The sequence below is a fragment of the Lunatimonas sp. genome (assembly GCF_020832325.1).
Taxonomy (GTDB): domain Bacteria; phylum Bacteroidota; class Bacteroidia; order Cytophagales; family Cyclobacteriaceae; genus Lunatimonas.
Genome location: NZ_JAFIEU010000051.1, coordinates 57,672 through 115,342 on the forward strand (window position 1 = coordinate 57,672; position 57,671 = coordinate 115,342).

General features: G+C 46.3%; 47 protein-coding genes (2 of these 47 cut by a window edge). 23 read left to right on the forward strand and 24 right to left on the reverse strand.

Annotated features, from left to right (window positions below):
- The 3 genes from JJU34_RS20370 to JJU34_RS20380 form a co-directional block, all read left to right on the forward strand.
- A protein-coding gene (locus JJU34_RS20370; RefSeq protein ID WP_228694274.1) for a DNA methyltransferase crosses the window boundary here: on the forward strand, nucleotides 1-410 show its 3' end. Its footprint begins 1,552 nt before the window's first position; only the last 410 of its 1,962 coding nucleotides appear in the window; the start codon falls outside the window, past its left edge; the stop codon is at nucleotides 408-410.
- Nucleotides 411-599: 189 nt separating this feature from the next.
- A complete protein-coding gene (locus JJU34_RS20375) occupies nucleotides 600-1,610 on the forward strand; it encodes a PDDEXK nuclease domain-containing protein (RefSeq protein ID WP_228694275.1) in 1,011 nt (336 codons plus the stop codon).
- Between the two features lie 182 nt (nucleotides 1,611-1,792).
- On the forward strand, nucleotides 1,793-4,447 hold the full coding sequence (locus tag JJU34_RS20380; protein ID WP_228694276.1) for a DEAD/DEAH box helicase family protein: 2,655 nt from the start codon (nucleotides 1,793-1,795) through the stop codon (nucleotides 4,445-4,447).
- A 279-nt stretch (nucleotides 4,448-4,726) separates the two neighbouring features.
- Here the strand turns inward: JJU34_RS20380 and JJU34_RS20385 are convergent, their stop codons facing one another.
- The 4 genes from JJU34_RS20385 to JJU34_RS20400 all read right to left on the reverse strand — a co-directional run bounded on the left by JJU34_RS20385 (nucleotide 4,727) and on the right by JJU34_RS20400 (nucleotide 9,372).
- Complete coding sequence (locus JJU34_RS20385) at nucleotides 4,727-5,647, reverse strand: BF3164 family lipoprotein (RefSeq protein ID WP_228694277.1); 921 nt, start codon at nucleotides 5,645-5,647, stop codon at nucleotides 4,727-4,729.
- Between the two features lie 257 nt (nucleotides 5,648-5,904).
- Nucleotides 5,905-6,168 (reverse strand): hypothetical protein, encoded by a 264-nt coding sequence (locus JJU34_RS20390; RefSeq protein WP_228694278.1) that lies wholly within the window; start codon nucleotides 6,166-6,168, stop codon nucleotides 5,905-5,907.
- A gap of 857 nt (nucleotides 6,169-7,025) precedes the next feature.
- Nucleotides 7,026-8,672 (reverse strand): alkaline phosphatase PafA, encoded by a 1,647-nt coding sequence (pafA, locus tag JJU34_RS20395; RefSeq protein ID WP_228694279.1) that lies wholly within the window; start codon nucleotides 8,670-8,672, stop codon nucleotides 7,026-7,028.
- Nucleotides 8,673-8,727: 55 nt separating this feature from the next.
- The gene (locus JJU34_RS20400) at nucleotides 8,728-9,372 is read right to left on the reverse strand and encodes a carboxypeptidase-like regulatory domain-containing protein (RefSeq protein ID WP_228694280.1); all 645 of its coding nucleotides are present in this window, start codon (nucleotides 9,370-9,372) and stop codon (nucleotides 8,728-8,730) included.
- Between the two features lie 141 nt (nucleotides 9,373-9,513).
- Between JJU34_RS20400 and JJU34_RS20405 the strand changes: the two genes are divergently transcribed.
- The 3 genes from JJU34_RS20405 to pruA all read left to right on the forward strand — a co-directional run bounded on the left by JJU34_RS20405 (nucleotide 9,514) and on the right by pruA (nucleotide 12,437).
- The gene (locus tag JJU34_RS20405; RefSeq protein ID WP_228694281.1) at nucleotides 9,514-9,897 is read left to right on the forward strand and encodes a metalloregulator ArsR/SmtB family transcription factor; all 384 of its coding nucleotides are present in this window, start codon (nucleotides 9,514-9,516) and stop codon (nucleotides 9,895-9,897) included.
- 6 nt (nucleotides 9,898-9,903) lie between these two features.
- Nucleotides 9,904-10,602, forward strand: coding sequence for a YjjG family noncanonical pyrimidine nucleotidase (locus JJU34_RS20410; protein WP_228694282.1), 699 nt, complete (start codon nucleotides 9,904-9,906; stop codon nucleotides 10,600-10,602).
- A 200-nt stretch (nucleotides 10,603-10,802) separates the two neighbouring features.
- Nucleotides 10,803-12,437, forward strand: a complete 1,635-nt coding sequence (gene pruA, locus JJU34_RS20415) for an L-glutamate gamma-semialdehyde dehydrogenase (RefSeq protein WP_228694283.1) — start codon at nucleotides 10,803-10,805, stop codon at nucleotides 12,435-12,437.
- Between the two features lie 71 nt (nucleotides 12,438-12,508).
- Here the strand turns inward: pruA and JJU34_RS20420 are convergent, their stop codons facing one another.
- From JJU34_RS20420 to JJU34_RS20450, 7 genes are all read right to left on the reverse strand, one after another.
- Nucleotides 12,509-13,111, reverse strand: coding sequence for an alpha/beta hydrolase (locus tag JJU34_RS20420; RefSeq protein ID WP_228694284.1), 603 nt, complete (start codon nucleotides 13,109-13,111; stop codon nucleotides 12,509-12,511).
- Nucleotides 13,108-14,064 carry a ring-cleaving dioxygenase gene (locus JJU34_RS20425; RefSeq protein ID WP_228694285.1) on the reverse strand — a complete coding sequence of 319 codons (957 nt, stop codon included), beginning with the start codon at nucleotides 14,062-14,064 and terminating at the stop codon, nucleotides 13,108-13,110. Before JJU34_RS20425 ends, JJU34_RS20420 begins: the two co-directional genes overlap by 4 nt.
- 67 nt (nucleotides 14,065-14,131) lie before the next feature.
- Nucleotides 14,132-14,659, reverse strand: coding sequence for a YceI family protein (locus tag JJU34_RS20430; protein WP_228694286.1), 528 nt, complete (start codon nucleotides 14,657-14,659; stop codon nucleotides 14,132-14,134).
- Nucleotides 14,660-14,766: 107 nt separating this feature from the next.
- Complete coding sequence (locus JJU34_RS20435; RefSeq protein ID WP_228694287.1) at nucleotides 14,767-15,222, reverse strand: MarR family transcriptional regulator; 456 nt, start codon at nucleotides 15,220-15,222, stop codon at nucleotides 14,767-14,769.
- 72 nt (nucleotides 15,223-15,294) lie between these two features.
- Nucleotides 15,295-15,879 (reverse strand): hypothetical protein, encoded by a 585-nt coding sequence (locus JJU34_RS20440; RefSeq protein ID WP_228694288.1) that lies wholly within the window; start codon nucleotides 15,877-15,879, stop codon nucleotides 15,295-15,297.
- Nucleotides 15,880-15,891: 12 nt separating this feature from the next.
- Nucleotides 15,892-18,411, reverse strand: coding sequence for an FtsX-like permease family protein (locus JJU34_RS20445; protein WP_228694289.1), 2,520 nt, complete (start codon nucleotides 18,409-18,411; stop codon nucleotides 15,892-15,894).
- Nucleotides 18,404-19,081 (reverse strand): ABC transporter ATP-binding protein, encoded by a 678-nt coding sequence (locus JJU34_RS20450; RefSeq protein WP_228694290.1) that lies wholly within the window; start codon nucleotides 19,079-19,081, stop codon nucleotides 18,404-18,406. Before JJU34_RS20450 ends, JJU34_RS20445 begins: the two co-directional genes overlap by 8 nt.
- Nucleotides 19,082-19,165: 84 nt before the next feature.
- Here JJU34_RS20450 and JJU34_RS20455 point away from each other — a divergent pair, with 84 nt between their 5' ends.
- The 3 genes from JJU34_RS20455 to JJU34_RS20465 all read left to right on the forward strand — a co-directional run bounded on the left by JJU34_RS20455 (nucleotide 19,166) and on the right by JJU34_RS20465 (nucleotide 22,503).
- Entirely contained in the window at nucleotides 19,166-19,891 is a 726-nt protein-coding gene (locus JJU34_RS20455; protein WP_228694291.1) for an arylesterase, read from the forward strand.
- 159 nt (nucleotides 19,892-20,050) lie between these two features.
- Nucleotides 20,051-21,790, forward strand: a complete 1,740-nt coding sequence (locus tag JJU34_RS20460) for a GMC family oxidoreductase (protein WP_228694292.1) — start codon at nucleotides 20,051-20,053, stop codon at nucleotides 21,788-21,790.
- Nucleotides 21,791-21,795: 5 nt separating this feature from the next.
- A complete protein-coding gene (locus JJU34_RS20465) occupies nucleotides 21,796-22,503 on the forward strand; it encodes a gluconate 2-dehydrogenase subunit 3 family protein (protein WP_228694293.1) in 708 nt (235 codons plus the stop codon).
- A gap of 140 nt (nucleotides 22,504-22,643) precedes the next feature.
- Here JJU34_RS20465 and JJU34_RS20470 read toward each other — a convergent pair whose 3' ends face one another.
- Nucleotides 22,644-25,679, reverse strand: coding sequence for an SMC family ATPase (locus JJU34_RS20470; RefSeq protein WP_228694294.1), 3,036 nt, complete (start codon nucleotides 25,677-25,679; stop codon nucleotides 22,644-22,646).
- Nucleotides 25,676-26,905 (reverse strand): exonuclease SbcCD subunit D, encoded by a 1,230-nt coding sequence (locus tag JJU34_RS20475; protein WP_228694295.1) that lies wholly within the window; start codon nucleotides 26,903-26,905, stop codon nucleotides 25,676-25,678. Before JJU34_RS20475 ends, JJU34_RS20470 begins: the two co-directional genes overlap by 4 nt.
- Nucleotides 26,906-27,013: 108 nt before the next feature.
- Between JJU34_RS20475 and JJU34_RS20480 the strand changes: the two genes are divergently transcribed.
- The 3 genes from JJU34_RS20480 to JJU34_RS20490 all read left to right on the forward strand — a co-directional run bounded on the left by JJU34_RS20480 (nucleotide 27,014) and on the right by JJU34_RS20490 (nucleotide 31,830).
- Nucleotides 27,014-27,520, forward strand: coding sequence for a septal ring lytic transglycosylase RlpA family protein (locus JJU34_RS20480; RefSeq protein WP_228694296.1), 507 nt, complete (start codon nucleotides 27,014-27,016; stop codon nucleotides 27,518-27,520).
- Between the two features lie 192 nt (nucleotides 27,521-27,712).
- Nucleotides 27,713-28,798 carry an efflux RND transporter periplasmic adaptor subunit gene (locus JJU34_RS20485; RefSeq protein ID WP_228694297.1) on the forward strand — a complete coding sequence of 362 codons (1,086 nt, stop codon included), beginning with the start codon at nucleotides 27,713-27,715 and terminating at the stop codon, nucleotides 28,796-28,798.
- Nucleotides 28,798-31,830 (forward strand): efflux RND transporter permease subunit, encoded by a 3,033-nt coding sequence (locus JJU34_RS20490; protein WP_228694298.1) that lies wholly within the window; start codon nucleotides 28,798-28,800, stop codon nucleotides 31,828-31,830. Before JJU34_RS20485 ends, JJU34_RS20490 begins: the two co-directional genes overlap by 1 nt.
- Nucleotides 31,831-31,876: 46 nt before the next feature.
- On the opposite strand, the gene JJU34_RS20495 is transcribed toward JJU34_RS20490, so the two are convergent.
- The gene (locus JJU34_RS20495; RefSeq protein WP_228694299.1) at nucleotides 31,877-33,688 is read right to left on the reverse strand and encodes an asparagine synthase-related protein; all 1,812 of its coding nucleotides are present in this window, start codon (nucleotides 33,686-33,688) and stop codon (nucleotides 31,877-31,879) included.
- Between the two features lie 313 nt (nucleotides 33,689-34,001).
- Here JJU34_RS20495 and JJU34_RS20500 point away from each other — a divergent pair, with 313 nt between their 5' ends.
- From JJU34_RS20500 to JJU34_RS20525, 6 genes are all read left to right on the forward strand, one after another.
- Nucleotides 34,002-35,468 carry a Gfo/Idh/MocA family oxidoreductase gene (locus JJU34_RS20500; RefSeq protein ID WP_228694300.1) on the forward strand — a complete coding sequence of 489 codons (1,467 nt, stop codon included), beginning with the start codon at nucleotides 34,002-34,004 and terminating at the stop codon, nucleotides 35,466-35,468.
- A 265-nt stretch (nucleotides 35,469-35,733) separates the two neighbouring features.
- Nucleotides 35,734-36,903 (forward strand): hypothetical protein, encoded by a 1,170-nt coding sequence (locus JJU34_RS20505; protein WP_228694301.1) that lies wholly within the window; start codon nucleotides 35,734-35,736, stop codon nucleotides 36,901-36,903.
- A gap of 66 nt (nucleotides 36,904-36,969) precedes the next feature.
- The gene (locus tag JJU34_RS20510) at nucleotides 36,970-40,107 is read left to right on the forward strand and encodes an efflux RND transporter permease subunit (protein WP_228694302.1); all 3,138 of its coding nucleotides are present in this window, start codon (nucleotides 36,970-36,972) and stop codon (nucleotides 40,105-40,107) included.
- Between the two features lie 11 nt (nucleotides 40,108-40,118).
- The gene (locus tag JJU34_RS20515) at nucleotides 40,119-41,303 is read left to right on the forward strand and encodes a hypothetical protein (protein WP_228694303.1); all 1,185 of its coding nucleotides are present in this window, start codon (nucleotides 40,119-40,121) and stop codon (nucleotides 41,301-41,303) included.
- A gap of 409 nt (nucleotides 41,304-41,712) precedes the next feature.
- On the forward strand, nucleotides 41,713-42,297 hold the full coding sequence (locus tag JJU34_RS20520) for a hypothetical protein (RefSeq protein WP_228694304.1): 585 nt from the start codon (nucleotides 41,713-41,715) through the stop codon (nucleotides 42,295-42,297).
- A gap of 77 nt (nucleotides 42,298-42,374) precedes the next feature.
- A complete protein-coding gene (locus JJU34_RS20525) occupies nucleotides 42,375-42,959 on the forward strand; it encodes an AraC family transcriptional regulator (protein WP_228694305.1) in 585 nt (194 codons plus the stop codon).
- 23 nt (nucleotides 42,960-42,982) lie between these two features.
- On the opposite strand, the gene JJU34_RS20530 is transcribed toward JJU34_RS20525, so the two are convergent.
- A complete protein-coding gene (locus JJU34_RS20530; protein WP_228694306.1) occupies nucleotides 42,983-43,594 on the reverse strand; it encodes a porin family protein in 612 nt (203 codons plus the stop codon).
- Between the two features lie 564 nt (nucleotides 43,595-44,158).
- Here JJU34_RS20530 and JJU34_RS20535 point away from each other — a divergent pair.
- Together JJU34_RS20535 and JJU34_RS20540 are read left to right on the forward strand one after the other, a co-directional pair.
- Nucleotides 44,159-45,187, forward strand: coding sequence for a ParM/StbA family protein (locus JJU34_RS20535; RefSeq protein WP_228694307.1), 1,029 nt, complete (start codon nucleotides 44,159-44,161; stop codon nucleotides 45,185-45,187).
- Nucleotides 45,188-45,193: 6 nt separating this feature from the next.
- The gene (locus tag JJU34_RS20540; RefSeq protein WP_228694308.1) at nucleotides 45,194-45,766 is read left to right on the forward strand and encodes a polymer-forming cytoskeletal protein; all 573 of its coding nucleotides are present in this window, start codon (nucleotides 45,194-45,196) and stop codon (nucleotides 45,764-45,766) included.
- 74 nt (nucleotides 45,767-45,840) lie between these two features.
- Here JJU34_RS20540 and JJU34_RS20545 read toward each other — a convergent pair whose 3' ends face one another.
- The 9 genes from JJU34_RS20545 to JJU34_RS20585 all read right to left on the reverse strand — a co-directional run bounded on the left by JJU34_RS20545 (nucleotide 45,841) and on the right by JJU34_RS20585 (nucleotide 54,386).
- Entirely contained in the window at nucleotides 45,841-47,232 is a 1,392-nt protein-coding gene (locus tag JJU34_RS20545) for a sodium-dependent transporter (protein WP_228694506.1), read from the reverse strand.
- A gap of 40 nt (nucleotides 47,233-47,272) precedes the next feature.
- On the reverse strand, nucleotides 47,273-48,211 hold the full coding sequence (locus JJU34_RS20550) for an SDR family oxidoreductase (protein ID WP_228694309.1): 939 nt from the start codon (nucleotides 48,209-48,211) through the stop codon (nucleotides 47,273-47,275).
- Nucleotides 48,189-49,043 carry a peptidylprolyl isomerase gene (locus JJU34_RS20555; protein ID WP_228694310.1) on the reverse strand — a complete coding sequence of 285 codons (855 nt, stop codon included), beginning with the start codon at nucleotides 49,041-49,043 and terminating at the stop codon, nucleotides 48,189-48,191. Before JJU34_RS20555 ends, JJU34_RS20550 begins: the two co-directional genes overlap by 23 nt.
- Nucleotides 49,040-49,975: a hydroxymethylbilane synthase gene (gene hemC, locus JJU34_RS20560; RefSeq protein ID WP_228694311.1), complete on the reverse strand. Its 936-nt coding sequence runs from the start codon at nucleotides 49,973-49,975 to the stop codon at nucleotides 49,040-49,042. The genes JJU34_RS20555 and hemC overlap by 4 nt, the downstream gene beginning before the upstream one ends.
- A gap of 232 nt (nucleotides 49,976-50,207) precedes the next feature.
- Entirely contained in the window at nucleotides 50,208-51,116 is a 909-nt protein-coding gene (gene rimK, locus JJU34_RS20565; protein WP_228694312.1) for a 30S ribosomal protein S6--L-glutamate ligase, read from the reverse strand.
- Complete coding sequence (locus JJU34_RS20570) at nucleotides 51,113-51,565, reverse strand: RimK/LysX family protein (protein WP_228694313.1); 453 nt, start codon at nucleotides 51,563-51,565, stop codon at nucleotides 51,113-51,115. Before JJU34_RS20570 ends, rimK begins: the two co-directional genes overlap by 4 nt.
- A 153-nt stretch (nucleotides 51,566-51,718) precedes the next feature.
- Nucleotides 51,719-52,846, reverse strand: coding sequence for a hypothetical protein (locus tag JJU34_RS20575; protein WP_228694315.1), 1,128 nt, complete (start codon nucleotides 52,844-52,846; stop codon nucleotides 51,719-51,721).
- Between the two features lie 20 nt (nucleotides 52,847-52,866).
- The gene (locus JJU34_RS20580) at nucleotides 52,867-54,066 is read right to left on the reverse strand and encodes a putative sugar nucleotidyl transferase (RefSeq protein WP_228694316.1); all 1,200 of its coding nucleotides are present in this window, start codon (nucleotides 54,064-54,066) and stop codon (nucleotides 52,867-52,869) included.
- 74 nt (nucleotides 54,067-54,140) lie between these two features.
- Entirely contained in the window at nucleotides 54,141-54,386 is a 246-nt protein-coding gene (locus JJU34_RS20585) for a type B 50S ribosomal protein L31 (protein ID WP_228694318.1), read from the reverse strand.
- 313 nt (nucleotides 54,387-54,699) lie between these two features.
- On the opposite strand from JJU34_RS20585, the gene JJU34_RS20590 reads away from it, so the two are divergent.
- From JJU34_RS20590 to JJU34_RS20600, 3 genes are all read left to right on the forward strand, one after another.
- Entirely contained in the window at nucleotides 54,700-56,376 is a 1,677-nt protein-coding gene (locus tag JJU34_RS20590; RefSeq protein ID WP_228694319.1) for a hypothetical protein, read from the forward strand.
- Nucleotides 56,377-56,540: 164 nt separating this feature from the next.
- On the forward strand, nucleotides 56,541-56,897 hold the full coding sequence (locus JJU34_RS20595) for a hypothetical protein (protein WP_228694321.1): 357 nt from the start codon (nucleotides 56,541-56,543) through the stop codon (nucleotides 56,895-56,897).
- A 65-nt stretch (nucleotides 56,898-56,962) separates the two neighbouring features.
- Nucleotides 56,963-57,671 carry the 5' end (the start) of a YifB family Mg chelatase-like AAA ATPase gene (locus JJU34_RS20600; RefSeq protein WP_228694322.1) on the forward strand. Its footprint extends 830 nt past the window's final position, so 709 of the gene's 1,539 nt are visible here — the first part of the coding sequence; it begins with the start codon at nucleotides 56,963-56,965; the stop codon falls past the right edge of the window.

Consider the following 57,671-nt stretch of genomic DNA (forward strand, 5'->3'; position numbering starts at 1 on the left):
TGCAAGCACAGGACTTGGGCTTTAAAGTTCTGAAACTGGAAGAGAGCAACTTCAAGCAATGGAGGCAGCTGGAAGGCCATGATCCCCAGGCGCTGGCCGAGCAGATCAGGCTCTTTGTGGACCCGGTGGCCGAATCCGCCACGGTGGAAAATATGGTCTATGAACTCCTGCTCAAAAGCGGCAAAGACCTGAACAGCAAAATAGAAAAGGAAGGGGCTGTCTATAAAATCAACGGCAAGGAACTGGTCTTGCTTCTGGAAAAAGCCACCGAAGAGATCATCCATAAAGTCACCGCAGCCAAACCTACCAAGGTCATCGCCCTGGATAGGTTGTTCAAGGACAATGACCAACTCAAAACCAACACGGTACTGCAGATGCGGGATGCGGGCGTGGAGTTTAAAACGATTTGATTTGGGAAGGATGATTTAAAACCCAAATCAAAAATCTTAAAACAGAATTCATCAATCATAAATTCGCAAACTGAAATCAAAAACCTAATGAGGGAGGCGAATGAACTGGTGTCCATTTTCGTAAGTTCCGCAAAAACGGTAAAGACACGACTCAATCATAAATCCTAAAACCAAGATCCTCAATCAAGAATGGAGTTAGAACTATACAGGTCCCTTTTGGGAGATATCAAGCAAAGGATACTTAAAGCCCAAATTAAGGCTGCCCTGGCGGTAAATTTCGAAATGATTTCCTTGTATTGGGAAATAGGAAAGTCCATTGCCGAAAAGCAGGAACAAAAAGGCTGGTCTGCCGGAGTCATTCCCAAACTGGCAAAGGATCTAAAGAGAGAGCTTTCAGACCTTAAAGGGTATTCTGAAAGAAACCTCGGCAGAATGCTGGCCTTTTATAGGGAATATCCTGCCCGATCAATTTTGCCACAGCTTGTGGCAAAATTGCCATGGGGACATAATATCCTCTTGATAGAGAAGATCAAGCAAAAAGAACTCAGGTTCTGGTATGCAGGGCAATGTATAGAGAACAATTGGAGCAGGAATGTGCTGGATATGCAGATTAAGTCCAACCTGTTTGAGAGACAGGGCAAGTCCGTCAATAATTTCAAGACGACCTTACCGGAACCATTGTCCGACCTTGCGCACCAAACGCTAAAGGACCCGTATATTTTTGATTTTCTGTCCATGGATGTTCAGTATCGGGAGCGGGATATTGAAAATCAATTGATAAAACACATCACGCAGTTTTTACTGGAACTGGGCAAGGGCTTCGCCTTTATAGGCAACCAGTTCCATCTTCAGGTCGGTGATAATGATTACTACCTTGACCTTCTTTTTTACCACACCAGGCTAAAATGCTATGTGGTAATCGAATTAAAGAACACCAAATTCATTCCTGAATTTGCCGGTAAACTTAATTTTTATTTGTCGGCTGTAGACAGTTTGGTAAAAGATCCATCGGACAATCCCACAATCGGAATACTACTGTGTAAGGACAAAAATAACATTGAGGTAGAATTTGCCCTGAGAGATCTTAACAAGCCCATGGGAGTAAGTGAGCTTAAACTGGTGGAAGATCTGCCCGAAAATCTGAAAAGCAGTTTACCTACCATTGAAGAAATAGAAGTTGAATTCGATAAAATCAAATAATGAAATCGAGCATGACGCAAGCGACACACACTGGGATGACTATGATACATGCGAGATTCCATGTGACCGCTGAAAAAACAATTATCGACACATGAAATCGAGCATGACGAGATCGTCACACACTGGGATGACTATAAACCATGTGAGATTCCATCTGACCATTAAAAATCAATTATAGACAGATGAAACTATCCTTTGAATCAAATCTGGCCTATCAGCAGGAAGCCATCAAATCCATTACGGATTTATTTGAGGGACAGCCCATGGAAGATGCTGTAATTGAATTCAAACTAAAGGAAGATGGTACCCTCAACTTGATCAATGGAGTAAGTAACAACCTGGTCTTATCCGAAGAACAGATCCTGGAAAACCTGCAACGCATTCAGGCGGGCAATGACATGGAGGTTTCCGGCAAATTGGACGGTATGCACTTTTCCGTGGAAATGGAGACCGGGACGGGGAAGACCTATGTTTACCTGAGAACGGTATATGAACTGAATAAGCTGTATGGATTTAAAAAGTTTGTCATCGTGGTGCCGTCCGTGGCCATCCGGGAAGGGGTGTTGAAAAACCTGGAAATTACCCATGAGCATTTCCAGACCCTGTATGACAACGTCCCGATCAATTTCCAGGTCTATGACAGCTCAAAAGTGTCCTCACTGAGGGGCTTTGCCACGACCAATAACATGGAGGTTTTGGTAATCAATATTGACTCCTTTGCCAAGGATGAGAATATCATCAACAAACCCAATGACAAGCTGAATGGTCAGATGCCAGTGGAGTTTATACAGGCAAGCAACCCAGTTGTCATCGTGGACGAACCTCAGAATATGGAAACGGAAAAGCGGATTGCGGCTATCGAAAAACTCAACGGGCTTTGCACGCTGCGCTATTCCGCTACTCACCGAAATTACTACAACCTAACTTATAGCCTTAATCCCGTAAAAGCCTACGATTTGGGATTGGTCAAGCAAATAGAGGTGGATTCCGTGATGGAGGAGAATGCCTTCAATGATGCATTTGTCTCGGTGGACTCCATCCAAGCCACTAAGACCAAGGTAACGGCAAAGATTATCATCAACAGCAACGAAAAAGGCGGAGTCAAAAAGAAAAGCCTTAACATAAAGGTAGGCGACGACCTCTATAAGCTCTCCAACGAGCGGGAGGTCTATTCCGACGGGTATATCATTGAGGAAATTGATGCTGTGAATCAATGCATTTCACTTTCCAATGGAAACCTGTTATACAAGGGAGACAGTCAGGGTGGATTGACGGACGAGGTGATGAGGTTCCAGATCCGGAAAACCATTGAGGAACACCTTAGAAAAGAAAAGCGGCTGAATAAATTAGGTATCAAGGTGCTTTCTCTCTTTTTTATCGACAAAGTGGCCAACTACCGACAATATGATGCGGCAGGAGATCCAGTAAAGGGAAAGTTTGCCGAATGGTTTGAGGAAATCTATGCCGAGTATATCGCCAAACCCGCCTTCAAAGAATTGGACAGGTTTCCGGTGGAGGACATCCACAACGGCTATTTTTCCCAAGATAGCAAAGGAAGGATGAAGGATACATCCGGGGAAACCAAAGCGGACGACGATACCTACAGCCTGATCATGAAAGACAAGGAGAGGTTGCTGGGGCTGGACAATTCCCTCCGTTTTATCTTCTCCCATTCCGCATTGAGGGAGGGTTGGGACAATCCCAATGTCTTCCAAATATGCACCTTGAATGAGACCAAATCCGATATCAAGAAACGGCAGGAAATAGGCAGGGGACTGAGACTGGCCGTTGACCAGGACGGAAAAAGACCCTACGACCGCAACATCAACCGCCTGACTGTTGTGGCGAACGAATCCTATGACGACTTTGCCAAGGCGCTGCAAAAGGAAATCGAGGAAGACTGTGGGGTGGCCTTTACCGGAAGGGTGAAAAACAAGCAAACCCGTACCGCCGTCAACTACCGGAAAGGCTTTGAGGCAGATCCCCGGTTTCTGGAAATATGGGAGAGGCTAAAGAAGAAAACCACTTACAAGGTGGACTACAAGACCGATGAATTGGTCGGGCGGGCTGCGAAAGCATTAAAGGAACTACCGGCCATTCACGCTCCCTCCATCCGCTCCACCAAGGTTCAGATCAGCATGACGGATGGGGGGATAGATACCCTGTATGCCGGAGATAAGCTGGAATCCTACGGAGGATATACCTGGAAAATCCCGGATGTATTGGGCTATATCCAAAGCAAGACAGAACTGACCAGGTCCACTATCGAACAGATCCTGACGCAATCTGACCGGATCGGAGACATTTTAGTCAACCCCCAACTATTTCTTGACCTGGCCATTCAGGCTATCACCAGGATCTTGCATGGCCTGATGATCGATGGGATCAAATACCAGAAGATCGGCAGTACGGAATACGAAATGTCCCTGTTTGAAGCCCAGGAGTTGGAAATCTATCTGAACGACTTCTCCTACAAGGTGAAAGATGCCAGTAAGACCATCTATGAAGAGTATGTCCCACTGGATTCAGGTGTGGAGAGCCGATTTGCCCAAGACTGTGAGAGCAGTGAGCAGGTAAAATTCTATTTCAAGCTCCCCAACTGGTTCAAAATACCGACTCCCATAGGAAATTACAATCCTGATTGGGCGGTGGTGTTTGAAGGAGAGGAGAAAGTTTACTTCGTTGCAGAGACCAAGGATACCGGAACGCCTTATGTTGACCTCTACAAGCTAAGCGCCGACGAACAGCTAAAAATCAAGTGCGGCAAAGCACATTTCAATGAATTCAACGACCTGGAATACCGGGTGGTGAGTAAAGTGGGACAGTTGGTTAGATGATTATAGATGAAAAGCCGTCATTAATCCTTTTAGATGATTTTATTGAAGTTTTAAGCCATTGCTTCATATTTTTTTAGTTTGAAGTAAAACATTGATTTAATGGCGCCTAAATTGGAAAAAAAAGGAGAGTTGCAACTATTATTTTATAAATTTCTGAAAAAAAAATAACAAAGAATCTGTTTTAAATCGTATACGAGGGAGTTAGTTTTCAAACTTTGAAGGGTGGAACGATTTCGTTAGTTTTCTAAGTGATAAAAGGGAAAGCCGATATCGTATGTACTACCAATCACCGTAATCAAATATCACCACATTGGGATCCCTATCCGATGAAATACCAAAAAAACGCTTGTTTTTCTCGTCTACTGCTAGGGAAACCAGCGAATGATCCAAGGTGTAGGTTTTTAGCAATTTACCATCGTAATCGAACACATAAATTTCTTTTGACAATTCGCCATTTTGATAATACAAATCCGCAGATTTCCCAAAATAGAGCGCATATATAAATTCATCCCCAGCCAAGATGTCCATATAGTAGCTGGAAAGGCTTCTATCGGTAAACTGTGCCATGGGGTAGCCAGCTGAGTAGTCGACCACAAACTCTGGGATAATGTGCTCCGGACCGCGAGTGGAGATGATTTTCCCACTTGAAAGATCCAAAATTTCTATAAAATCCCTAAAGCGTCCTCCCAATACATATTTTTTTTGAGCTGGGTTAAAGGACGTTCTCCCTTGGTGAACGGATTTGACTACATTGGGAGGGAGTGAAGGATCCTCCATCAGTTGGCTCCAGGTACCATAAGTGATAAGCTGATTTCCAAGCGTATCGTAAAGTACATACTTATCATCCCCATCTGCCAACCTGCATATAAGTACCTCATCGGAAAACCAACGTATATCTGTGGCCAAGAACATATTTTGTGGTTGACGAAAAGCCCTATGATATAGTTCACTAGATGTTTCCAAATCAAACAAGGCAATCAATTTTTGGGTATGGTCATATACCCAGACCTCATTTAGGGATTTACCTTTCTCTAATTGATAGGCGGTAGTTATCTCCCCCGGCCCGAAACCATCCTTTCCAAATGCTTTGATTAGTGTTTCTCTTGTAGGATCGACAACGTGAAGAAAATAGTCTAGGGTTTTGCCCTCACCCACCACCAGGTATTTTCCAGTCCAAAGTATAGATTCGGGATTAATCAAGTCTGTTAAATTAAGTTTTTTACCTCTTAAGGTATCTGGTGCCGGAACATCTTCAAGATTAAAAGTGCGGATGATATAATCGGAATCCTGTGTTTCTTTTACAGGGGTACCACAAGATAAAAGAAAGGCGAAAACACAAAATACAATTAACTTTTGGGGAGTTATCATATTGGCTAATATGGTATTAATTAGTAAAGAGAGTTTGAGTGGAATTTTTCCACTCAAACATTTCAAATAGTTATTGGAGTGGTGGAAGATTAAAAGCAAGTTTCATAACCACCATACCACAAAGATTTTAAAAAAGTTCGCCCAATGGGATGCTCACATTCTCCCGTGTACCAATCACAACATACCCCACCATATGGGTTAGAGCCCGCAATCGCCTTCTCCAAAGCCACTTCGTTTTCGGAAAACGGCACTTCCGTACCGTTAACACCGAATTGCCATCCGGCCACCAGCATCACTGCTACAGCCCCACAGGCTGCCATTTTCTTTCTTAAACTGTTCGTCCATTGCTTCATGTTTTTTTAATCTGAAGTAAAACATTGATTTAATGGTACTTAAATTAAATAGATAAAAACGAGAGTTGCAACTATTGTTTTAGAAATTGCTTAAAAAACAACAAAGAATCTGTTTTAAAGCGTATACGGGAGGGTAGCGCTTGAAAAGACGAATAAAATTATGTCCTAATCTATTGCGTATACTTTGCGTTTCCAAGAGCCTAGAAGATTGAATAGCATGAGCGGAGTTTGTGGGATTGATTGTCACACCTTTGGTGCTTGCGGGGAATGGAATGACATGTCTGCATAGCCCTTGCAGGCCATGCTACTGATTACCGCACCGTTGGTTCTTATGCAATCATCGGCGCCAACGTTGGCAAATCAATAGCCTTGGGCACCGCCCAAATGAGAATGTGAGACACCACCCAACCGGCAACGTGGATTTGGATGCGATGCCTGCAAAGCCCTGGAAGGCCATTCTAATGATTACCGCACCGTTGGTGCTTGTATCATCACCGGCACCAACGGTGCCAAATCATTAGCCTTGGGCAACGCCCAAGGGAGGATGGGACTACTACACTACTTAAGCGCCAAAGGCGCGGAATCAATTGTCTAGGGCATCAACCGAACTACACTCCGATTTGGAAAATCAGTAGGTTGTAGCACTGCCAAGCGAAGCCTACCTTATCCGATCCAAGTAAAGAAATGAGGAACTTCATTAGCAAATTGTGCCTGCGGGACTAAAAGGGACAAGTCAGTTGTGCGGGTGGTTGAATGAACGACCTGTTACATTTGTAAAAAAGTGGTTACAAAGCTAAAAAAAAACTCCTTATCGGATCCGGTAAGGAGTTTTTTTACGATCGTATTCCGAATAAAATCTATTCCCTTCCAAAGATCTCAACAATAGGCTGCCCGGTAGCCCCGTTAGGCAGCCGGGTGTGTAGTAGCATGGCCAAGGTGGGGGCAATGTCCGTCACAGTGGCATACCTCGTGCTAAAGCCTGGGGTGATGCCCCAGCCATAGAAAACGATCGGTACATGGGTGTCATAGGTATAGCCGGTCCCGTGGGTGGTTCCTCGTGTGGAGTTGGTAAGCCAGGCAGCATCCAATATCAGTAACACATCTCCGGATGCCTTGTGGTTGTACCCCATCTGCAGTAGGTTTTTTCGGCCAGTGGTGTATTCGATTCTTTTCATGTCATCACCCGTATAGGTTTCCTTGATTCCGTCAAAGCGAAGGAGAAATTCGGCGATATCTTGCTGCATGGCAATAAGATCGATTTCTTTGTCTTTGATCAACCGATGATTCAAAAAAAGTTGCTCGTTGGAAAAATTTTCGATCCATTCCCCTTCCCCGTATTTTTCATTGGTGTAACCTCTCAGTTGGGTCATCACGAAGCGGGTGTTTAGGCTGCCGGCGGGAACTTTCTCACTTTCCATGAAGCGTACTACATCAGCTACTCCGTGGTCTGCAGATAGGAAAACCAAGTATTCGCCTACACCGATTTCTTTGTCCAAATGGGCAAAAAACGCGGCAAGTTCTTGGTCCAATCGAAGATACGTATCTTCCAGTTCGATAGAGGACGGTCCGAAGGCATGTCCTACATAGTCTGTGGAAGAAAAGCTCACCGCTAAGAAGTCGGTTTCGCCTCTCCTGCCCAGCGACTCTCCTTCCAGTGCAGCATACGCCAAGTCAAGAGTTAAAGTGTTCCCAAAGGGTGTACCGCTGATCATACCAAGCCCACCGTTATTTTCCATGAGTTCTGGAAGGACGTAGGGGAAAACGGGCGCCTCTTTGCCGATTGGTGGAGATTCGAATTCGTTGTCGTCGTCTACACTCTGTTTGTAGCTGGCAATAGGATATAGGGTCTCCCAAGTTTGGTTCAGGTATTTCTGTGGGAGCTTTCGGTTGTTAAATTCAGTGACCCAGCTAGGCAATGCATCGCCATAGTAAGAGGAATTCATGAATTCACCGGTGCTACCATCGTACCAATAAGCATCTCCCAAGTGTCCTGCGGGAAGTGCAGCACCTCGGTCTTTCAAGGCAATTCCGACCACTTTGGAACGTTTGTTTGTGGCAAATCGCAATTCGTCGGTGATGGTGGTGGTCAACATGTTGCGGGGCGAAATTTTGCCGGCCTTTTCGCTACCACCCACCGCTGTCACGGTACTGTCTTCCGCGCAATAGACGGTCCTTCCCAGTTTTCGAACATACCAATCATTGGCAATGATGCCATGGCTGGCCGGCGTTGCTCCGGTATATACAGAGGCATGGCCGGGTCCGGTGTAGGTGGGGATGTAATTATAGTGCCCGTTTTTCATCATGAAGCCTTCGTTCATGAGGCGTTTAAAGCCACCATCCACGTAGCGGTCATAATATTTGTAAAAGTACTCTTGGCGCATCTGATCTACCACAATGCCCACCACGAGCTTTGGGCGGGCTAATTTCTCAGCTGATTCGGGAGTTTGAGCAATGGCTGCCCAAGGCAATAACGCCAGCATTAGGCAGGGTAGGTATTTTTTCATTCGGTAATGGTGGTTGTTTATGCCCACAAAGGTAGCTTTCCTTGTTTCGCTGGGGCTAATCTCGGTTTCTTAAATCTCCTCTTTTGATGGATTGGATAAATTGGGACCAGGCAAATGGATTTAGCAGCGGCAAGGGCCTAGGACCATACCGGTCCATGGTCTGCATCATCTGCTGATTGGTAAACTGGCGGAAATTTTCGTTGCCAGAGGCAGGCATTTCCTCCGCGTATCTTAGCAAAAGCTGGGGACTTAAGTTACCGCGGTTAAGCGGTATTTCGTCGTCGATGTTGAGGGCCAATATGGCGTTTTTGAATTCTTCCTCGGTGGGATAGGGCATTACTTCTACTTCCGACAGAGCATATTCGTCATCAATCATCGTGAGGATGTAACTTACCTTGTCGTCCTGAATGTCTTCGGGGATCTTTATGGACTGCCGCTTCAAACCGATAAAAGAAAAGACAATACTATCACCAGCCACCACGGGCATGGAGAAATAGCCGTATCGGTTACTGCTCGTGCCTCTGCCTTTGCGGGGAACATAAATATTGACTCCCGGAATCGCTGTGGTACTGTCAGCGTTCAGAATGACTCCGGACAATTGTACTATCTTACGTGTAGGTTCTTCCTGGGCAAATGCACCGGGGATCGCCGCAGCGACGAGTAGTAGGATTATAAAGATATAGGTATGGATGCTTTTCACGTTTTACTATTTTCTTATTATATCGTAACGGTATTTTTCCGCGGGTGTTCCCTGGTAGATGCTGAATTAAACACCATAGATACGTTATTTTCGCCTGATTTTCGTAATTTGACTGGATTTTTAATTGTTAAAAATAATTAAATGCGGCTAAAAAACATAAGCTTAAACTACGGAATGCGGGTTTTTAAGGCACTTTCTGAGGAGCCAAGGGTCCGGATACTGCATCTGCTCATGCTAAATAAAGAGATGAGCATTTCCGATTTGGAGCACATCCTGGATTTCACGCAAACGAAGACCAGCAGGCATATCACCTATCTGAAAAATGCGGGGCTGGTCGGGAGCAAAAAGCGGGAGCAGTGGACTTTTTATTATCTTTTGGACGAGGCATTAGAAATCATTCAGCAGATTTTTAAGTTTATACAAAAGGACAGCAACCTTATTCGGGACCAAGAAATATATGAGATCCTATTTTCTAACCGAGAACTGGCCAAAAACAAAATCCAAGACAATAAATACGGATCGTGACTATTTATGGCAAAAGCATATAATCATCTCTTTTTTGACCTCGACCATACCCTGTGGGATTACGACCGCAACGTGGCGGAATCCCTGGCGGAGTTGTTTCAAATCTATAATCTGCAAGAATTGGGCGTTCCAGGCTTTGATGCATTGTTTCATGCCTTCGAAAAGGTCAACTATGAGCTTTGGGATAGGTACAATATCGGAACGATCACGAAAGAAGCCTTGAGGGCTACTCGTTTTCGAAGTATTTTTGAACGGGTGGGGGCTAATCCTGCTCGCGTCCCGCTAGAGTTGGAAGCAGATTTCCTAACACGTACTTCCTCCAAGCCTCACGTATTTCCGGATACGTTTGAAGTCCTAGACTATTTAGCTGGCAAATATCCCCTGCATATTATCACCAATGGGTTTGACGAGAGTCAGGGACTGAAGCTGAAGTCCTCGGGATTGCACAGTTATTTTCAGCTCGTCGTTACCTCAGAGACCACCGGACATAGGAAACCGGATCGAAGGATCTTTGATCATGCGCTGATTTCATTGGGTGCACGTCCGGAGGAGTGTGTGATGATAGGCGATAACCCCCGGTCTGATATCATGGGCGCACTAAATGCCGGCATAGATCAGGTATTCTTCAATCCCAAGGAAGCCGTATGTTCGGTTGAGCCTACGTTTACTGTTCAGACGCTGGCAGAACTGAGAAATATCTTTTAGGAGGGACCGAAAAGTTATGCGTCGCCGTACGAATGTCAGATGTGAATAAAGAGTTGCTGCTGATTTCCGTCCATTACTCAGGTGTGGGTCAAGCCTTCCTGACGTTGGGCACTGACGCAGCAGGAGTGGTTTAGCCCTTCCCATAGAATCTTTGTATATTTGTGCACTTATCTAATTGAGAAACTAAACCATACCAAACTATGCTAAAAGGTTTTTTTAATGTACCCGAACCTATCAATGAGCCCATAAAGAGCTACGCTCCGGGCAGTCAAGAGAGGTCTAGCCTACAAGCAGCGCTGGCCGAAGCAAGAGGCAAGGTGGTAGATATCCCGATGTACATTGGTTCTGAAGAAATCCGTACAGGCAATAAAATAGCGCTGAGTCCTCCCCACGACCACCAACACCTCTTGGGCCATTTTCATGAAGGGGATGCCACCCATGTGGAGCAGGCCATACAGGCAGCGTTGGGAGCCAAGTACGCATGGGAAAACATGCAATGGGAACAGCGCGCAGCCATCTTTTTGAAAGCGGCAGAGTTGATAGCAGGGCCCTATCGGGACAAACTCAACGCTGCGACCATGCTGGGACAGTCTAAAAATGTGTTCCAAGCGGAGATAGACGCAGCTTGCGAGACGGTGGACTTTTTGCGGTTCAACGTAAAATACATGACCGAAATTTATGCCCAACAGCCTCCGCGAAACGAGCAGGGTGTATGGAACCGAGTAGAACAGCGTCCATTGGAGGGCTTCGTCTTTGCGCTTACTCCCTTTAATTTCACCGCCATCGCCGGCAACCTCCCGGCTGCCCCAGCCATGATGGGGAACACGGTGGTCTGGAAGCCTGCTTATACCCAGGTGTATTCCGCAAACGTACTCATGGAGGTGTTTCGAGCCGCAGGAGTTCCGGATGGAGTGATTAACCTGATCTATGTGGATGGACCTGCGGCGGGCGAGGTCATTTTTAATCACCCGGATTTCGCAGGGATCCATTTTACCGGGTCCACCGCCGTATTCCAAACAATTTGGAAAACGATTGGAAATAATATACACCGTTACAAAACCTATCCCAGGATAGTAGGTGAGACAGGAGGCAAGGACTTTGTCATTGCCCATAAATCGGCAGACCCAAAGGCTGTGGCCACCGCACTGGCTCGTGGTGCCTTTGAATTTCAGGGGCAGAAATGCTCTGCAGCCTCTAGGGCGTACATCCCTTCAAATCTATGGGATCAAGTAAAAGGCTTTCTGTTGGAAGACTTGGAAACCATGAAGATGGGCGGGACAGAAGACTTTACGAATTTTATCAATGCCGTCATCGACGAAAAGGCATTTGACAAGATTGCGGGCTACATAGCCGAAGCCAAGGAGGCTCCCGGTGTGGAAGTGCTGGCAGGCGGTACCTACGACAAGTCAAAGGGCTATTTCATTGCGCCTACGGTGCTCTTTGTGCAGGATCCGATGTACACGACCATGCAGGAAGAGATCTTCGGTCCGGTATTGACTGTGTATGTGTACCATGCAGAGCACTTCGAAGAAACGCTGGAGCTGGTGGATCAAACGTCTCCTTATGGGCTTACCGGAGCGGTATTTTCACGTGACCGCTACGCGGTGGAGCTGGCCACTCAAAAGCTGAGGCATGCGGCAGGTAATTTCTACATCAACGACAAACCCACGGGGGCGGTAGTGGGACAGCAGCCTTTTGGTGGGTCCCGTGCATCCGGAACCAACGACAAAGCCGGATCCATGATAAACTTACTCCGTTGGGTGAGTCCACGTACGCTTAAAGAGACGTTTGTCAGTCCAACCGATTACCGCTACCCCTTTTTGAGAGAAGATTAGGCGGCAAAAAAGAAGGGCCTGTCGATTATTCCGACAGGCCCTTTAAGATTATGGTAGAATATCCTGGCTGGCTAGGAAAGGATATGTTGGTTTACCCAGTTGATTTCCTCTTCACGGATAGTATGGTAATTGTCTGGGAAAATAGCCTTGTGAACGTTCGCATTCATGGACTGAAGAAGCTGCTCAGTCTCTTCGATACGGGAAAGCGGCACATGCATATCATTGTGGCTAGCGCCGATAAATAGAGGCGTTTGCGCAAAGTCTCCCTTGTACCTAGTAGTATCTAGTTTTTCACCGATCAGTCCTCCGGTAAACGCGATGATGCCTCCGTAGGACACTGCGTTCCGCGTGGTGTACTCCAAGGTGAGGCAGGCACCTTGTGAGAATCCGATAAAATAGAGCTGTTCTTTGGATTTACCTTGCGCTATGCAGGAGGCTACCACTTGGTCTATCTGGTCCAAGGCACGGTCTAAGTGTGGCTGATTCTGGCTTATGGGAGCCATAAAACTGTATGGGTACCACGTGTTCCCCGGAGCTTCTGGAGCCAAAAGGGCAAACCCGGTCAGGTTTAGGTAATCTGCCAACCCCAAAATTTGCTGCGCTGTAGATCCCCTGCCATGTACCATAATGGCTACTTTTTCGGCATCCTGTAAGCTTGTTCCCCGATGCATCATTCTACAGTTGGATTTGAGGGTGAAACTTGGATGGGAGGCAGACTTTTTTCTATTTTTTGCCGGTGAGGTTCGGCCCATTCTGGCAGTTTCAGTTTTTGGCCCAGTTCGGACACCGGTTCGTCGATGGCGAATCCCGGTTCGTCTGTGGCCACTTCAAAGAGAATACCGCCCGGTTCCCGGAAATAGATTGACTGGAAATAATTTCTGTCTTTGATTTCGGTAACCTGTTGGCCATAGTGCCAAAGCCGTTGCTGTATCTCCCGCTGTGAAGCCTCGTTTTCGGTCCGGAATGCAATGTGGTGCACGGTGCCTGCACTTTGTACGGAACGAGAAGCTGGTTGGTTGATGACAATGTCAATGAGATCTCCCGGGTTGCCTGCGGTCCCGAATCGAAGGCGGTTTTTTTCCTCTCCGATGAGACGGTAATCCATCGCCTCGGTAAGGAGATCGGCTGTAAGTTGATGCGCCCGTAAGTTAAGTGTGGCGCTATGAAATCCCTTTATCGCAAAATCAGCGGGAATCGGTCCGCCGGTCCAGCCCCTCCGGGTATCAGTAGCAGTTGCTATTAGTTCTATACCCATCCCGTCGTGGTCTTCAAAGCGCAATAGTTTCTCACCAAACCGTTCCAATTCGGTGGAAAGGGTAAACCCAAGCCGTGTTAGGCGTTCTTGCCAAAATGGCAAGGCGTCTTTGGGTACGGAGAAGGCAGTATACGTTGTTTCACCTACTCCTTTCTGGCCTTTTCTGGCGCCGGGGAAGGGAAAAAAGGTTAGTATAGTTCCCGGCGATCCTATTTCATCTCCAAAATAGAAATGATATACATCGGGAGCGTCGAAGTTGATTGTTTTCTTAACCAAACGCAATCCAAGTATCCCCGTATAGAAATCCACGTTTTTTTGTGGATCGCTGGCTAATGCGGTGATATGGTGTATGCCTGTGATGAGCGCTTCCATGACAGAATGGGTTTGAGAATGAGAAATGAAACCCGGGACCTTGATGGGGCGCCCGGGTTAAAATGGTTTACTGTTTTACCAATTGGATGCTTGCGATGATTTTCACTTCGTCGCCTACTACTACGCTTCCAGCTTCGGTCACGGCGTTCCAAGTAAGACCGTATGCTTTGCGACTTACTTTACCTGTGATTTCAAAACCCGCTTTGGTATTCCCATATGGGTCACCGGCAACACCACCAAACTCTACGGCCAACTCCACAGGCAGCGTGGTTTCCCGCATTTTAAGGTCACCCTTCAATACATAGTCTTCGCCTTTTTTGGAAAGAATTCCGTTGGAAAAAACGAGCTTAGGATTTGTCGCTGCATCGAAAAAGTCTGCTGACTTCAAGTGAGCATCTCTGTCGGCCTGATTGGTGTCGATGCTGTCTATGTCGGCGCTGAACTCGATTTTTCCACCGACAAAATCGTCACTTTCCGCCTCTGCGGATCCTTCAAACTTTCGGAAATAGCCAGTTACGGTAGAAATCACCAGGTGTTTAACTTTAAAAGATACCTCTGAATGGGTAGGGTCGATAATCCATTTTGTTGTACTCATGATTTTTCTGTTTTTAAATGTGAAATTTTAATTGAACTAAATGTTGAAATTGGGATATTTATTATGTCTAAACAAAAAATGTCTAGACATGTAAATATTCAAATAATTTACTCTTCTCTGAGTTTATCAAGGAGTTCGTTTAGCAAATCGACTTCCTCTGCGTCAAGTGAGATGACGTTTTTGTTGAACTGATTAATTTCCTCTTCTAGGACCTGTAGCAATCCCAAACCTTTATCGGTGATGGTAATGTCTACCTGACGCCGATCGCTGGCACATTCCTGCCGGTAAACCAATCCTTTAGTTCTTAGCTTTTCTACCAGCCTAGAGGCATTGGACATCTTATTCAGCATCCTATCCTGTATAGAAGATACGGTGATGGGTTCGGGATGCTTCCCTCGTAATATTCGTAACACATTGTATTGTTCGGGTGAGATATCAAAAGGGCGAAATAACTTGTTTTGACGCGTTTCAATGTAGCTATTGGTGTACAATATATTCACTACTGCCTTATTGTAAGGATCTTTGAATGCTTTCTGCTGTATGGACTCCTCTAGTTTCGCCATTATCTTGCAAATGTATTTAATGTATATACACGAAAGATAGGAAAAAGGTTTCAAATGACTGTCATTTTTTTGCTATTTTTTCCAGTATCCTACAATTCTGCTAATTCCCACATCAACACTTCGATAGAAAGATCCAAACCCATTGTGGAGCGTAGTTGCATAGCCTAAGCCAAAATGCCCCCTAAAAAGTGTCTTTGAGCGACCACTCATCTGAAATCCAATGTGAACGTTGGAAAGTATGGTACTTCGTAGGTCGGTAAAGTGCATGTAACCGAAGTGGCGGCTGACATATCGAATACGCCCTCCCAAATACGCGCCTCCATTATTAAAGCACAAATCGCAGGTTTCGATCACTTTTTTCCGATAAAAATAAAATTTCGGGTTGGCGTACAGGGTAAGTGCTGGATTTCCCAAACTCCAATATGGATTCAATACATCGAGTTCAAGGTCTGTATATCCGCCTCCTAATCCTATACCTGTATCAAGAATCAGGTCATTAGCTGAAACAAATTCTCTTACAAGGGATACGCCGTGGCCGGTGAAATCAAGTCTGTTTTGGTTCTTTAATAGCTTATCGTCGTCGAAATAAGTCTGTGTCCATCCATCCTGACTTTGAATAGTCCAAAAGAATACCAAGGTGCAGAACAGGTTTCGCATGGGCAATTTAGATTAAGTTCGAAGAACTTCCATGGTCGGAGTTTTCAGGATATCCTTTCCGTTCCACCACCCCAAGAGGACTGTAATCGCTGTAATGGCTGCATACACGGCAACCAATAGGAGCCACTCAACGCTGAAAGGAATCTCAAACAAATACACGCTAAGCAGGAACGCCGCCAGCAGTGACAACAGGATTCCACTCAAGGCTGCCAGGCTCCCGAGAAAGAGGTACTCCAGCGTATTGATTTTGATTAAGAGGCTCGTTTGAGCGCCGATGGTCTTCAGTAGGATGGTTTCTTTGATCCGTTGGTACTTGCTGATAATCAACGAGCTGATCAAGACCAGTATCCCGGTGACGATGCTGAAAAGGGCCATAAATTGGATTACAAAGCTGATTTTTCCTAGGATTTCCTCCAAGGTTTCCACGATGGTGCTCAGGTTGATTACGGACACATTGGGGAAGTTCTGTACCATTTGATTTTGAATTTTTCCCGCCTCCACATCACTTGCTGTTTTGGTTACCACGACATGGAACTTGGGAGCATTGGTCAGTACATTGTCCGGAAAAAGTACCAAAAAGTTTGTCGAAACCTGCCGGAAGTTTACTTCTCGCATACTTCCTATATAGGTCTTTAGGGGGCGGCCCTGCACATTAAATACCAATTCATCGCCGAGCTGAAGTCCGGCACGAGAGGCATATCCTTTGTCCAGAGATACAAATATACTGTCTCCGGATTGTTTGTAGGGGCGTAGTTCGCCGTCGGTCAGTCGCTCGGAGCGTATCAGGGAGTCGCGGTAGGTAACCCGAAACTCCCGGTTGTATAGGCGTTTCGAAAACCTCTCTTCTTCAGGTAGGGACTCGTTGTCTTTTTTCGTGACACCATTTACAGAAGTAAGACCCATGGTCACAATGGGTACCTGTTGCAAAATCGGTAGACCCTGATCTGTAAGTTGCTTACTCACTGCTTCCACCTGTTGGGTTTGAATGTCGAAGAAGAGCATGTTAGGCTGGTCTTCTTTGTCGGCAAATTTCACCTCTCCCAAAAGTTGGTATTGGACAAAGAAGAGCGTGGAAATCATTGCAGTACCCAGCCCGATCGTAGCTATCAGCGAGATCGTTTGGTTATTGGGCCGGTATAAATTAGCCAGTGACTGTCGGGCGGGATAGGAGAGCGATAGGGGTAGCCAGTGTCTAATACCTTTCATAATGCCCAGTGCAAAAAGCCAAAGGACTCCAAAGGCGAAAAAGACAAAGCCTGTAAACCACAATGTTTGTATCCAGTCTCGGAGCAGAAAATAGCTAAATCCACTTAGGAACAGCGCAATTCCCACTACCACTGCCCAACGGATAGGATCTTTCGCAAAACGCGTACTGCCTTCCTCAGGTCTTAGGGTCATCATGGGCGATACGGTGCGGATTTTTAACAAGGGTATCAAGGCAAAGAGCATGGATATCAAAATCCCGGTGAAAACTCCCAAGAAAATCGATGCCCAAGATATTTCAACCGTGACATCAACAGGCAAGAAATCTTGAAAGACACTGGGTAATATGAATTGAAGTCCGGTACCCAGTGCCGCGCCGGCTACGGAACCGATGGCTCCCATCAGAAATATCTGCCATAGGTAGATGGCGAATATTTGGCCCGAAGAGACCCCCAGGCAACGCAGAACCGCTACAGCGGGCAATTTTTCCTTTACGAATACATTTACGGCACTTGCTACACCCACACAACCTAGCAATACCGCGATAAAGGCTACCAGGCTGAGGAAATTTCCGAGATTTTTAAAGGAATTTCCGGTGGATTCTTTTCGACTTTCTACGGTTTCGAAACGTATGTTGTCTTCTTCCCATTGGTCTTTGTGAGCATCGATAAACACCTGTGGATCGGCGTCAGGAGTGAGGGCGTAGTACAACTCGTAGTTCACCCTGCTACCAAATTGCACGAGACCAGTCTCTTCCAGTGTTTCCATAGGAATGTAAACCGCAGGCGCCACCGTGGCAGTGATGCCGGTCTGTCCGGGCACCTTGTGCAGAGCACCGGCGATTTCATAGGTCACCTCGCCTACCTTGATGAAATCCCCTACCTGTGCATCAAATTGGGCCAGCAGCAGGTTTTCTACCAAGGCTTTTTTTCCGCCTGCCCGAAAGGATTCCTCTCCGGAAAGGGGCTCCACGTCGAAGCTACCATAAAAAGGGAAACGACCCTCGAGTGCGCGGACTTGTGTGAGGCGGCTTTCGCCTTTCACTACAAACGATACCATGGAGGCAAAGTTTATTTCCATGGCTTGGTCTACCAGCATGCTGTCCAGATCGGGACCTTCAAAGGGTTGGTTATTGCTAAGTACCAAGTCAGCGCCCAGCAATTCCTTGGCTTGACGGTTAATGTCTTTGGTGAGGTTGTCTCCAAACGAGCTAATAGCCACCAATGCTGCAATGCCTACTAAAATAGAAGAGATGAAAAGAGCCAACTTGGACCCGTTTTTTCGGAAATCCCGCATGGCCATCAGAAGAACCCATTTCAAATCACCCATACGTGACCTCCTGAATTTTGCCTCCTTTAATGGAAATGATCTGCTGGGTGCGTTCTGCCAACTGGGGGTCGTGGGTGACCAAAATGAGGGTGGTGCCTTTTTCCTTGTTCAATTGGAAAATGAGGTTTTCGATCATATCTCCCGTTTCCGTATCGAGGTTTCCGGTGGGCTCATCGGCAAACAGGATTTTTGGTTCGTTGGCAAATGCTCGCGCGATGGACACGCGTTGTTGTTCGCCACCTGACAATTGAGAAGGGTAATGGGTCATGCGGTCACCTAGCCCTACTTGCTGTAGCAATCCTTCTGCTTTTTGCCGGGCATCTTTCTGTTTTTTCAGCTCCATAGGAACCATCACGTTTTCAAGGGCAGTGAGCGTGGGCAACAATTGAAAATTTTGAAAAATAAACCCTACCGACTCATTTCTGACTTTTGCGCGCTCGTCTTCGGAGAGTCTTTCCAACGCTTTTCCGGCAAGTTGTACAGATCCACCGCTGGCTGTATCCAGCCCCGCACACAGCCCCAGCAGCGTGGTTTTCCCACTTCCGGACGGTCCGACAATAGACATGGTCGCACCGGCATGTACCTCAAAGCTGACATTGTCCAAGACCGTTAGTTTACGGTTGCCGCTTTGATAGGTTTTTGTAAGATTTGTTACGGAAAGAATACTCATGTGGCTGAATTAAAAAGGATTGTTTGTGATCTAACACGTTAGGCTTGGCATTTAGTTTATTTTAGTTGGCAGAATCCTTTATTTATGTTCAAATTTACGCCAAGAAAGGAAACAAGGTATATGAGAGGTGTGGTAATTCTATTATGGGGGATGACATTTGGTGCGCTAGTGGTAGCTGTGGGAGGGTGTACCGCTCCAAAGAATCAGGAAGAAGCCAGGCGGGATACCGCAAAGGTTGAAGAGATTATTGTGGAGGAAGACCGACCACTTATTTTGTTCTTTGGAAATAGTCTCACCGCTGGCTATGGGCTAGAGGAAGAGCAGGCTTTTCCGGCATTGATACAGGAGAAAATTGACCGTGAAGGCTTGGTATACAGGGTAGTGAATGGAGGTTTAACCGGAGAAACGACCGCTTCGGGTTTAAACCGCCTCGATTGGTTTTTGGAAGAAGCGCCTGCGGTGTTTGTGCTGGAATTGGGCGGTAATGACGGTCTTAGGGGTATTCCTGTGGAGGAAACCCGCAGAAACTTGAAGAATATCCTGCAAAAAGTTAAAGAGAGCTATCCGGAAACCTATATCCTATTGGCAGGTATGCAGATTCCACCCAATATGGGTCAAGCCTACACCTCGGCTTTTAGCGGGATGTATGAAGAGATTGCCGAGGAAGAAGGGGTGGGGCTGATTCCGTTTTTGCTAGAGGGAGTGGCGGGAGACCCGGAGCTCAACCTGCCGGACGGCATACATCCAACAGCTGAAGGGCATGAAATAGTGGCAGCGACCGTGTGGGAGTATCTAAGGCGCGTTCTTTGATCGGTTAAGTAAAAGGCGCTGTGCGTGATAAGCAATATAGTGTAGAATTGGGATAGTCTTTTTTTCATCTACGAAGTATAACCGTTGATTGCAATGGTTTTTTTTATATCGAAATTTTGTAGTAATTTTTCCAGAATTTAAAAAAAAACAACAGAAGGAATGAGTATACAGATAATGTCTTCCGGCGAGGAATATGATGCAATCATTGTAGGTTCCGGAGCGGGAGGAGGTATGGCTTCCAAAATATTGGCTGAGGCAGGTCTTGCCGTGGCAGTTGTGGAGGCAGGCGCTGATTTTGATCCGGCACTAGACGAACATCGTACCCAATTGCGATTTCCCTGGGAGTCTCCCCGCCGGGGAGCGGGAACCGTGCGTCCTTTTGGAGACTTTGACGCTGCTATTGGCGGCTGGGAGATAGAGGGCGAACCCTATACCCGTGGTAAGGATAGTCAATTTGATTGGTTTCGGTCTCGTATGCTGGGTGGACGTACCAATCACTGGGGCAGGATATCGCTTCGGTTCGGTCCATTGGATTTCAAGCGTAAGGATCTCGACGGCATGGGTGACAATTGGCCCATCGGCTACGACGATTTGAAGCCCTATTATGACCGGGTTGACAAGTTGATCGGTGTGTTTGGATCCAAAGAGGGTATCCACAACGAGCCAGACGGTTTTTTTCTTCCTCCTCCGAAGCCACGCTTGCATGAGTTATATATTCAGCGGGGAGCGAAGAAGGCTAATATCCCCATTATTCCTTCCCGTCTTTCTATCTTAACACGTCCGGTAAACAATGACCGGGGCGTCTGCTTTTTTTGTAGTCAATGTAATCGCGCATGCCAGGTGTATGCAGATTTTTCAGCAGGAACCTGCTTGGTAAAGCCAGCCATGAAAAAGGGCAAGGTGGATCTGTATACCCATGCCATGGTACGCAAGGTGACCACAGATGATAAAGGGGAGGCCACTGGCGTGTCCTATGTTAGCAAGATAGACATGAAGGAATATAAGCTTCGGTCCAGGGTGGTGGTATTGGGCGCATCGGCTTGTGAGTCAGCGCGAATTATGCTAAATTCCAAATCCAAAACTCATCCAAATGGTATCGGAAACGGTACGGGTTACGTAGGTAGGTACCTGCACGACTCTACCGGTGCTGACCGAATGGGTATCATGCCCGAAATGATGGGACGGGATAGGTACAACGAAGATGGCGTGGGAGGCATGCATATATACACCCCTTGGTGGTTGAATGAAAAAGGGTTGGATTTTGCGCGGGGATACCACATTGAATACTGGGGTGGTATGGGAATGCCTTCCTATGGTTTCGGAGGAGGCATGGATACCATGCGTAAGTATATTAAAGATGAATTTGGCAACCCTAGCCCACAAGGAGGCTATGGCGAAGGTTTGAAAAAGGATATACGCACATTCTACGGCAGCACCGTAGGCATGTCCGGAAGGGGCGAAAGCATTCCCCAGTATACCAACTATTGTGAAATCGATGATAATGTGGTCGATAAGTACGGTATTCCGGTTTTGAAGTTCCATTATCAGTGGACGGATCAGGAACTGAAGCAGGCCAAGCACATGCACGACACCTTTGAGGAAATCCTAACCAGTATGGGCGCAATCATACTTGGCAATAAGCCTGGTCCTGAGAGTCAATACGGGCTTCATAAGCCTGGAAGGATTATTCACGAGGTAGGCACGACACGAATGGGATCTGATCCCAAGACCTCCGTGTTAAACAGCAATTGCCAAGCGCATGACTGCAAAAACCTGTTCGTGGTGGATGGTGGTCCTTTCGTATCGCAGGCGGACAAGAATCCGACTTGGACCATTCTCGCCTTGTCTATGAGGACATCGGAATACATTATCGATCAGTTAAAAAAGAAAAACATATAAACCCCATGAATAGACGCGAAAATTTAAAGCTGTTATTGGCCGGGTCGTTTGGCACCGGGCTGATTCTTTCCGGTTGTGGTTCCGAAACCAATGAGTTGGCGCATCAGCCCACCATAGGTGACTTTGGTAGCTACGGGAGGACCCCCGAGGAGATCAAGCACAACGAGGCATTGCAATCCGCAACTTTTTTCACCGAGGAGGAGCGAAAAAAAATTGATGTGTTGGTAGATATCATTATTCCAGCGGACGATGTTTCCGGCAGTGCCACCGATGCTGGCGTGCCGGATTTCATTGAGTTTATGATGAAAGACATTCCGGATTATCAAACACCCATGAGAGGCGGTCTATTGTGGTTGGATCATAAGGCTGATGAGCTGTTTGGTAAAAAATTCTTGGAGATATCCCAAGAGCAGCGCTTGCAGATAATCGATGAAATAGCGTATCCTGACAAGGCCAAACCTGAAATGCAGAGTGGAGTCCGTTTCTTCAATACCCTGAGAAATCTGACCGCTACTGGTTTTTTCACCAGTGAGGAAGGATTTAAGGACCTGGGTTACGTAGGTAACCGACCAAACGCATGGGATGGTGTGCCGGAGGAAGTGTTGGCCAAACACGGACTCCAAAACGATCCAAAGTATAAGGATGTATATTTGGATATCACTACCCGAGGTACCATTGCCCAATGGGATGACGAGGGAAATTTGGTGGGCTAAGCACAGTCATTCTCGTATATGACAAAAGAACCGGTATGCTTTGAGCAAACCGGTTCTTTTCATATCTGCTTCTTTGTCTCATTGGTATGATTCCCGATAAAAGCAGACTTCCTTTCAGGCAGGCCAGTCACGTGTACCGCTTAAGAATACGAATAGGCCACTTGGCTGCCTTGGTCTTGGTCTAGGGTGATTTGGGCATATACCTCGATTTCCTGCTGTAGCTCTTCCACATGGCTGATAATGCCCACCACGCGGTTTTCGTGTCGAAGGGATTTGAGGGTTTCAAATACGATGCGCAACGAGCTTCTGTCCAAAGCGCCGAATCCCTCATCCAGAAAGAAGAAACTTTGCTCGGCACGATTGAGGGACTTCACTTTTTCTGCCAGTGCTAGCGCGAGGCACAGCGAGGCTTGAAAGGTTTGGCCTCCGGAGAGGGTTTTTAGCAGTCGTTTTCGCCCGCCATTCAGATAGTCGGCTACCCAAAAGGTGTTGTTTTCATCTATCTCCAAGCTTAAGCTGTTTTTGGTTAATTTCCGAAAGCGGATATTGGCAGTATTGCACAGCTCTTTTAAGTAGATGCTGCTGACGTACTTCACGAAGCCACTGCCTTTGAAAAGGCTTTCCAACTCCTTGAGACTGGTTTCCCGTGCTTCTAACAGAGCCAGGGATTTTTCCAGTGCCAATTTTTCCTTTAAACGCTCCGTACCCGTGTTAACCTGTTGCTGTAGGAGGGTCACCGCTTGGTGCAGGGCTTGCAGTTCCGTTTTTTCTTTCTCTAGCTGCTCAGCAATGGCCTGGTAAGCGAGTGGGTCAAAGGTGGAAATGCCAGGTTGTTGCTCAAGTTCCCGGATTTTGTCCTGCACCAACAGACAGCGGTCTTCGTATCGCCTAATTTGGGCCTCTACCGCATCCGCATCCAGGGATTGGCTGAAAAGCCGCTCGGCAGCCGCACTGTCTGCGAAGCCATGAGCGGCCAATGCATCCTGATATGCCATTTTCTGGGCGGTCAGTTTTTCATGGGTTGATGCGAATAGTGCCTTGTAATGATTGAGGTCGGTGATGTTGCCGGTTTCTTTTTTTCGTAGTTCCAGTAGGGCTTTTTGCTTGCTGTCCAACTTATTTGCCGTTTCTGCAATATCCTTTTTGACCTTTGAGATGGTCTCTTCAATTACTTCCATGGTGCGATCAAAAAATGGCTTGGAAAACGCTTGGTCTTTGATCCCGTCCCGTTTGGTTTCCAATGCACTTGCCAGGGTCAACGTCCGCTGATGGACTATGTCTAACTTCTTACGCTCTTCGGTAATGGCCTGCCTTAGTTCGTCCGTTTGTTGGCGCAGGGCTTTCAGTGTTTTTTGGATAGCTTGCTCTTCGCGTAATTGCTTTTCCGCAGATTTGATTTTGGTTTCAAGGTGTTCCAAATTGTCCACTTCCAAGCCTGTCAGGTTTTTTAGCAGGGCTTTGAGGCGTGATTGATTGGATGTAAGCTCCTCTGATTTAGCAAAATAGAGATCCTGTAGGTGGTCGTATTTTATTTTCTCCTGCTGCAACCGATTTTCCACCTGCCTTGTACGTTCAATATGCTTTCTGATTTGCTGGATTTTTGCAGATAGTTCTTCGATTAGCTCCCTCGTGCTATGCTTTTCTAAAGGCTGAGGATGGTCTAGGGATCCGCAAAGGGGGCATGGTTCGCCTTCCTTGAGCAAGTGGGTGTGAATAGCGAGTCCGCCCTTTTGAACCTGCAGTTCTTTTGCGGTCTCCAGTTCACTGATTATCCCCTCTTGGGTCTGAACCCAATTTTGTATATCTGTATCTCCACAGGGCAACTGGCGTTGCTGTTCGGCAAGGTTTTCTTGTGATTGGGTTTTTTGGGCATCTAGAGAGTTCAAATCATAGGATAGCTTTTTTATGATAAGGATCAACCGGTCCCATTCGCTGTACGCAGTCTTCCATTCGGAAAGCTGCAAGCTATCCACGCTTTTGGTTTTTTCAGCCAGGGTTTCGTAGGATTTGATCTGTACTTCAGACGAACTCAGTGTGCCTTCTTTTTCGGTGATGGCAGGGCGTAAACTTTCCATCTGTTGTTGGGCTTCATGTAGGTCTTGAGCCAACCGTTGCATTTCCAACACCTGTTGTAGGTCTCTGATCTTCGACTCCCGTTCCGGGCGGCTGTCGGCTTTTTCGCGGAGGGCCTTTTCCTCTTCTTCAAGGGTTTGGATTTGCTGAGCGTACTGACCCCGAAATCGGGTACAGTTTTTAATAGAAACCTCTAGCTTTTCTATGTCCATTTGCAAGCTAGCCATCGCTTCATGCAGTGGTTTTAGATAGGTTTTGGCTTTTAGGTACGCTTGGTGGCTTTCGCGCTGCTTCTCTATTTCGGGTTTTTTTTGTTCTAGTGCTTCCCACTCGCCCTTTAGCGTTTGTAGACTTTTGAATCCTTTGTCCAGTGCTTGCTGCTCGGTAAATGTATGCTCGGTGATTTTTAGCGTTCCTTCCTTTTGGGAAAGATCCAATGCTGTTTCCTTCAACAGCTGACGTTGTTCCTGTAGCGCTTCCTCCGTGAGCGCACCAAATCCAGCCAGTTGGGTTTCCAGCCGGATTTTCTCTTCCCGAGCAGCTTTTAGCAAGGTTCCCGTCCTGGGAGCCAGGTCAAATCTTTCCAGCCCAAACAGCTCCTTCATCATTTCCGCGCGTGGTCCCGGGGTGAGATCGATAAACTCCCTGAATTTGCCCTGAGGGATGATGACGGTTTGCTTGAAATGTTCCTTTCGCATGCCAAGTAAGGTCTCTGCTTTTTGCTCTATGGCTTGAAAGGTCCCGTCAACTTTTTCGTAAAAGGTGTGTTCAGCAGGGCGTATCTCGTGAAAGTTTTTTGGGTTTCGTTTCACCGCATAGCGGGCCAGGTAGGTTCCTGCATTTCTGGGGCCTGCCCGAAACTCAAAGTTGATGATCAGTTGGTCGCTTTGGAGATTCAGCATACTGTTTTTTTCACCCCGGTCTGCCAACCGCTCCGTACTTCCGTACAATGCCAATAGTATGGCCTCCAAAATGGAGGATTTCCCACTTCCTACTGCACCGAATATACCGAAAATTCCTGCTGCCGTCAGCATCCGAAAGTCTACGGTTTGCTTTTCCTTATAGGAGTAGAGGCCTTGTATATCTAATAAAATAGGTATCATGCTTCGTGGTTTTGACCGATAATTTCCCTGAACAGCTCGACGGTTTCTGGGTTAGGTTCATGGCCTTTTTCACTGTGGTAGTACATGTTAAAAAGTGTGACCATGTCTTTTTCAAGATCCTCCACCTGTAATCCGGTATTTTGACCTTCCCCTCCCGAGCGTATGAGAGGGATTAGGTTTACAATTCCGTCGTGGGCACCCAGCAGTGCTTTGCGGGTGGCTGCGTCGATGGCGTATTCTGTAGCATAGGTTAATTCCACATAGGTGTCTGGATGCGCCTGTAGCCAGCCTACTGCTTTTTCTAGGTTTTCAAATGTTTTTCGATGAAGTGGTTTTCCTTTAGTGAGTGGGATGGGGCGATACGAGACCGGCTTGCCGGCAGTGGCTTCGATGATCACTACCTGTTTTTGCTGATCGGCTTCGCTGAAAGAGTAGGAAAGCGGGGAGCTGGCATACACGACCGGGCAAGGCGTCTGTGACACGGCATGGTATCTGTGCAAGTGGCCTAGCGCGGCATATTGGAGCTGGCTTGGCAGCAAATGGGTAAAAAGGGCTTGGGTGCCTCCCACATGCAGGATAGGTCGTTCGCTTTCAGGTTCAGGTTCAGGTTTTGCACCTTCGTTCATGAAGAAGAAATGCCCAAGAAACAAGTTGATTCCAGCGGAGTCGCAATAGGCCTCAGCCAGGATCTTCCATTTTGCAGCCATCAGATCCCGAAAGGATGCTTCCCGATCACCTTCACCTAGGTAGGTTTTTAGCAGTACCTCATTGGCATAGGGGGCCAAAATAATCCGTACCGGATCTGAAAAGCGATTGCCGGTGATTTCAATAAACCCGGGTTTAGAACGGGATATGAAAAGATTTTCATTCAATTCACCTACAGGTACGATCGTATCGTGTTTGCTATAAAAGAGTATGCCCATCTGCCGGGCAAGAGGATCCGGGGCTTCAATGAATTGCGTGCTATCGTGGTTTCCGGAAATGACTATCACCGGGCGGGCACCCCCTTTGGAAAGCTTCCGCAAGGTTTTATAGAATAGGTCCACGGCTTCGTGGGTAGGGTTATAGGTGTCGTAGACATCTCCGGCCAGTAAAACCAAATCTACGTTTTCGCGGTCAGCGATTTCCACAATCTCCTCTAATACGTGTTTTTGTTCCTCTATTCGTGAAAATTCCTGTAATCGTTTACCTAAGTGCCAGTCGGCAGTGTGTAAGATTTTTGCCATAGGGAGAAATTGTGCGGATAAATGACTAAATTTAAACGGTAAAAATGGGTCCTGCAAGGGTGGCTGCTAATTTGTGGTATTGGCATCCGATTTGCTTAGACGGAAATTATGCGTTATTTATTGATTATAGGACTACTAGCTATCTCCGGAATATCTCAGGTTCGGGGACAGTCGCCGTTTACGGCGCCGGACTCCCTGCTGATCATCCAACGGGGCGAAGCGAGCTTTTATGGCAAGCATTTTCATAAACGACCTACTGCGAGCGGGGAGATTTACGATATGTGGGACTATACCGCCGCGCACAAGCATCTACCCTTTGGCACACTCTTGAAAGTGACTAACTTGAGCAATGGGTATCAAGCGATCGTAAGGATCAACGATCGTTTGCCAGAATCTTCTAAGCGGGTAATCGACCTTTCGAGGAAGGTAGCCGAGCAATTGGATATGGTTCGGGATGGGGTGGTAGAGGTGGACCTGAATGTGCTCAGCCACCATTCCATTGCAGCACTTCGCGCACATTACGACGGCAACCCTGCCGATCTACGTCTACGCCTTTATTATGAGCCTGTCTTTTTAGCCAGAAACGACGAGGTAATTCTGCAATTAAAATTTTAATTTTAATGATTGTTTTGGCCAAGTTGGCGGTAGTTTGGACGTATCCGGATGGTCCTCCTATTGGATAATTGTTAATTTTTATAAAAAAATGCACGTATTAGTTGCTGTCTATTTAAATTTTTAGTTACTTATAGGGCCGAAGATGAGAAGAGCGTTCATAAGCGGGCTTTCTTCTCCCTAAACGACCCCCTTATGAAAAGAACACATGTTTTTTATTGCTTCATTTTCCTATCTGGATTTTTTGTTGGCTGTGCAGAGGAAAAGGAAAAAGGAGAAGAAATTCCTATGGAATCATTCAGAGAAGAAGTTCAGGCTACTTCCGTACAAACCGGGCGCTCCCAACGTAAATCTTTTGATTATCTCATCAATGCCACCGGGAAGATTGAAGCAAGCAGTCAGGTGATGGTGATCGTTGAGCGCCAAGGCTACCTGGTCGACTTGACGGTTTCCGAGGGGGACCGCGTGCAGGAGGGTCAGGTGATAGCCAAGCTAGACAACAGCGATAGTAAGTTTGCTCTGGAAAAGGCCCGTGTGGAGTTGAGTTCCAGAATGGCTGAATTTGAAAACCAAAAATTAGGCTACCCAACCGTTTACGAAAATCCCGCAGCCGATCCCGAGACCTTGGCAGAGTGGGATAGCCGATTGAAGGCGTCCAGTGGTGTGCTAACTGCGGAGATCTCCCTGCGTGAGGCTGAGTTGGAAATCGAAAAGTCTACCGTAAAAGCCCCCATCAGCGGAACGGTCGCTGATGTGAAAGTGAAAAAAGGGAGTTTGGTGAATGGAGGGGACGAGGTCTGCGAGATCATCAGTATGGGGCAGTTGGAAATGCGGGTAAAGGTGCTGGAGTCAGATATTAATTTTATCAGCAATGGTCAAACGGCGGAAATTTATCCAGTGTCGGGCGGAGAGGAAGGGCTTCGTGGACAGGTCATCGCAATCAATCCAAAAGTAGATGAAAATGGCTTGGTTCAGGTGACCATTAAGCTTCAGAGTCAAGGCAAGCTTCTTCCGGGTATGAATGCGAGGGCGATTATCCGTGCGCCTCAAAATGACAGTCTGGTAGTCCCTAAGCAGGCCGTGGTCTATAGATCGGGCAGACCGGTGGTATTTACCATAGAAAACAACCAAGCCATATGGAATTATGTAGAGGTGGGAAAAGACAATGGCAAAGAGATGGAAATTTTGGATGGGCTCACAGCCGATGTAGAGGTGATTGTCAGCAACAATGTTCAGTTGGCTCATCAGGCCCCCATTCAGATTCTTAACGATGCCATGTGATGGTTAGATTTTTACTGGCGAGACCCATAGCAGTAGGCATGACCTTTTTGGCACTGATCGTATTCAGTGTAATCGTGTTTCGTACACTTCCTATCTCCCTGCTGCCTCCGATAGATGTACCACAGATCGTGGTTAAGGTAAATTACCCAAATGCTTCCCCTCAGGCCATTGAGCAAAACATCCTCAGCAATATCCGGGAGGGACTGATGACTCTCAATGGGCTGGAGCATATGGAGAGTAAGGCCGGCAGTGAGGTGGGCAATATACGGCTAACCTTTGACTTCAAAACCAAAATGGAGTTGGCCTATATTGATGTAAACGAAAAGATTGACCGACTTATCAGTGGCTTGCCAGAGGATTTGCCGCGTCCGCAGGTAATTCGGATAAATACCAACGATATTCCCGTTGTGAGGGTACAGGTACTTCCAAAGGGAGAGATGGACTATGCGGAGGTTTCATTGCTGGTCGAAAACGTACTAAAGAAGCGCCTGGAGCAGCTAGATGGCATTGCCTTGGTGGACATCAACGGCAAACAGGAAAGGGTAATCACCGTCGAGCCGAATCGGGCAGCCTTGGCAAGCTTGGGTATGACGGAGCAGCATGTGATTGACGCGATCAAAGCCGGAAACAGTGAACTACCCGGCATCAGCGTGGAAGATGGGCAATTTCGCTACTACCTGAGGCTTGCTACCCGAATAGACACGCCGGAGGATATCATGAGACTGCCCGTGCGAAAGGATGGCAGATCCTCGGTAACCCTTGGAAAGGTAGCTTCGGTGGGCTATGAAATTGCCAAGCCGGTTGGCTTTCACTTGTACAATGGCAGGGAGGGGCTTGTGATCACCGTGCATAAACAGGCAATAGCTAAAATGAACGAACTCATGCCGTTGGTACGGGATGCTGTGGATCAGTTTAGACTGGATTACCCTCAAGTTGAATTTGAGCTTACCCAGGATCAATCCATGTTGCTCAATGCCGGGATTGATAACCTACAGACCAGCCTCTTGTTTGGTGGGATCTTTGCCTTTGGTGTTTTGTTTTTCTTCATGGGAAATTATCGGATGCCAATCATCATCGGGGTGAGCTTGCCATCTTCCCTGATAATCAGTTTTCTCGTTTTTTATTTCTTTGATATTTCGATCAATGTGATCTCCCTTAGTGGTCTTGCACTGGGTTTGGGTATGCTTATTGACAATTCCATCATCGTGCTGGATAATATTAGCCGAAAGCGACAAGATGGTTTGCCCCTTTTTGAAGCATGTGTGGTAGGGGTAAATGAGGTCATGTCGGCGTTGATCAGTTCTGTGTTGACCACACTGGCAGTTTTTGTGCCTTTGGTGTTTTTGAGCGGAATCTCGGGGGCGTTATTTTATGATCAGGCAGTTTCGGTCGCTGCAATTCTATCGGTTTCTCTTTTGGTGGCCTTTGTATTGCTTCCATTACTGTATAAACTGCTGTTTTCGAACCGGCAAGGGAAACCAGTTTCAGAGGATAGTCGCCTGTTTTTATCAATTCTTGCGGGATACAAACGCCTGTACCGCTTGATTTTCGCCCACCGTGCCGTGAGCTTGGTGGTGTTATTGGCGCTTATTCCTGCTATGCTTTTCCTCAGTCAGCTGCTTCCTGTTCAAGGGCTTCCTCCGATCCAAAAGTTTGATGCATTGCTACAGGTGGATTGGAATGAGCCGATAAATGCCAGTCAGAATCGGGAGCGAATTGCCCGAGTGGTAGAGGCACTGGAAGGCGCCTTCATTCATGCAGAAAGCGATATAGGTATTCGGCAGTTTTTGCTGTTTGAAGGCGAAAGTTCGATTCAGCAAGCTTCACTTTACCTGATGTTTCCAGATCAGGAGCAAAAGGAACGGCAGGAAGCCTTTCTTTCCCGGTATTTTAAACAGCATCATCCTCAGGCCACTGTCGCTATTCAGGATGCACCCAATGCCTTTGATCAGCTTTTCAGTTCGGATTTGCCGTACTACGAAGTACGCTGGAAGGATCTTGCGAGCAAGCGACCGGTGGAGGAACGACAGATGGATCAATGGCTGGATGAGTTGCCCATACAAGAGTGGGAACCGGGGCCGGGCTTGCAAAAGGAATCGGCCGTGATATTCCGAATCGATCAGGAAAGACTTGCCCTGTATGGAATAGCCGTGGATCAACTATTGCAGCAGATCCAAAAGCTGTTTGGCAGTTACCTGATTACCGATATCAAGCGATTTGGAGAAGTTACACCGATTCGGCTCAAGGAAAACCCCGTGGACTTTCAGCAGGTATTGCGTACACAATATATCCGTGGAAACGACGATACACCGTATTTGTTGAGCAATTTTGTTCGGGCAGCATACGACAGTCACTACAAATTTGTCACGGCAGACCGGAATGGCATCTATCAGTCGGTGTTGCTGATTGGAGAAAATCCTTCCGAGCATGAACAGGTATTGCGTCAATGGGGAGGGGAACGGAATTTATCCGTGGAGTTTGTAGGCCAATATTTCCAAGACCGGGAGACGCTGAGTCAATTGATTGGAATTCTGCTGATTTCGGTGCTGTTGCTTTATTTTATTTTGGCAGCTCAGTTTGAAAGTTTTCTTCAACCATTGATTGTGATTCTGACCTTGCCCTTGGGTGTTGGCGGAGCCTTTTTGGTGTTGTGGATCACAGGCACGTCGCTAAACGTAATGTCGGCTATCGGCTTGGTAGTGATGCTGGGTATCATGGTGAATGATGCCATTTTAAAGATTGATACGATCAACCGCCTCCGCGTACAATTCGTGGCACTGCCTGAATTCAACACCAAGCAGAGCTTGGAAAAAGCGCTTTATCAGGCTGGAGAGATCCGTTTGAAACCGATTTTGATGACTTCCATTACCACGATCTTGGCATTGATTCCGGTTGTATTTAGCTCTGGTTTGGGAGCAGATCTACAGCGTCCACTGGTATTCAGTGTAATTGGAGGCTTGACGATCGGTACCTTTACTGCTCTTTATTTTGTGCCGTTGATGTATTGGTTTTTGGTGGCCAGGGCAAAATGAGCACATATTTCAGTCAAGTCCTTGACTGGTATTGGAGCAATTTTGGTTATTCGATTGGTGGGAAATTAGTTGAACTGTTTTTTTCTACAAAATAGTCAATCTCTTTGATGAAATTAATACGCTTTATTGCCATGTGCCCTAGAGCAGATTGCTCTTCGGTTGGCTCGGGTTGCTCCATAAATAGTCGGTATCGATTTTTGGGTACGTAGTTTTTTAGCTGCTCCTGTTTACTGCAGATCCAATAGTCGGCAAATGCAAGCGTTTTCGCACCATTGTATTTGGGCTGTAGCCGTACCCGTTCGGGTAAAATGTCCTTGGTAAGTTCTCGAAATACTGTCCGGTTGTATTTCTTTGGTGCAAATAGGTGTACAGGAAGGCTGTATACCAACTGCAGCAGACGAACATCAGCCAATGGATAAACGGTTTCAACTCCGTGTCGGTTTGCATAGGCCCCTTCTGACTCTGTTCGCAGCGTGGTGTGTGGCCTGCACATCCTCCGCTTCAAAAAGCGACGAAAGGATGGTTCAAAGGGAAAGGACTCATCCTGTATTTGCCCATGAAGAGGACTATCTGGATGAAGTAGGTTTCGTTGTTGCTGTATTTTACGGAAGGCAGGGTTCGTAGAACCGTGAAGCATGCCCCAAAAGTAATGGGCAATTCCTTTGAGGGCCTTCAACCGGAAGTCTCTCAAATGTGCCACTAGTCCCCGTATATCTACTTGGTGGATGTACTCATGGAAGTAGTTATTTCCCGATGTAGAGATGCCTTCGTCACCGGGGAAGCCGCTAAACATCACCTCTACCCCATGCTCTTCGGCACTAACTTTAAACAGGGTGTCTTGCCAAATCGCATCACTGTTGGCAAGGCCACCCATTACTTTATTTCGCGTATTCAGTTCGTCGAACACATCCGAAAAGTGAAACTTGGTGATCGGGTGGTGATTTTTTCTATCTAGGCTTGCAAATGCGATGATCTCTTCCTGAGTATTTTGTTCATCCACACCGGTGGGGGAATACGGTTTGGTCTCTTCCGTTAGCACAAAGGAATAGGTATGCAGGTTTTGCGTGGGCATCAATTTTGAAAGTAACACGGCAATGGCCGAGGAGTCCATGCCCCCACTTAACTGGCAGCCTACGGTTGTTTTATGGCGAATTCTACATTGAATGGACGTTATTAGGCAGGTCATCAACCGATTGAGATAATCTTCTTCGGTTTTGCAATCGGGGATCGTTATTTTGGTTAGCTCCCAATAACGGACTTCCTCCAGCGTATTTTCAGGGCTTACTGCCAGAAAGTGCGCTGGCTTTAGACGTCGGATTGGACTGAAAAAGGTCTCCTCAACCGGCTGTGTATATCCTTTCAGTTCTCGCGCTACATAGTGGAGGTTGATTTCCGGGGGGGAGGGTACCGCCTGCTTTAGATCGTGTATTCTGGTAGAGATTATTAGCAGGTTTTGGTGGATTATGTAAAATAGGGGGCGAATTCCGATAGGGTCTTTTGCCAAGAGAAAGGTATTTTTTGCTGTATCCACCAATACAAAGCTGAAATCGCCGATCAGTCTGACTAGGCATTGGTTCCCCCATTTTTGGTAAGCGGAGTGAATCAGTTCCAAGTCACCCGCTCCTTCGTTGATAGACAATGCGGTACCTAGTTCGTCTCTGTTGTCAATTCTCGCCCAGCCGCAAATCAGTATGCTGTTTTCAGTGTCTGCAAAGATGTTTTCAGATTGGTACCCTATCAGCAGGCAATTGGTGGATTCGATGAGATGTTTTTCGGTAGTAAGTTCTTCGGGTAGAAAGGAGCGGACATCGTGTTGGCCTGATTCATCTAAATGGAGGATTGCAAAAAAACCTTTCATGTGTTTATAATTGTTTTTTAAAGGTCACATGGAATCTCGCACGTATTATAATCGTCCCTCCGTGTGTCGCTTGCGTCGTGCTCGATTTCATCTGTTTATTTTTTGTTTTTCAAAGGTCACACGTCCGCCTTGTCTGTAACCGGGGAATTCCTTAGAATTGCCATGCAAATCTACAAAATCATTTGCGCCTTCAAGTTATTTTTTTCCCGTTTAGCCCCATATTGAAAAGGAATACAAGGGAATAGTTGGTCGAAATAAAATTTTATGGTTTATTTAGGGTATAGACGTTTGTTAACAACTAAACCCAAATATTGTGAACGAAAGAAGGTCTTTTTTAAAAAAATCCGCACTCGGTACTGCGGGTATATCCATGGGTGCGCTTGGCTTTAGTGCAAAATCCTACTCGGCTATCGTGGGTGCTAACGAACGGCTGCGGATAGCGGTATGTGGTCTCAATGGAAGAGGTAAGTCCCACATTGGTGGGTTTACTGCCTTGGAAGATGTTGAGATCGCGTATCTGGTAGATCCCGACAGCCGGGTCCTTGCCGAACGTATCCAAAGCCTCAAGGACGGTGGCGGTGTACATTCCCGTGCCCGGGGGGAGGCGGATGTACGCCGCGTTCTCGAGGACAAAAACATCGATGCAATAACGGTAGCTACGCCCAACCACTGGCATTCGCTAATGGTGATATGGGCCGCACAGGCCGGAAAGCATTGCTATGTGGAAAAGCCAGCAAGCCACGATGTGTATGAGGGCCGGGTAGCGTTGGCTGCCGCTCAGAAATACGGGGTGGTGATTCAGCATGGTGCCCAGCGGCGAAGTGAAGCCCGGTGGGCCAATCAAATCAGCGACATCCGGTCTGGCAAATACGGAAAAATGCTTGTTTCGCATGGCTTTGCATGCAAGCCAAGAGTCGGGATAGGGCACAAACCCTACGCTGCGGCACCTGCCAACTTGGATTGGAATCTCTGGAAAGGGCCGGCGGTCATTGACCGGTTTCACGAAAATCTGGTGCACTACAACTGGCATTGGAACTGGCAGGTAGGAAACGGCGAATTAAACAACCAAGGAACGCACCAATTGGATGTGGCCTATTGGGCCTTGGATCCTGAGGTGGCCAATACGCACCCTAAACGGGTGATGGCGATGGGGGGGCGTTTTTCATGGAACGATCAGGGAGAGACACCCAATACCATGTTTGCCATTGCCGAGTTTGCTAATGGACAGCAGGTCTTTTTTAACGTAAGAAATGTCAACCACGAAGGCTACGTGCAAGAGGTCACCAATCGGTTTTATTTTGAGGATGGAGGAAAGCTCATCGATGGGGAGTACCACTCCCACAATGGAAGTCAACCCCGGAATGTACCGATTACTGAAGTGAAAATTACGCCGGGGGGGCCTTATGGTAGCTTTGTGGCTGCCTGTAAGGCGGGAGACCCCATGATGGCAAACGGCAATATGTACGATGCGCATTACAGCTGCACGTTGGGCCATTTGATGAATATTTCTTACAGGTTGGGAGAGAAAGTTCCCTTTAATGCTAAGGCAGGGCGCTTTGGTGATAATCCACTTGCCTATGAGGAGTTTATGAAGATACATGCCATTGCGAGAGATGGAATGGGTGTGCCAGAAGATAAAGCAGAGTATGTTGTAGGACCCTGGCTGGAATTTGATGGGGATGCTGAACATTTTGTGGGAGACCATTCCGTAGAGGCTAACCGATTGCTCTACGATCCACGTAACGCCGAATTTGACATCCCCTCGCCAAAGTCGGTTTGATAATATCGGTTTGATTTTGCGTAGTGCGCAGCTGACGGCGTATTTCTCCATGGTTTATCCGGAGGAATATGCCGTCTCCTGTTACCAAGGGAAGGCGTATTGGTGATGATTTGAGTAAATAGTATCTTTTTAAGTTTAAATAAATGTTAAAATATAGAGTTGAAGGTGTTTTATTAACCAAAATATTTTTGCTTTTCTATATTATTTTTTTAGTTTTAACTGGTCGTTTTTCTGACATTGTTTCCGAATATGGTTTGAACCAGCTATGAACTACTCGCGCGTTTTGTTTTTAGGTATTGGTAGCCTTGTCCTATGGATGGGACTTTCATCCTGTAGTTCGGATGTAGCGCGTGAAACCACTGATTTTTCAGTCCGGTTTGATGTGGTAGATAGTTTGGTGATAGACTATTTGGGCGAACTTACCCTTCTAAACGAGAGATCAGATGGGTCGGAATTTTTATTGTACGATTTTCGGGCTTCAACTTACGTGCGCGTATCCGAGGATGGTACCATTCATTTTACGAAAAAACTCGAGAAAGACGGGAAAGACAACCACGGGGATGTCATGGTGACGGCAGGGTATTTCGGTGACAGTACCATTGCAGTGTTTGGCATGCAGGGATACTACCTCTACGACCTTAGGTTTAATTTAAAGGAAAAAAAATCTTTCCCCTTTCAAGTGTACACAAACTCAGTGGGTGGTGCCCATGGAATTCGGCAGATTGGGGATTTTTTGTTTACCAGCCGATATCCAGAGGACCTTTCAGCTGACTTTTTTGAAAAGCCAGACTATCTAGCTGAGTTCCCCTATTTAACGCTCTACGACTGGAGGAATGATGAAATTCGTTCCGAACAATACATTCCTGTAGAGTCAAAAATGATACAGAGACCGGGTAAATATCGAGAGCCAGCTCCGCATGCACTTCTTCAAGATGAGGAATTGCTACTGCTTTTCTATTATAGCCCCGAGATTTATCGGTATTCCCTGCCTTCTTTGGAATTGTTGGGGAGTATGGATTTGCAGCCAAGTACCGCCTATTCCCAAGTAGTGGCAGTAAGTGATATGGGGAGGCCTTTTGAGCAGTTTTTTTCGGATCTGGCGGGGTCATCCTATTTTCATTTTTCGAAAGTCGGTTCTTTCCTACTTGCCGGTTACAAAGCTGGAGTACCTCAGACGGAGGTAGATGCTCTTCCAAGAGATCGTGTGGGTGGACCGAAGTTTATGGAGTTGGTTGAAAAATACAAGAAGAATCATTACCAATTAGTGCTAGACGGTAAAAAAGTATGGGAGGGTCCCTTGGAGGTGGAATTTCGACATTCGGGCCAACGATTGTATGCTCACCGAAATTTAAAGCACAGGCAGCAGGAGGAAGAACTGGACTATGTGGTCCTGTACTTTTATGACATATCATTGGAGCCATCTAGTAGCTCGTAGCAATTGTTCCTCAATTGCTACGGTTGGTACATCTAAAGTAGTGGAAAACGTTAAAATAAATAAGGTATGACACCATTCCGATTAGTGGTTGCTTTTTTTGTGGTGTCCATTATTGGGTTCGCTCTGATTCCCAAGCTATCCGTGGACTTGAATCCGAGGGAACGTGAACCGGTACTGAATATTTCATTTTCGGTGCGGGATGCCTCTCCCGAATTGGTGGAAAAACTGGGTACTTCACCGCTAGAGGGAGTTTTTAGCCAGCTGACAGAGCTGAAAAAGATCAATTCCGTATCGGAGTACAACCGAGGTTCCATCACGCTGCGTTTTGACAAACACACGGATATGGAATACAAACAGTTTGAGGTTGCTTCCCTGATACGGCAAGTGTATCCCTCTATGGATACCAAAGTTTCTTATCCCAATGTGACCCAATCAGCCCAACGGAGTGTCAATGAAAAGTCCCCGATCCTGACTTTTAGCATCAACGGTCCTTTTGCGTCTTTTGAGATCAAGAAGATTACCGAAGACGTACTCAAATCCTCCCTAAACCGTATCGAGGAAATTGAGGAGATCGCTGTACGTGGTGCGAGCGACCTAAGTCTGTTTATCGTATATGACATCAAAAAATTGCAGGTACTCAAAATCAACCGAAGTACCTTGGCGTCGAGAATTCGGAACGCTTTTGGCCTTCAATATCCCGGTTTGGTGATCAATGCCTCCGGGGAGTCGCTGTTTTTGACGGTGGACCGGTCCCTGACAGCGCTTGAGCAGCTTCAGAACCTACATTTGGGGACGCTGGAGGGCAAGGACTTGTTTTTAGGAGATGTCGCTACACTATCTTTGGAGGAGGAGGAAGCCACCAACTACTACCGAATCAATGGGAACAATTCGGTGACGATGACCATCTTCAGTAGGGACGGGGTGAATAAGGTGCTGCTGGCCCAACGCATCAAGGAGGTAGTAAGCCGGCAGGCAGGACTCCTTCCTGCTGGCTTTGACGTGCGCTTGGAAAACGATAACACCGAATACTTGGCAAAGGAACTCAAGAAAATCTACAAGCGATCCGGACTCTCTATTTTAATCCTGGTAGTGTTTATTTTTTTGGTAAACCGCAATCTACGGTACCTTACCACACTCTTTCTAGGAATTGTTGTCAATTTAAGTCTTACGGTCATTATCCTGTATCTGCTTCGGGTGGACATTCACTTGTACTCGCTGGCAGGATTAACCATTTCGTTTGGGTTGATTGTGGACAATATGATCATCATGATAGATCATTTGCATAAGCACCGAAACCGCAAAGTTTTTCTGGCATTATTGGCTGCCTCTCTCACCACCATTGCGGCTCTACTGATGGTGTTTTTGCTTCCGGAAGAGGACCGGAAAAACCTCGGGGAGTTTTCGGTAGTGGTGGCGGTGATGTTGGGTGTGTCCCTGGTAGTTGCGTTGGGATTCACGCCGGCCTTGTATCAGTTACTCTTTGCGGAGAAACGCCAAAAAGGCAGGGATTTATCCATGAGGGCACTTAGGAGGCGGGCACGGGCGTTCCTGCGGATGGAGCGATTCATCGCATTTACGGCACGGTACCGCAAAACCTTTGTATGCATGTTGATCCTGCTGTTTGGGCTGCCCGTGTTTTATTTGCCATCTAGGTGGGACGGACAGGAATGGTACAATAAGAGTATAGGAAGTACCTATTACCAAGAGGAAATCCGGCCTTGGGTGGACAAGGCCCTGGGAGGCTCTATTCGGATGTTTGTAAGAGGTGTTTTCGAGAAATCCCAGTACAGGGAGCCTGAGCGAACCAGGCTCTATGTCAATGCCGCACTGCCCTTCGGCAATACACTGGAGCAAATGGACTATATTATCAGGGAATTTGAAGCCTACCTGAAAGGAGTAGAGGGCATAGATAAGTTTGTCACTACGGTTTCCTCCGGTCAAAGTGCCCGAATCGAGATAACCTTCAAGGAAGCCTACGAGCGCTCGGCACTTCCTTATCAGCTCAAGGGAAAGCTAGCCATGAAATCAACCGATTGGAGCGGGGTTAGGTGGAATATTTTCGGAGTTGGGCAGGGGTTTTATACCGGACCGGGAGGGGAGGGCATACCCTCTTTTCGGGTGGAGATGCGGGGATATAATTTTGACGAACTGGAGCGGCAGGCGGAAAAGTTGGCAGAGAAGTTGGTGGCACACCGCCGCATCCAAGAAGTAAACACCAATGAGCGCTTGAGTTATTACGAGCGAAAAACAGAGGAATATGTGCTTCGGTTTGATCAAGATCGCATGAGCCTGGGAGGAGCGGATATGTATCGCATGGTGAGCGCTCTGGACGACGTCGCCAAGCCCCAATCCGCTTCCCTGTTCGTAAATGTAGACAATCGCCGCTATGGTGTATATCTGAAAGAAAAGGACTCGGATCGGTTTTCAAGATTTGATTTGGAAAACACCAGTCTAATTTCCGGGGAGGATGAAATTTTCCGGGTGGGAAGCTTTGGGGCGCTCAAAAAGGAAACCACCACTAGCTCGCTGCATAAGGAGGACCGGCAGTATATTCGCCTGGTTTCATTTGAGTACATGGGTTCGGCGAAGTTTGGTGGGGAATATCTGGACGAGGTGTTGGCAGAGCTGAAAACGACCCTTCCCTTGGGCTATACAGCCACCAAGCAAACCTATAGCTGGGATTACAGTAAAGCCAAGCGGCAGTACGGCCTTTTGGCGGTATTGGTGGTTGGGATATTCTTTATCTGTTCGGTGTTGTTTGAGAATTTTAAGCAACCCTTGGTCATTATTTTCATCATTCCTATTTCGTTTATCGGTCTTTTTCTGATTTTCTCTTTGTTTGATTTTTACTTTGATCAAGGGGGATATGCAGCGTTTGTCATGTTAGGGGGGTTGGCTGTCAATGCCGCGATTTTCATCGTCAACGATCTCAACAATCGCAGGACAGGAGTTTACAACCGCAATCTGTTAAAAGCAGTGGCCGGAAAAGCAACACCGATCTTGCTAACGGTGTTGTCCACTTGTTTTGGTCTGATTCCATTTATCATGGAAGGACAAAATGAGATATTCTGGTTTTCCCTAGCCATTGGTACGATTGGCGGCCTGATATTTAGTATGATTGGGGTTTTTTGGGCACTTCCGGTTTTCTTATGGCAAAAAAGCAAACACAAAGCGGTAACTTCAACTAGAAAACAAACATCTTAAAGGGTTCAAGTATGAAAATGCAAGGTTTAGTTAATTTTTTGGTGGCCTGTAGCGTCGTTGGCTGCACTACCTCCGTAAAGAATGGGGAGTCGGGCCCAGCGACCAAGCTGGAGTTGGTGCTGGTAGATAGCTTGGTGGTCGATGAACTGAATACACTGGTCATAGATGATTATTCGCCAGAGACCGGTTATTACCTCATGCGCGGGGTCAGGTCTCGCAAGCCTTATTTGGTTGATGAAAAAGGGGCCGTCGTACAGGTCTTTGAGGTCTTAGATGATGGGCCTGAGGGTGTCGGTACCAACGGTGCGCTGGGGTACCGCTTTTTGGGAAAGGACCGCTGGGTGGCGCAAGGCCTGATGAATGGTTTTCATATATACGATTTGGCTGGAAAGAAATTAGGGCAGTTGCCGGCTGTGTTTCAGAACCTTCATTCGATGTCTGTGTACCACTATCAAACCATGTTTCATCCCTATTTGAAAGAGGGGAAGCGCTATATACTCGGAAAGGAAATGAATTTGATCGACTCCAAGAAGTTGGACCCGAAGGTACTGAGTGCTTCGTATTACGATTCGGCGCGCGCGCTGTTCAGGTATAACTTGGACGAGGAGCGACACGAATTGCTTGAGACCTATCCGGAGGAATGGCAGCCGCGAAAGAGTGGCTCCTATGTGGGTTCTGGTGTCATTATGGCTTTTCATTCCGGGAAGCAGCATATGGCGGTATTACCTGCAATGGGTAATCAGTTGTTTGTATATGATTTTTCAGAAGACAGACCTATAATGGTGGAGACGATAGAGCTGTCTCACAAGGACCGTCCGAGTCAGGTTCCGGCCGTGAAATTTTCCGAGGAAGATCAGTTTTCCGACTACCCGTCTTTTGTAGACCTGCGGTATGTGGGGGATGACTTGGTAGCGGTCTTTTCTACGAAGATACCCGGTGATGTGATGCGTCAGCTGCGTGCAGGATCCGAACAATTTTACAATACACCTGAATACAAGGAGGCGTTGGAGAGTTTTGTTAAATTACGTTGGATATGGGTCAGTGGGGGAAAGCAAGTAGGCGTCCTGGATGAGCTTCCTGTGCCGGGTTATTTGGATTTTGCCGATTCCATGGGCCACGTATATGTCAACGATAATGTAAATCCCGCCATTGAGAGGGATCATAATGTCTTTTACAAATTGCGCATAAAGAAGTAAGTTATCAGCGAGGTGCATCCGGGGATTTGAATTTAGAGATGCTTTAGGCGGCATAGGTGAATTATTTTGTATATGCTATGTGTTTAGTAGAAATAAAATTTAATGTTTGTTTTTTGAGCAAAAAGTAATATTATATACTGTAATTGCTCTTTAGTCCCACCTTGTTTTCGAATTTTTTCGTTTTTCATATTTTTATTATTGACTGCTCATTATTAACTAATCGTTAATTAATGAATGTTTTTATTGATTTATTTGCAACGGATTAATTCGCTACATACATTTGTATCATACTTACGTAAGTGATTCAATTACCCGCCCAAAGTAATTAACCTCAACCAATTATTTATCGGCACACCGCCGGAAAAGAGGTTTAAAATTTCATTTTACAAACCTTTAAAAATTTAACACCATGAGATTAATTATTGCAACACTCGTAGCGCTTTGCGCGACCTTTAGCTCCTATGCGGCGACGGAATCAGGTGCACCTGATCCAATAGTGACGTTAAAAAAAGTTGGTGAAAACAAGTATCAGCTGAAGTATCTTTCTGTGCCCGAGGGAAAAGTGATCGTTTCGATCAAAAACCAGCAAAATGTGACGGTCTATAAGGACGTAATTGAAGCAGACAAGGTGTTTTTTCGAAACTATGATCTTGGTAAGTTGGATTTGGGTACCTATAGCTTTCAGGTAACTGATTCTAACATCGGCAAACTGGATGATTTTCAGGTTTCCTTGGCTCCCGTTCAGCGCCCCATTGGATTTTTGGCTGACACGAAAGTGGTAAGTTATAACACCATTGCGTTGTTGGTTAGCAATTTGGACAACAAAGAAAAGACCGTTCGAATTTATGATGGATCGGAAATAATCCATGAGGAAAAATTTTCAGAGGCTAGTTTCGGCAAGAAGTTTAACTTTAAACACTTGAGGACATTAAAAAACGTTTCTTTTGAAATAGTAGATGAGACTGGATTCGGAAAGTTCGTGTCTGTCAGATAATCAATCACTTTACACCACCAACAATCACGTATAAGAGGCTGCTTCCATGGGAGGCAGCCTTTTTTGAATTTTACCGCATGACAAGTTGTTTTGTCCATATGCAGATTTTGTCTATCAAACACATGGTTTGCCCACGCTGCGTGAGCGCGGTGGAGGAATTATTATTGCGGATCGGAATCGGTTTTTCCAAAGTGGAGCTTGGCCGGGTATGGCTCCTCAAGCCTTTGTCATCCCAAGAGATGAAAACTTTGGAAGCTAATTTGGAGGAGGTGGGGTTTGTGCTATTGAAATCGAAGGATTCCAAGCGGATCGAAGCGGTGAAAAATGCATTGATCGAGGCGGTACATGGAGCGGATATACCCTCTTCGTTTTCTTTACCAAGTTATTTGGGTGCATACCTTGCCGAAAACTATTCGTACCTGAGTCATCTGTTCAGTGGGACGGAAGGGATCACAATTGAAAAGTATTTTATTCAGTTAAAAGTTGAAAAAGTAAAGGAATGGCTGAGCTATGGTGAACACACCTTGAGTGAAGCCTCCTATCTCCTAGGCTACAGCAGTGTGCAACATCTCTCGGCGCAGTTTAAGAAAGTCACCGGAATGACTCCCTCTGCCTATAGAAAGTTGGCTGTAAAGCCCCGGAAGGGGTTAGACAGCATATGAGCATAAAGTTGTTTTTTTAATGGCTAAAATAGCCGTATACCCAGGGACAGGATCAATTGGTTTTGCCGCTGATCGGTTGGAAATCCCGCAATACTGTCGGCCTGTTTTCCTATGGGCCCCTCGTACTTTAGGTCCAGAATCATGTTAGCGATGTCCACCCCTATGCCTGCTTGATATCCTAGGGTTGTTTGGTTGTAGTCAGGCAGTGGGACACCCGTGGTGTTGGTGTCCACATCTGAGTTGATCAAAAAACTCAACGCCGGCCCCGCCTGAATCCGAAAGAAATTCGCGATCTTGAAGCCAAATAGGATAGGTGTGTCGATTCGGTTAAACGATACAGCGTAGTTGACTTGGCTTTGATTTTGGGAGCTTTGGATTTCCCCACCGGTGTTTGTGTACAGTATTTCTGGTTGTAGAAAAATCCGGTTGCCTCCCAATCTCGCAAAAAGGCCAAGATGATACCCGAGTTTACTTTCGCCTGTAGTAAACCCCTCGCCATTTACGCGGATATCTCCTTGCGAAATACCGAACTTAGGGCCGATGGAGAACTCCTGTGCCTGCACCTGTACGGTGAACAGAGCGAAGATACAGCCGAATGCTATGCCGATGATTGGATTTTTTGTTTTCGTTATCATTTGATTACAGTTAGGGTTTCTGAGGGTTTAACGGTTCCCTATTATGAACGTAAGAGACAGACTAATTTAGTACATAATCGGGTAAAAAGTTCATTGAATAGACTCCTTCTCGAAAACCATGCCCAAACCACAGGCCTAGTTGAAACTCTTAGGCTCGTTTTTTAACCAAGAGGATAAAAAACGCACACAAAGCACGATAGGCCTTGTATTTTAAACAATAAAACGATAATTTGTGGTCCAACTTTGGGATAAGTTCAAAGCGGCGCAAAATGGCGTATTTTGACAAAAATAATCAAAAAGTACGAAAACAAAAGATTTGCCGAGGATAATAACGGTAGATATTGCCCGTTAGTGTTTTTTGAATAGGTCAAAAAGCGAGGGTTTTTACGTGATGATCGAGAGGGTATTTGATAGCGGGCTTTGCGGATTAAAGTCGTATTTTTGCCCAATCTATTCAAACTTTGGAGGTCTTTTGCGGTTCTGTCTTCATGTGTAAGATGGGTGTGGAAGGCCTATTTAATTGTAAACTGTTTCATTAACGCATAAACTGAACATAATTAATCCATGATAGAAGTAATTAAATATCCAAGCGTTTTGGAAAGCAGCAACTTAGAGCTAAGGAATGTTGCCCGGGATTTGGTTTCTGGATTGAAGATATACCACGATAATGTGGGGTATTTGGTAGGTGAGTTGGCTTTGTCAGAAGGGACCTCTCCCCACAGAAATATCAATAGTTCTCCGGATGAGGTCGACTACCGCATATTTTTGAAAGCGGCTCTTCTGCTGGCCTCTCAAAAGTTGGGTAGTCCGATCACCGTGACCACTGGTTTTCCGTTTTCTACATTTCAGGTTTTCAAAGAAAGCGCTTACAGGCTGCTGGAAAACGAGCATATTATAGAGTTTGATACACAGACATTTGGAGGCGGTGGTCGAAAAAAAATGGCGGTGGAGGTAGATCGAGTGGCGATTGTTCCCGAAGTGGTAGGAGCGAGCATGGCAGTCAGGCAAATTGTGCCAAATGCTCCACGTAATTTTTTCATGATCAGCCTGGGCTATGGCACCATGGAGGCTATTCTGAGTACTGAGGGTGGATTGGTTCAGCGTTCCAGTGTGTCTACGTTTGGTCTTCGGTATGCTGTGAATCTGATCACTAGAGAGCTTCAGAAGGATAATTATCTGGATCTAAAGACTGAACATCAGATTGACCAGAATTTTAGTCAGGGCACGATTATCTTAAATAGAAAGCGAATTGATTTGAAAGACCTGAGGAAGCAGGTAATCGAACAGTACTACAAGGATGTGATTTCACCCTCAATCCGCAAAGCCTTTTCAGACAGAGATTTTGCCAAATCGGAAGATTTGTATTTAGCGGGCGGTGGTGCAAATTACCAAGAATTGGTCGGTCTATTCAAAGAGGAGTTTGATGGGCTGCTTAACATACATGTACCAGAAAATCCAGAGCAGCTTGCTTCCATCGGCTACTGTTACAATAGTTTGGCCATAAACGGAGGTGCCAAAGACAAGGCTGTTGGAGTGGATCTGGGAAACAGCTCTACCATCATAACGACGTTTAAACAAGAATCTGAAGACTAAAAGGTTATGAAATTTAAATCCAACAAAAAACAGGAGGAGTCGGCGAATGTAAGTAAGGTTACGGTATTGTCGTTGGGATTTGAACTTACCGGAGATATTATCTCAAAGAGTGATATACGTGCGGATGGAATTCTGGTAGGTAGTATTCGGACCGATAAGAAGGTGGTAGTGGGGGAGAAGGCCTCAATAACCGGAGACATTATCGCATCAGAAATTAGCATTAGTGGGGAAGTAGTTGGGGACCTTTATATCAGTGGAGAAACCACCATCTATTCCATGGCTTCTGTTTCGGGTAATATCATGACTCAGGAGATCCTTATTCAAAAAGGTGCCAAAGTGGACAGTACCATAAAGACTGTGTCTAAAGAGATGGTGGAAGCTGCTTCTAAGAACAGTAAGGTCAATGCGGTAAGTAGGGAAGAGTTGTATTCCATTATGGAAGAGCGTAAATCCCACATGGAAGAGCGTAAAGCTCAGGATAAGAAGGATGACCGAGTGGTAAAAGTCCCCGATGTGGTAAAAGAAGATAAATCGGATTTGTCAGATGACTTCAACCGAAATTTTCCAAGAACCTGGTAAGTTTCTACTGGAAGCAAAAAAAGCCTGCCCCAATGCATTTGGAGCAGGCTTTTTTTGTTTTCAGATGATACCGATCATCCACCTTCTCCATATTCCCCAAACAGTCCAACCATATTCATCAATACCAAAATAATGACAATAGGACAGATCCATTTGATGAAAAACATCCATGCGATCTTAGGAAAGCCATCAAAAATTGGCGCTCCATGAGAGAGTTCGTCCGCATAGGATCGGATTTTTTTTACCCATCCGGTGTATAGACTGAGCATGAGGCATATAATGACTACGGCCATGGTGCCGAAGAAAAAGTCCATCATATCGAAGAATCCCACGAGGGGTTTTCCAAAAAAATTAAAGGATAGTTTTTGAAAGAAGTTTCCGTCTACTGCGGCTAATGAGGAGGGAATGGAAAGGAGCATGGCTCCGATGCCGATGGTCCAAGTAGCTTTTTTCCGAGACCATTTTCGCTCGTCGATGAAATACGCTACAGGTACTTCCAACATAGATATACTGGAGGTGAGAGCGGCTACAAACAGCAGCACGAAAAACATGGCACCGATGATGTTTCCAAATGGATCGATTTGGTCAAAAACCCGTGGTAGCACATTAAAAACCAATGCCGGTCCACCGTCTGGACTCTCTCCCGGGAGCAGGGCAAAAAGTGCCGGAAAGATCATGAGGCCTCCCATAAGCGCTACCATCGTATCCATTCCTGCGATCCAGCCGGAAGACTGAATGACATTCGAATCTTTGGGTAGATAGGATCCGAACGTGATCATCAAGCCCCATCCCACTGACATGCTGAAAAATGCTTGACCAAGTGCAGATAAAATAACTCTTCCGTTTATCTTGGAAAAATCAGGAGAAAGGTAGTATTCGATCCCAGCTCCTGCTCCGGGCAGGGTAACCGATCTAGCGGCAATTAACAGAATAATAATAAATAAGATGGGCATCAGGAATTTTGCAGCCTTTTCGATTCCGCCCGAAATACCACCAAGCACGATGGCGATCGTAGCTAGGATAAAGGCCATGCAAAGAGGGATTACTAGAAAGGGGTTTTGGACAAAGTCCGCGAAATTGACCGGTATGTTGATCAGCTCGGTGAAAATATAACCGATCGTCCATCCCGCGATTACGGAGTAATAGCTGAGCACAGCAAAGCAAACCACTACACACAGGACCCCAGCACTTTGCCAAAATCGATTCCCTCCGGTGACCCGAATAGCGCCGACGGGATTTTTCTTTGACTTTCTACCCAGAGCAATTTCGTTGAGCAATAGGGGAAGGCCGATAAGCAACACGCAGATGATGTACACAAGTACGAACGCCCCACCGCCATTCTGACCGGTGATGTAGGGGAATCGCCAGATGTTTCCCAGCCCTACGGCGGAGCCTCCTGCTGCCATTATGAAGCCGAAAGTGGAGCCCCATTGCCCTCTCTTTGGTACTTTGGTTGCTTTTTGCATCATGTTTTGGTCGGTTGTTGGTTTTTTTGAGAACTGTGGATTATTTTGACTTGGCTAAATTAAATTGTTTTGTTACAATAGCAATTCCTTCCACAAAACTTTTGGGTTGATAATCGAGAATTCGCCGTGCTTTGTCGATGATAAGCCCGGTTCGTAGTGGTCTTTTGGCCACTTGAGAGAAGTGGGACGAATCGGTACGGATGATCTTTGTTTGGTCAAGGCCAAAGTGCTCCGCTGTAAGCATCGCCATGTCGTAGGGAGTTAGCAGGTCTTTTCCCGAAATATTGAATATGCCGGTAGCATGCTTTTCGGCGATTAATAGGCAACCATATGCTAGATCCTCCGCCAGGGTAGGTGTTCTAAGTTGGTCATCCACTAGGTTAAGCTCTTTGCCGTTTTCTAGACCATGCTTTACCCAGAGCACGATATTCGAGCGGCTTAGGTCATGTGCGGTGCCATATACGAGATTGGTTCGGACAATCGACCAGCTGCAGGTAGCCTTTTGCACGAGTCGTTCGGTTTCCATTTTAGTCCATCCATAGTAATTTAATGGGTTTGGTTTAGCGCTTTCGTCGTATGGTCCTTCTTTTCCATCGAAAATAAAGTCAGTGGAAAGGTAGATAAGGTGACTTTTGTGGTTGGTACAGGCCTCGGTAATCCATTTGGTGGCCTCGACGTTTTGTGTGAAGCAGGTATCTCGGGCAATTTCACATCTATCTACGTCTGTCATTGATGCGGCATGGATGACAATGTTCGGGTGGTATTGTTTGAAAACACTGTCTATATCGTCTTTCTGACTTGCATCCATTTGCACGTATTCGAAATTCGGGTCCTCTTTGGGGAGTCGACACTCACCTTTACCCGTTGCGATTACCCGGTAATCCGGATTTGAAGCGGCTTGTTCTACCAATTTTTGTCCCAGTAGCCCATTAGCACCAGTGATGAGAATGGTGCTTCTATTTTGCTTCGGGGTATTCATAGCCATATTCTTCGGTTATTTTTTTTCGGTTGATTTCGTTGACCATGACTTTCATGACTACTGGATTGACAGGTTTGTCGTTTCGGTCGGTTTCTTCTGATGCAATTTTTTCCAATACTTCCAGACCTTTTATTACTTTACCAAAAACGGTATAGGCATCATCCAGGTGTGGTGTACCGCCCACAGTAGTGTAAGCTTTGACCTGATTGGGACGTTTGCTGCTACTCAGGTTTACGCTTAAGAATTGCTCCAATTCTACTTTTTTGGAAAGCATTATCGCATTTAGGCTATCATATTCTCCTTCTTGGTAGTGGCTGAGGTATTTTTCGCGAAGGGCTTTGTTACTTTCCAATTGAAGGTATCGCATGAAGGCTTCCTGCAATTTTTTCATGTCGGTATTGAGCGATAACTCATCGTAAACTTTTCCCTGAACAATGTAAAACTGACACCCGGAGGATCTTCTTCCGGGATTGATATTGTCTCCCTGCCTAGCCGCTGCCAAGCTGCCTTTCTCGTGAATCAGATCCGGGTGTATCTCCGCAGGTAGGGTATACCATTCCTCCTCCGGCAAGTTCTCTAAGCCGAATACATCTCCCCCTTGAATCATGAATTCCTGAATGACACGGTGGAATTCGGTAGAGTCAAAACGTCCCTCGCTTGCTAGCTTGAGAAAATTGGCTTTGTGCTCAGGCGTTTTGTCATACAATATCGCATACATGTTGCCATGCCTGGTTTCAATGGTCACTAAGTGATCTTTCTCGGTGGAGCAGGCTAATAGGGCAAGTCCAAGACATAGTCCCAATACCGAGTTTTTCAAGCAGTCGAGTTTCATTTAGCTAGTTGTTGTCTGATTTTTGATAATATTTCTTTTCCGCCGGCAGTCAGTACACTCTCAGCGAGCCGTTTACCCAGCGTTTCGGCCTGTTGGGAAGGTCCGGTTACCTGTCTTTCGATGCGCTCTTTACCATCTAGGCTTACGATGCCTCCGGTGAGTGTCACTTGCTCGGCCGAATAGGTGCCCAAGGCAAAGATGGGTATGCTGCATCCACCGTCCAACTCTTTCAAATAGCTCCGCTCAGCCTCAAGGCAATACCCAGTGGTTGGATCGTGTACTGCCTGTGTGATTTTCGCTCGTCGTTTTGCATCTAGCCCTTCAAAGGCTTCAACTGCAATGGTGCCTTGTCCTACGGCAGGCGTAAATTCATCCAGACGCAGCACGTGTTTGATGAGGTGGTTGTAGCCCATTCGATGCACACCTGCATAGGCAAGCAGCAGCGCATCACAAGCTCCCGATTCCATCTTTGCAATCCGGGTTTGGAGGTTGCCCCTAATCTCAGTGGTGCGGATGTGGGGGTAAAAATGCTTCAGGGTGGCCACCCGGCGGGTTGACGAGGTACCTAAGAGGGTTTGAATCTCTGGATCATTAATGGCAATCTCTGGTTTGTGGCTGATAATGACATCATTTGTCTGTTCCCGCTCGGTGAACGCAATCAATTCGAAACCCGCGGGCAGGGTGGATTGCATATCTTTTGCACTATGCACGGCGATGTCTATCAGCCCCTTTTCCAGCTGAACTTCCAATTCTTCGGTAAAGACGCCCTTACTGCCGATTTTTGAGATAGCTACATCCAGAATCTGATCTCCTTTTGTATCAATGATCACAATTTCGGTGTCGAGATCGTGTTTGGCCAACAAATTCGCGACATAATAAGCTTGATACAAGGCCAGTTTACTGCCTCTCGTTCCTATTTTAATCGGTTTCATGTGTCTATAATTGTTTTTCAAAGGTCACAACTAGTCCCGGTTTATCGGGATGGAATCCCTGCCTACCGGCAGGCAGGTAGCATGGTTACCCCGATAGCTATCGGGGCATCCCAGTGTGTGACGGCTACGTCATGCTCGATTTCATGTGTTTATAATTGTTTTTCAGCGGTCACATGGAATCCCCTATTATAATCATTCTTCTGTGTGAGAACTTTTCTCATGGGCATTTCATCTAATGGAATTTTTTTCTTTTCTGGGAATTCTTGATCACCGATTCCTCCACAAATTCGATAATTTTGCCCGCAATGTTGATTCCTGTGGCTTTTTCTATTCCTTCTAAACCGGGGGAACTGTTGACTTCTAAAATTAAAGGGCCCCGCGCAGACTGTAACATATCCACTCCGGCAATAGATAAGCCAAGAGCTTTAGCAGCATTTAGCGCTGCCGTTCTCTCCTCTTTGGTGAGTTTAATCACGGTTGCTTTGCCACCTCGGTGCAAATTTGAACGGAACTCTCCTTCTGCACCCTGGCGCTTCATGGCTCCGACCACTTTGTTGTTTACGATAAACGCACGTATGTCTGCCCCCTTTGCTTCTTTGATAAACTCCTGCACGATTATTCGGGCTTTCAGCCCATGAAATGCCTCTATGACCGATTGACCGGCTTTTTTGGTTTCCGCGAGCACAACCCCAAGTCCCTGGGTTCCTTCCAGCAGTTTGATAACCAATGGAGCTCCACCTACCCGCTCTACTAGTTGCTTTTCGCCTCCTTTCGAGAAGTTGGTAAAGGCGGTCTTTGGCATTCCAAGTCCTTCTCTGGAGAGGATTTGCAGACTGCGAAGCTTGTCCCTACTTCGTACAATGGCTTGGGACTCCACCGCTGAAAATGTCCCAATCAGCTCAAACTGACGGACAACCGCGGTGCCGTAAAATGTAACGGAGGCACCAATCCTTGGAATGATGGCGTCAATGCCCTCGAGTTTCTCTCCTTTGTATATAATGGAAGGCCCCTCTTGTTCAATGACCAGGTCACAGAGCGAATGATCAATCACTTTTCCCTCATGGCCGGCTTCTTGGATAGCCTGCATGATCCGTTTGGTGGAGTAAAGGTGGGAGTTTCTGGATAAAACCGCTATTTTCATTGGTTTTTATTTTGGCTGGTTTTCAGTGCTTTAAGGGATTGATTGATCAAATCTACATCGACAACAAATCGTCCTCTCAATAGTTTGCGGCCTAGCAATACTTGGTTTCTCATCTTGCTGCGATCGGAAAGTGTAAATGCCGCTTCAAATTTCTCGCCAAATAGTTCGATGGTTGTAAGAACGTGGTATCGGTTCTCAGCCTGCCCGAAAGAGTTCTTTACGCTTTTGACAGAAAAATGCTCGGTCTCAAGGATCTTTCCTGTATACTTCGGGTTTTTTGGGTCGAGAACGGTAAATCTAAGCCGCCTATTGCCGTCTACTTCCACCATTTCTGAAAATACCGAATGGATGGAACTCGTATAGGCACCGGTATCCACTTTTCCGCTAATACCGGAAATCCCCCATTCGGGAAGACTTATTTTTTCCCTTCTTCCTATAACTCTCTTCATCTGTTTATTATTTGTTTCTTCAGCGGTCAGAACTTGTCCCGGTTCATCGGGATGTCTGTCTACAAGCAGGTAGCAAGTAGGAAAGACGTCTCGCGGTATAGCGGATACGTCATGCCTGTTGTTCGTAAAGCTGGCCCGACCTTTTTCGGGTTGCTACCTGAGTATTCTGGCAACCGCAAAAGTCAGGTCCAAGGACAGGATTTTTGGATTGGCATTGCGTTCCAAATGATAATGGGCATCTCCCACCTTCTCGTAAATATGATTGATTTTATCGGTTGTAAGCACATTGGTTGCTAACTTGTGAATGAAATCCCGCTCATGTTCCGGGGTACGCATCAGTTGATTGAGCTGACTTTTATCCAAGAGGCATTCCCTTAGTACGTTCACTGCGGTTAGCAACAATGTTTTTTGATTTTCTTTGGAAAGTGAAGCAAATTCCTCCACGAACGCACAGATCGCATTGATGTCTTTGCTGTAGCATACTCTTAGCCAGTCCCGTACTTTCGCAGTATTTTCGTCTTTTACATCTTCTGCTAGCAGGAAGGCTTCTCTCAGGGAGCCATCGGCTAGTGGAGCGAGCTGTTGGGCTGCTGTTTGACTGCAAAGCTCCCGGCGCAGCAGTTCCGAAATGATTTCCTGATCATGGAAGCCTCTCACCAATACTTTTTGTGTCCTGGAGAGAATTGTTGTGAGAAGCTGTTCGGGATGGTGGGAAACCATGAGGAACAAGGTTTTTTCCGGGGGCTCTTCCAAGATTTTCAATAGCGCATTGGCTGACGATGAATTCATCAGCTCAGGGCTCCAGATCACCATGGTTTTGTAACCACCCTCGAAGGACTTTAAAGAGAGTGTTTGGATTATTTGCTTGGCTACTGCCTTAGAAATACTCATTTGGCGTTCAAATCCCGAAGAGATGGCCCAGTCATGAAGATTGCCATAGGGGTTTTGAAGGACAAAATTCCGCCAGATTTTAAGAATATCAACCTTCTTTTTTTCCTCGATTTCATCCTCTTTAGAGGAGCTGCCCGATATTGGAAACGCAAAATTTACATCAGGGTGGACCAATTTGGCCGCTTTTTGGCAGGAAGAACACTCTCCGCAGGAATCTGTTTCACTAGGGTTCTCACAGTTAACATACGTGCTTAATGCCAATGCTAAAGGCAGTGCAGCGCTGCCTTCGGGCCCGTGAAACAGCAGTGCATGAGCAAGGTGATCCTGGCGTATGGCCTGTATTAGCTTAGATTTGGTTTCGGGTAATCCCGGAATGGATGAAAATAGCATAATAGTCTCGACAAAAATAGCTAAAAATCCTTATCCCATACCCTATACGGTCTGGTCATTTCAAAAACGGCCTGCAAAAGCACCCTTTCTGTTTCAGGGAACATTTCCCCTTTTAGCTCCATTGCCCTTGCCACCGTTTCCTCGAATTTCTTGAGCTTGAAGGTACTAAAGCCGGTGGGGCCACCCCAAGCGAAAGAAGGGACCAGTTTTTTAGGAAATCCCTCGCCAAAGACATTGGCACCGACACCCACCACTGTTCCTGAATTTAGCATTGTACTAATTGCCAATTTACTGTGGTCGCCGATAAACGACCCGCAAAACCGTAAACCTGAATCAATAAAGTCCTCTTTGGGGTAACTCCACACCCGTATGTTACTGTGATTGTTTTTCAGGTTGGAGGTGTTTGTGTTGGCTCCTAGATTACACCATTCACCGACGACAGAATTACCTAGATAGCCGTCGTGTGACTTGTTGCTGTATCCTTGAAAAACCGAGTTGGAAACTTCTCCGCCCACTTTGCATTTGGGGCCAATGGTGATGTCTCCCCGCATCTTGGACCCCATACTCAATATAGCTTCCTCGCACATGGCAAATGGCCCTCGAATTAGGCAACCCTCCAGTATCTGTGCATTCCTTCCAATATATACCGGACCGTTTTCAGCGTTAATGATGGAAGCCTTGATCGAAGCGCCTGGCTCAATAAAGACTTCCGCCTCACGGTAAATATGGGTGTATGGATCCGATGAACCCGCTGAAATTCTTCTCTTGGTTAGCAGGCCGAAGTCCTCCCTTATCTGATTCCCATTAAGCTGAAAGATATTCCAAAGATTCTTTAGTAGAGCTATTGGAGCATCATAGGATACTTTTTGCTTGATTAGATGGATGGTTTCGTGAAACCGAACGGGGTCTGGGCAGTAGCTGGCGATTAGTACATCTCCCTGCCATAGGGATTCCGTATGTTTCAACGATTGGATACGGTCTACCAGTAGATCGTCCGGTAAAACGGCTCCATTGAGCATCCAGGCCGGTCGGTTTTCATGAGCGAACTTCCCACTGAGGTGTGGTTGGGTAAGCATACCGCTTGGAACACCCAATCGCCGCTCCCATTTTTCCCAAACCTTCAAAATCCCAACCCGTATTTCGGCTATAGGCCGGGTAAAGGTAAACGGTAGTAAATTTCCTCGTAATTTCGGGTCATCAAAAAGGATAAAATAGTCCATACCCACAAAAATAAAAAAGTCTGCCGGAATACGATTCCTGACAGACCCTAAGTCTTTGCCTATGGCAAAATAAATTAATTCTTTTTGTAACGTCGGTTGAATTTCTCCACACGTCCAGCGGTATCCAACAACATCTTCTTGCCGGTGTAAAAAGGATGCGACGCAGAGCTAACCTCAATTTTAACCAACGGATATTCTTTGCCATCTTCCCACTCAATGGTCTCTTTCGTGTCAATGGTGGATTTGGTGATGAATTTATACTCACTGGAAGTGTCTAAAAAAACTACTTCTCTGTAATTAGGATGAATATCTTTTTTCATGTGTCTATAATTTTCTTTTCATTGTGCGTAACCTATGCATTGCAGACCCCTGGGAAACTATATTTCCTGTTAACTAATCACTCCATCGTGTGACGAATCCGCTCTGTCCAATTTCATCGGTTTTGCCAGACTAGTTTTCTGGTCTTCTGAAATTGAGGCACAAATTTATTGCTTTCGTGAGTCGTTTCCAAACCTTTTTGAATAAAAACTTTCGGTTTACGATTGGATTTCAGAGATAAAGTTTACTTTCGCTGTGATAAGCTGACTTGGTGTGGATCGAGGCGGCTCCTCTTGGTTTTAGTTTGGAGTAATTATGAAGGAGAAATTTTTGGGTTTATCGTTGCTCACAGCGCTGTTTCTCACGCAGGGTTTTGGCCAAGGAGCCTACATCAATTTCAATCGGGATTATTATCACCTGATAGAGCGATATGAAATCAAGCAAGGAATATTTGCGGAGCCTTTTCAGACAGGAATGAAGCCTTACCGCAGGGATCACGTGGCGGCATTTCTCAAAAACTTGTCCGCGGATTCTACTGTACGCAGTGCAAGGGATAGATTTAATCTGAGCTACCTTCAGCGGGACAATTGGGAGTTTTTTTTTGACGCAGCACCTGAGTCTGTCCATCGAGGTGTTCGTCCCTTTTATAGGACCCCTTCAGATTTTTACCATCATAGGGACAAGTCCTTTGACCTACACGTGAGCCCGGTACTTTATCTTCAGGCCGGAAGCGAATCTGGAGAGTCGGAGTTACGGTTTAGAAATACCCGTGGAGTAGAAGTAAGGGGCAGCATAGATCGAAAAATCGGTTTTTACACATTTTTGGCTACTACAGATCTGAAGTTTCCTTCCTGGGTGAGAGCATATACCCAATCGAATGGTGCGGTTCCGGGGGAGGGGTTTTGGAAACGGTTTCGGGGTACCGGGTATTCATTTTTTTCTGCCACGGGCTATTTTACCTTTCAGGCCACAGAGCATGTGGGGATTCAGATGGGGCAGGATCGAAACTTTGTGGGAGACGGATATCGTTCCATGGTATTGTCAGATTTTTCCAACCCCTATATGTTCGTAAAGGTCAATACAAAGATATGGAAGTTGAATTTGACCAATCTGTGGGCGCAAATGAATGCGGATGTGGTCTATGATAGGGGATTTCCTACGGATGCCCGCTACCCGCAAAAGTGGTTTAGCCACCACCGCCTGTCGGCAGATCTGGGGAAGCGCCTCAATATAGGCGTGTTTGAATCGGTGATGGCTAGTCAGTTTGATTGGAATTACCTTAGTCCCTTGATCTTTTACCGCTGGGTAGAGCATCAGTTGGGATCACCGGATAAGGTCATGCTGGGACTTGATTTGAAGTGGAACTTGCCTAAGCGTATGCAAGTATATGGACAGTTTGCATTGGATGAGTTTGTCTTTAGTGAGTTTTTTGGCATAGATGGCAAGCAATCCAGCCGGAATAAGTATGGACTGCAGGCGGGGCTAAAGGCGATAGAGCCGCTTGGGATCTCCCATCTCGACCTTCAGATAGAATACAATCAGGCCAGGCCATATACCTATCAAGAGAAATTTGAGTTTCAGTCCTTCACCAACTACCGGACACCACTGACGCATCCTTTAGGTGCAAATTTCAGAGAGGGAGTCGGTATTATACGTTATCAAGCCGCACCCAAATTGAACCTACAGGGCTTACTTATTTATCAGTATTTCGGAGAGGACCCGGATGAGACTGCTAATTTTGGGGGCGATGTATTGAAAAATAGGACGGTAAACAGCACAAGTCTGTTTGGGAATGTGATTGGGCAGGGTGTGGCCAACCGGGTTGTTCAGACAAACGTTTTGGCCAGCTATATGCTGAGGCACAACCTGTTTTTTGATCTCGGCTATACCTACCGGAATCAAAGGGTACTGGATACGGGAGCAACGGATGCGACGGGGTTCTTTCAGGGTTCTCTTCGCCTGAATATTGCCCGGTTCGACACCAATTTTTAAATTGATTTGCCCTGTTTTTCCTATCGGTTTTTGATGGCACGAGATATGTAGTACATTTTAATCAATGGCATTAGAAGGGTTTCTGGGTAGAGTCCGTAGAAAAACCTTTTCGCTGTGGCGCCAGTTTAGTAACTTAGGTATTCCAAACTAATTTTGACTCAATTATGGAAAAGGTAAACAGTATATTCCAACTTATAAGCGCACTTTTTTTTGGGGTGGCGCTTATCTTTTTTTTAACCTATGAGCGAATGTGGGACAGTCCTTTGGAGGCCGGGACCGTGGTAAGTTGGTTGTTGGTTGGGACAGTTTTACATTTGATATCTTGGGCAGTAACCTCGATGGCAAAGCGCAACATGGTCAAGAAAATAGATCAAGCTGAAATGGAAAAGAAAGAACTAAAGGCGATGGTCTTTGACCTCGAACGAACGCTTAAATTGGGTAAAATAGATCGGAAATTGGAAGGAGGAGACGTTGCTGATCGGGAGTCTTCTTCCATCAAGCCAAGGGAAAATTTCAAGTAATTATCGTTTTTTGAGAGAATTGACTATCTTAAGTTTGTTTTTATTGATTTTAAACGAGTTTTCAGATGGTTGCAAAAACTTTTGGTAGTGCGGTGTCCGGAGTGGACGCCAAGCTGATTACCATCGAGGTGAATGTAGGACAGGGCACTAGCTTTTACATGGTAGGCCTTCCGGACAGCGCAGTGAAGGAAAGTCAGCAGCGAGTGGAGTCAGCGCTGAAATATTTTGGTTACCGGATGCCGCGGCAGAAAGTGGTAGTGAATTTGGCACCTGCGGACATCCGAAAAGAGGGGTCCTCTTATGATTTGCCGATCGCCATGGGGATTTTGCAGGCGTCGGAACAAGTCGTCTTTCCAGCATTGGAGGAGTATCTCATTATGGGGGAGTTGGCTTTGGACGGCAAGCTGAGGCCTATCAAGGGAGTGCTGCCCATTGCTATAGAGGGTAGAAAGCGCGGGTTTCGCGGGTTTATTTTGCCGCGCGAGAATGCGGCGGAGGCTTCAATCGTCAATAACCTGGACATCATCGGTGTAGATAATCTAGAGGAGGCTATTCATTTTTTGGAGGGTAAGACCGACATTGAACCGACCATTACGGATACCCGCGATATATTTTATCATTCCCTTTCGGACTATGAGTTTGATTTTTCGGATGTTCAAGGACAGGAGAATATCAAGCGTGCGATGGAGATTGCCGCTGCAGGTGGCCACAACGTGATTATGATCGGCCCCCCTGGAGCTGGAAAGACCATGCTAGCCAAACGCTTGCCTTCGA

Excerpts from the sequence above, each read along its gene's own strand:
- JJU34_RS20490 (WP_228694298.1), top strand. The coding sequence starts at position 28,798 with ATGGTTAGATTTTTACTGGCGAGACCCATAGCAGTAGGCATGACCTTT.
- JJU34_RS20595 (WP_228694321.1), top strand. The coding sequence starts at position 56,541 with ATGGAAAAGGTAAACAGTATATTCCAACTTATAAGCGCACTTTTTTTT.
- JJU34_RS20390 (WP_228694278.1), bottom strand. The coding sequence starts at position 6,168 with ATGAAGCAATGGACGAACAGTTTAAGAAAGAAAATGGCAGCCTGTGGG.
- JJU34_RS20425 (WP_228694285.1), bottom strand. The coding sequence starts at position 14,064 with ATGGAAGCGCTCATCACAGGCATACACCATATCACCGCATTAGCCAGC.
- JJU34_RS20580 (WP_228694316.1), bottom strand. The coding sequence starts at position 54,066 with ATGGACTATTTTATCCTTTTTGATGACCCGAAATTACGAGGAAATTTA.
- JJU34_RS20575 (WP_228694315.1), bottom strand. The coding sequence starts at position 52,846 with ATGCTATTTTCATCCATTCCGGGATTACCCGAAACCAAATCTAAGCTA.
- JJU34_RS20535 (WP_228694307.1), top strand. The coding sequence starts at position 44,159 with ATGATAGAAGTAATTAAATATCCAAGCGTTTTGGAAAGCAGCAACTTA.
- JJU34_RS20530 (WP_228694306.1), bottom strand. The coding sequence starts at position 43,594 with ATGATAACGAAAACAAAAAATCCAATCATCGGCATAGCATTCGGCTGT.
- JJU34_RS20375 (WP_228694275.1), top strand. The coding sequence starts at position 600 with ATGGAGTTAGAACTATACAGGTCCCTTTTGGGAGATATCAAGCAAAGG.
- JJU34_RS20455 (WP_228694291.1), top strand. The coding sequence starts at position 19,166 with ATGTTCAAATTTACGCCAAGAAAGGAAACAAGGTATATGAGAGGTGTG.
- JJU34_RS20430 (WP_228694286.1), bottom strand. The coding sequence starts at position 14,659 with ATGAGTACAACAAAATGGATTATCGACCCTACCCATTCAGAGGTATCT.
- JJU34_RS20485 (WP_228694297.1), top strand. The coding sequence starts at position 27,713 with ATGAAAAGAACACATGTTTTTTATTGCTTCATTTTCCTATCTGGATTT.
- JJU34_RS20480 (WP_228694296.1), top strand. The coding sequence starts at position 27,014 with ATGCGTTATTTATTGATTATAGGACTACTAGCTATCTCCGGAATATCT.
- JJU34_RS20570 (WP_228694313.1), bottom strand. The coding sequence starts at position 51,565 with ATGAAGAGAGTTATAGGAAGAAGGGAAAAAATAAGTCTTCCCGAATGG.
- JJU34_RS20460 (WP_228694292.1), top strand. The coding sequence starts at position 20,051 with ATGAGTATACAGATAATGTCTTCCGGCGAGGAATATGATGCAATCATT.
- JJU34_RS20435 (WP_228694287.1), bottom strand. The coding sequence starts at position 15,222 with ATGGCGAAACTAGAGGAGTCCATACAGCAGAAAGCATTCAAAGATCCT.
- JJU34_RS20450 (WP_228694290.1), bottom strand. The coding sequence starts at position 19,081 with ATGAGTATTCTTTCCGTAACAAATCTTACAAAAACCTATCAAAGCGGC.
- JJU34_RS20540 (WP_228694308.1), top strand. The coding sequence starts at position 45,194 with ATGAAATTTAAATCCAACAAAAAACAGGAGGAGTCGGCGAATGTAAGT.
- hemC (WP_228694311.1), bottom strand. The coding sequence starts at position 49,975 with ATGAAACCGATTAAAATAGGAACGAGAGGCAGTAAACTGGCCTTGTAT.
- JJU34_RS20410 (WP_228694282.1), top strand. The coding sequence starts at position 9,904 with ATGGCAAAAGCATATAATCATCTCTTTTTTGACCTCGACCATACCCTG.
- JJU34_RS20505 (WP_228694301.1), top strand. The coding sequence starts at position 35,734 with ATGAACTACTCGCGCGTTTTGTTTTTAGGTATTGGTAGCCTTGTCCTA.
- JJU34_RS20590 (WP_228694319.1), top strand. The coding sequence starts at position 54,700 with ATGAAGGAGAAATTTTTGGGTTTATCGTTGCTCACAGCGCTGTTTCTC.
- JJU34_RS20550 (WP_228694309.1), bottom strand. The coding sequence starts at position 48,211 with ATGAATACCCCGAAGCAAAATAGAAGCACCATTCTCATCACTGGTGCT.
- JJU34_RS20475 (WP_228694295.1), bottom strand. The coding sequence starts at position 26,905 with ATGGCAAAAATCTTACACACTGCCGACTGGCACTTAGGTAAACGATTA.
- JJU34_RS20545 (WP_228694506.1), bottom strand. The coding sequence starts at position 47,232 with ATGCAAAAAGCAACCAAAGTACCAAAGAGAGGGCAATGGGGCTCCACT.
- JJU34_RS20520 (WP_228694304.1), top strand. The coding sequence starts at position 41,713 with ATGAGATTAATTATTGCAACACTCGTAGCGCTTTGCGCGACCTTTAGC.
- JJU34_RS20470 (WP_228694294.1), bottom strand. The coding sequence starts at position 25,679 with ATGATACCTATTTTATTAGATATACAAGGCCTCTACTCCTATAAGGAA.
- JJU34_RS20515 (WP_228694303.1), top strand. The coding sequence starts at position 40,119 with ATGAAAATGCAAGGTTTAGTTAATTTTTTGGTGGCCTGTAGCGTCGTT.
- JJU34_RS20465 (WP_228694293.1), top strand. The coding sequence starts at position 21,796 with ATGAATAGACGCGAAAATTTAAAGCTGTTATTGGCCGGGTCGTTTGGC.
- JJU34_RS20405 (WP_228694281.1), top strand. The coding sequence starts at position 9,514 with ATGCGGCTAAAAAACATAAGCTTAAACTACGGAATGCGGGTTTTTAAG.
- JJU34_RS20525 (WP_228694305.1), top strand. The coding sequence starts at position 42,375 with ATGACAAGTTGTTTTGTCCATATGCAGATTTTGTCTATCAAACACATG.
- rimK (WP_228694312.1), bottom strand. The coding sequence starts at position 51,116 with ATGAAAATAGCGGTTTTATCCAGAAACTCCCACCTTTACTCCACCAAA.
- JJU34_RS20440 (WP_228694288.1), bottom strand. The coding sequence starts at position 15,879 with ATGCGAAACCTGTTCTGCACCTTGGTATTCTTTTGGACTATTCAAAGT.
- JJU34_RS20510 (WP_228694302.1), top strand. The coding sequence starts at position 36,970 with ATGACACCATTCCGATTAGTGGTTGCTTTTTTTGTGGTGTCCATTATT.
- JJU34_RS20445 (WP_228694289.1), bottom strand. The coding sequence starts at position 18,411 with ATGGGTGATTTGAAATGGGTTCTTCTGATGGCCATGCGGGATTTCCGA.
- JJU34_RS20380 (WP_228694276.1), top strand. The coding sequence starts at position 1,793 with ATGAAACTATCCTTTGAATCAAATCTGGCCTATCAGCAGGAAGCCATC.
- JJU34_RS20420 (WP_228694284.1), bottom strand. The coding sequence starts at position 13,111 with ATGATGCATCGGGGAACAAGCTTACAGGATGCCGAAAAAGTAGCCATT.
- JJU34_RS20555 (WP_228694310.1), bottom strand. The coding sequence starts at position 49,043 with ATGAAACTCGACTGCTTGAAAAACTCGGTATTGGGACTATGTCTTGGA.
- JJU34_RS20495 (WP_228694299.1), bottom strand. The coding sequence starts at position 33,688 with ATGAAAGGTTTTTTTGCAATCCTCCATTTAGATGAATCAGGCCAACAC.
- JJU34_RS20585 (WP_228694318.1), bottom strand. The coding sequence starts at position 54,386 with ATGAAAAAAGATATTCATCCTAATTACAGAGAAGTAGTTTTTTTAGAC.
- pafA (WP_228694279.1), bottom strand. The coding sequence starts at position 8,672 with ATGAAAAAATACCTACCCTGCCTAATGCTGGCGTTATTGCCTTGGGCA.
- pruA (WP_228694283.1), top strand. The coding sequence starts at position 10,803 with ATGCTAAAAGGTTTTTTTAATGTACCCGAACCTATCAATGAGCCCATA.